The organism is Megasphaera sp. NM10 (assembly GCF_000417505.1).
Lineage (GTDB): Bacteria > Bacillota > Negativicutes > Veillonellales > Megasphaeraceae > Megasphaera > Megasphaera intestinihominis.
This window is the reverse complement of the sequence record NZ_APHY01000035.1, coordinates 57,672-112,824: the sequence shown is the minus strand read 5'-3', so window position 1 is coordinate 112,824 and position 55,153 is coordinate 57,672. Positions and strand designations below refer to the sequence as shown.

Below are 55,153 nucleotides of genomic sequence, written 5' to 3'. Positions count from 1 at the left end.
CCGGCAGCTGGGCGACCATCTCMKGCTCCGCTTGAGCGACGGCAGCATGTATCCTTATGAAGGCCATGTCACCCAGGTCAACCACGGCATGGATGGCAACTCTGGCTCGATCATCGTCAAGGCCGTCTTCGACAATCCGGATAATCTCCTCATCCCAGGCCTCTATGCGACGGTCGTTTCCGATACCCAGATCCAGCGCAATGCGCTGTCCGTACCGCAGCGCGCCGTCCAGCAGACGCTGGGTAAATATTATGTATCCGTCATCGACGGCAATGGCGAAGCCCAGAACCGGGAAGTCACGCCGGGCCAGAAAGTCGGCAAATTCTGGATCATCAACGATGGTCTTCAGGATGGCGATACGATTATCGTCGACGGCTATCAGAAGGCCAAAGGCGCTGCCTTGGACCAGCACCTGCTGACCAAGGCCGATATCGACAACGACAGCTCCGATACGTCGTCGGACACATCATCGTCAAATAGTTAGGAGGCGGGATCGTGATATCTAAGTTCTTTATCGACCGGCCTATCTTCGCTATCGTCATTTCGCTGATCATTTCCATCTTCGGCCTGTTGTCGATGGCGACTCTGCCGGTTGCCAAGTATCCGCAGGTCACGCCGCCGCAGGTCCGCGTCTCGGCTGCTTATATCGGCGCGAATGCCGAAGTCGTCGGCACGACCGTGGCCAGCGTCATCGAACGCCAGCTTGTCGGTGTCGATAACCTGGTCAATATGGAAAGCTCGACGAACGATAACGGGTCTTACTCCATGACCGTCCAGTTCAAGTCCGGCAGCGATGGTGATATGGACACGGTCAACACTCAGAACCGCGTCAGCCAGGTCCAGTCGACCTTGCCGTCAGAAGTTACCCAGACCGGTGTTACAGTCCAGAAGTCGACGAGTTCCATGGCTATGGTCTTCGCCCTGGTTTCGCCCAATGGCTCTTATGATGCGACGTTCATGAAGAACTATGCTACCCAATACTTCATGGATGAACTGAAATCCGTCCCGGGCATCGGCGACGTCCAGGAATTCGGGTCTGACTATGCCATGCGCATCTGGCTCAACCCGATGAAGATGAATATCTTGAAGATTACACCGACCGATGTCATCTCGGCTATCAGCACTCAGAATAAACAGGCCGCTGTCGGCACCATCGGCTCCCAGCCGTCGCCGAACAACCAGACCTACCAGTATACCCTGCGTACCGACGGCCGCTTGCAGACGGCGGAACAGTTCAAGAACGTCATCGTCCGCACCAATCCCGACGGTACCATGGTCCGCGTCGGCGACATTGCCGATGTCAGCCTGGGATCCAAGGATTATTCCGTTGCCAGTAACCTCAACGGCGGCAAGGCTGCCGGTTTCATGATCAGCCTGACAGCAGACGCCAATGCCATGCAGTCCGTCAGCGGCGCCCGCAAAGTCTTGGAAAAGGCGAAACAGTCGTTCCCATCTGACTTGGATTATAAGATTGTCTACGATAGCACGACCTTCGTTACGGCATCGATCCACGAAGTTATTGAAACCTTCATCGAAGCCCTGCTGCTGGTCGCCCTCATCGTTTACATCTTCCTTCAGAGCGGCCGGTCGACGCTGATCCCGCTCATCGCCGTCCCTGTATCCCTTCTGGGTACCTTTGCCTGCTTCAAGGTCCTCGATTTCTCCATCAACACCCTGACGCTGTTCGCCATGGTCCTGGCCATCGGCCTCCTCGTCGACGACGCCATCGTCGTCATCGAAGCCGTCGAATACGAAATCAAGTACAACGCCCGAAGTCCGCGGGAGGCGACGATCATCGCCATGCAGAACGTACAGAACCCGGTTATCGGTGTTGCCTGCGTCCTGGCCGCCGTCTTCATCCCCGTCGGCTTCATCAGCGGCATGAGCGGTATCCTCTACCGCCAGTTCGCCCTGACCATTGCCGTGTCGGTCCTCATTTCGGCCTTCGTCGCTTTGACCCTGACACCGGCCATGTGTGCGTCGATTTTGAATGTCCACAAACCCAATGACAACCCCAAGGGCATTTACAAGTTCTTCCAGAAATTCAATGATGCCTTCGATAGGCTCATCGCCTGGTATGGCCTGCGCCTGGCTCATTTGCAGCTCCACCTCAAATGGTGCGTGGCCTTCCTGGTCATCATCAGCGCCCTCACGGCAGGCGTCTTTAAAATCATGCCGACAGGCTTTGTCCCGTCGGAAGATAATGCCTTCGTCATGATGAACGTCACCTTGCCCGAAGGCATTTCCCAGACGGAAACGAAACAAGTCAGTGAACAAATCAGCAAATGGCTGGAACAGCAGCCGGGCGTGACCAGTGTCATGAATGTTGTCGGTTTCAGTATCCTGGCCAATGGGCCGAAATCGAATGGGGCTACGTCCTTCATCGGCATGAGTGACTGGGATGAACGTAAAGATAAATCCCTGTCCGTCGACGCCCTGGTCGGCAAGATCATGGGCATGGGCAATCAGATTCCTCAGGCTACGGTCATCGCCATGAACCCGCCGCCGATCGACGGCATGGGCACGTCGTCGGGCTTTACGATGCAGCTGGAAAACCGCGGCAGCCATACGACGGCCGAATTGTCAGCGATGGCACAGAAATTCATCGCCGCTGCCCGGAAGCGGCCGGAAATCGGGTCGGTCTACACGGCCTTTGCTGCCGATACGCCGGGCTATGAGCTCGACATCGACCGCGATAAAGTTGCCAAAGAAGGCGTTTCCCTGAGCGACCTCTATTCGACGCTCCAGTCCTTCTATGGTTCCTATCAGGTCAACGATTTCACCATGTTCGGTCGTAATTTTAAGGTCGTCGTTCAGGCCGCTCCGGAATTCCGTGAAACCATCGATGCCAATAACCACATCTACGTCCGCAACAGTGCCAACCAGCTCGTTTCGGTGGCCAACTTTGTCCGACCGAAAGCCATCGGTTCAGCGTCGATCCTCAACCGTTTCAACGACTATCCGGCCATCAAGATTCAAGGGCCCCGGCTAATGGCTACAGCTCCGGTGATGCCCTTAAAGCGCTGGAAGAAGTCGCTAAAGACACGCTCAGTGAAGGCTATGCCTATGAATGGAGCGGCATGAGCCGTGAAGAAGTCGAAGCCGGCAACAAGACGGTCTACGTCTTTGCCCTGGCTATCCTCTTCGTCTTCCTCGTCCTGGCCGCCTTGTATGAAAGCTGGAAAGTACCCTTTGCTGTTATGTTCAGTCTGCCGGCAGGCGTCTTCGGGGCTTCGGCCTTTGCCTACCTCCTGAACCAGCAGAATAACCTGTACTTCCAGATTGGCCTGTTGGCGGTCATCGGTCTGGCCGCCAAGAACGCCATCTTGATTATCGAATACGCTAAAGTCCGTGTCGATGAACGCGGTATGGATCCCGTATCGGCTGCTATCGAAGCCGCCAAGATCCGTCTCCGCCCGATCATCATGACGTCCCTGGCCTTCGTCGTCGGTTCCATCCCACTGGCCATGGCCAGCGGCGCCGGCGCCGCATCGCGAGTCGCGATGGGCATCACCGTCGTCTTTGGTACGTCCATTGCGACCATCTTCGGCGTCTTCCTCATCCCCATGATGTTCATCATCGTAGAAACATTCGGACACAAACGAGTCCGTCCTAAACAAACAGTCGGAAGACTGAAAGATATGTAGTATGAAAAAAGGCTTGTCGCATGTGCGACAAGCCTTTTTGAGTATTCAGTTTGTAGTTTTTAGTGAAGGTTTTTAAATTTAAAGCCATCTTCTACAAACTACGAACTCCGTACTACAAACTATAAAGCCAAAGGGACCTCACATGATGGCAGAAGCCTTCGTGCGATAGTCCCTTTTTTTAGTGGTTAGCGGATGGTTAAAAATTTGAAACCATCTTCTACAAACTCTGTACTACAAACTATGTTGAAAGAACAACCTCTCAGTCAGCTGCGCTGACAGCTCCCCTAGCAGGGGAGCCGGGCCACGAGCCACTAGCCACGAGCCACTAACCCCTAATCTCTCGCCAGCAGCCGTTCTTTCATTTCCAGGTAGCGTGTCGTGTAGTACGGTGCCAGCTGGGCTTCGCGCAGGTCGCTGCCGAAGGGGCGGCGGCTGATGGAGAGGATAGGCGGGCTCTGGATGCGCTTGGCGACGGCGAAGCCGGCGATGAGGCGCCACCACCGTTCCAGGTCGTCGATGAAGGCTTTTGCCGTCGGGAAGAGCTGATGGACATCGACGCTGCAGCCGATGTTCTTTTCCAGGGTGCCGTTGATGTACCATTCGAGGATGGTTTCCGGCGTGGCCCGCTGCCAGCGTTCGACGAAGGCGGCGAAGAGGTAGTCGTGATAGGGGTAGATGATCGGGTCGCCCTGGCCCTTGGTGATATCCTGCTTGTCCGACAGTTCGGCGCTGGGGACGATGTCGATGCTGCCCTGGGGCACGACTTCGCGCTGGAAGACCTGGTCATTGAGGTAGCGGGCCAGGTCGTAGACCTGATGCTTCCACAGGTCCGCCGTAGCCGCCAGGTAGCCGGCGCTGTCGCCGTAGAGGGTGGCGTAGCCGACGGACAGTTCGGCCTTGTTGGCATTGCACGTGAAGACGCCGCCAAAGGCTGCCGCCGCTGCGGCCAGGATACGGCTCGACCGGTCGCGGGCCTGGATGTTTTCTTCAATGAAACTGGTCAGTTCCAGATGACCCTTGTCCTGGCCTTTCTGGCTGAGCCCGGCTCCTTCGAACTGGTGCCGCGTCAGTTCCAGGCTGTCCTGGACGGGGACGACCGTGTACAGGCAGCCGATGTTGTCGGCCAGTTCTTTGGCCAGGCTCTTGGTCATGTCCGAGTTGTAGCAGCTGGGCATGTTGACCAGCAGAATGTTTTCCGGCGGCAGTACCGTCGCATAGAGGGCGGCGTTGACGGCCGAGTCGATGCCGCCGGAGACGCCGAGGACGACTTTATGGACGCCGATGGCATCCATGAAGGATTTCAGGCCGTAGTGCAGGCTGGCGTAGATGTCTTCGATGGGAGACTTTTCCGGCTGCAAGTGCGAAGGCGAGACGAAACGCTGGGCCTTTTCATCGAAGTCGACGATGACCATTTCTTCCGTAAAAGGCGTACATTCGACGTGCTGCGAACCGTCTTTCTGGTACGTGCTGCTGGCGCCGTCGAAGGTGTAGATGTTCTTGCCGTTGTTCTGGATACCCGTGCAGTTGACGTAGATGGCCGGGCAGTGGACCTTGTCGATGGCCTGGCCGAAGAGGCGGTGACGCCGCTGGGTCTTGCCCAGGGTGAAGGGCGAGTTGGAAATGTTGATGAACATGTCGATGTCGTACATTTTCCCTAAATAGCTCATGGGCTTGAAAGGATAGTTTTCATCCCAGCTGTCTTCGCAGATGAGCGGCCCCATGCGGAACTTGCGGCCGTCGTCGAAGGGAATCTGGACGGGCGACAGGAAGTCTTCCGGGAAGGCATGGCGTTCCTGGGCGACTTCGATGAGCGACGTGAAGTAGCGGATGTCGCTGAATTCGCGGTAGTTGGGCAGGAGCGTCTTGATGTAGAAGGGGTAGGGCGAGCGGGCCGGCGAAATCCAGCGGCCGTTGTAAGCGATGAACATGGTGTTATACTTCCGCGTCCGGCCGTCGAGGTTGACCCGGTCCGTCTCTTTGGCGACGTTGCCGAAGATGATGGCCATGCCGTCGGACAGGGCCTTGATTTCTTCACCGAAGCGGACGCAGTCGTCGATGTAGTCGGGCTGGTCCCAAATATCACCGATGAGATAGCCCGGAATAGCGAGCTCCGGGAAGACGATGAGGTCGCAGCCGGCTGCTTTGGCCTTGGCGATACATTCTTTCATGACGGCCGTGTTCTGCCGTGGATTGCCAGGGTGGACATTTGTCTGGGCAAGTGCTATTTTAAACAAGGAAAAGCCTCCTTTTCGTAGGGGAAAAACTATGTACTATCTCATCTTATCATAAAAAGGGGCAGGCGAAAAGGCTGTCCCCGGCCAGGGGCGGAAAAGACATGACAGAACGCCGTCCTTGCGGTATACTTAATACATATAAAAATTTAAAGAGAGGCTTTCATGAAAACACTGCTTACCATCTTGAATTCCAAATTCATCCAATCGTCCCTGGCCCTGCGCTGCCTGTCGACGGCGTGTGACCACCAGGGCGTCGCCGTGTCCGTAGCCGAATATACGATCAATCAGAACAGCTATGACATCCTGCGCCACATCGCCTCGTTCGAGGCCGACGTCATCGGCTTTTCCTGCTATATCTGGAATATCGAAATGACCTGTCATCTCATCGACCTGGTGAAACAGGTCTTTCCCCAGACCAAGGTCTTCGTCGGCGGCCCGGAAGTATCCTATACGGCCCGGCAGATACTGGAAGATTATGAGCATATTGATTACGTCCTCCAAGGTGAAGGGGAAGAGATGGTACCGGCTTTCCTGAAATCCCTGGCAGCCGGCCGCGATGGGACAGAAGTCCCCGGCGTCCTCGGCCGCGTCAGCGGCGTCATCCAGGGAGACGAGACCTTCCAGGAAGTAGAAGACCTGGACAGCCTGCCTTTTCCTTACGAGCATCAGGACTTCCGCGAACTGGACCACCGCATCATGTATTATGAAAGCTCCCGGGGCTGTCCTTTCCACTGCCAGTACTGTCTGTCGGGCATGAACGACCGCGTCCGCTTCCGCTCGGTCCCGCTGGTCCTGAAGGAACTGCAGGCTTTCGTCGATGCCGGCGTCCATCAGGTCAAATTCGTCGACCGCACTTTCAACTGCAGCCCGGCCCATCACCGGCCGCTCATAGCGTACATGATTGCCGTCGATAAGCCCATCAATTTCCACCTGGAAATCGAGCCCGGCGTCCTTACCGATGACGACATCGACCTCCTGGCCCAGGCACCGAAAGGACGGATCCAGCTGGAAATGGGCATCCAGACGACGTATGAGCCGACGCTCCAGGCCATCCACCGTCATAATGACTGGCCGCGCATTACGCATATCATGGAACGCCTTGTCGCCTTGGGGACGATGCATCTCCATTTAGACCTCATCGTCGGCCTGCCTTATGAAGACTACGGCCATCTGCGCCAGTCCTTCAACGATATCTATGCCCTGCACCCCCATAAATTGCAGATCGGTTTCTTGAAGCTCCTCAAGGGCTCCGGCATCCGCCGCGACTATCCTGACGATTACCGGTACGACCCGCAGGGGCCCTATGAAGTCCTGGCGACGACGTGGCTGCCTTATGAAAAAGTCGCCTATATGAAGGTCCTGGAAGACGTCTTCGAGCGGACTTATAATTCCGGGAAATTCACTTATTTCTTCAACTGGCTCGGCCGCCGCTATGCTCCGGATTATATGAAACTCTACGAGGCCTTGACAGACGAGTGGCTCGTCCTGCATAATGACCAAAAGGCCCTGTCCGATGAGTCCTTGTGTCATTTCCTCTGCCACTGCATCGAAGATATCCTGCCCCTGACAGAAGACCAGCAGCGCTTGGCCAAAGACCTGCTGGCCCTGGATATGCTGACCTTTTTCCGCTTCCGCCTCCATCCCGATTTCCTCGGCTGGTGCGAAGCGCCGCGCAGCCAGACCGACGCCATCTTCCGCGACGAAGCCTGGCTCCGCCAATTTGCCAGGGACTATCATTTCACCAACTGGCGCGACATCAAGATGCGCTATCGCATCTGGCCTGCCAGCCCGGCCCTGAAAGGGGAACTGCGCCGCTACGGGCCCGTCCCGGAAGGCGCGGCCTATATGCTGGCTGAAAAAAAGAAAAGACCGGGCCGAATGGTGCGCCATCCCGGTCAAAGGAGAACCATCGTGAACGAACGTTACCGCGTCTACTCGACGTATTTAAAAGAAACATATGGCGAAAAAGTCTATAAACTGCCTATCAGCATCCCCGATACCTGTCCCAACCGCGACGGGACCCTGGGCGTCCGGGGCTGTGCCTTCTGCGGTTCCATCGGCGCCGGCTACGAGAACCTGCCGGCGACGGTGACCATTGGCCAGCAGATCGAGCAGAACATGGCTCACATCAAGCCCAAGTACAAGGCCAATAAATTCATCGCCTATTTCCAGAATTTCACCAATACCTACCTGCCGCCAGAGCGTTTCCGGGATTACCTCGCCGCCGCCTGCCAGCCCGATATCGTGGCCCTGGCCGTAGCGACCCGGCCGGACTGTCTCAACGAGACCTATCTCGATATCATGGCTGACGTCAAAGAAAGGTACGGCGTCGATATCCTCGTCGAACTGGGCCTGCAGACGGTCAACTATAAGACCTTGGCCAAGATCAACCGCGGCCATACCGTTGCCGAATACATCGACGCCATGGTCATGCTCCGGGAGTATCCTTTCCGGACCTGTACGCATGTCATCCTCGACCTGCCCTGGGACACCATGGAAGACACCGTCGAGACAGCCAAGATCATTGCCGCCCTCGGCTCTGACGAAGTCAAGCTCCACGCCCTGTACATCATTAAGAACACGGCCATGGCCGAATGGTATGCCCAGGGAAAGATCAAGCTCTGGACCTGCGAAGAGTACGTCCGCCGCGTCGTGGCCTTCCTCGAATACAGCCGGCCCGATACGGTCTTCCAGCGTCTCATCGGCCGGGCGCCGAAAGAAGCGACGGACTTCGCCAACTGGGGCATGGGATGGTGGCGCATCCGCGATATGATCGATGAAGAACTGGAAAAACGCGGCACCTGCCAGGGAGCCCGCTGTGACTACCTGCACGGCAAGGCCGTCCGTAAATTCATGAAATAAAGGAGTATCTCACTTTGGTAGAAAAGAAACTGCAATTTTCCGATTTGCGTGAAGCCCGGGCCGTCCTGGGCATGAAAGACGAATTCCTCAAGACGATGCAGCGCGAATTCCCGGACTGCCGCATTGCCGTCCGCGGCGATACGGCCATGATCGTCGGCAGCGAAGAGGATGTGGCCTATGTGACCGAAGTCTTCCGCGTCCTGCGCTACTTGTTCCGGGAAAATACCTATCTGACGACGCAGCACGTCCGCTATTCGGCCAGACTCATCAAAGAAGCCCAATCGGAGGCCCTGCACAACCTCTATGAAGATACGGTCGGCATTTCTGCCCGGGGCCGTCTCATCAAGCCCAAGACGCTGGGCCAGAAACGCTACGTCGATTCCATCCGCAAGAACCTGGTCACCTTCGGCATCGGTCCGGCCGGGACGGGCAAGACCTACCTGGCCGTAGCCTTGGCGGCTTTTTATCTCAAGAACCGCGAAGTCGAACGGATCATCCTGACCCGGCCGGCTGTCGAAGCCGGGGAAAAACTGGGCTTCCTGCCCGGTGACCTGCAGGAAAAGATCGACCCGTACCTGCGCCCGCTCTACGACGCCCTGGCCGACATGTTCGGCTATGACCAGTTCCAGAAGATGATCGACCGCAACATCATCGAAGTGGCGCCACTGGCCTACATGCGCGGCCGGACCCTGGAAGAATCGTTCATCATCCTCGACGAAGCCCAGAACACGACGCGGGAACAGATGAAGATGTTCCTCACCCGTATGGGCAACCACTCGCGGGTCGTCGTCAACGGCGATGCGACCCAGATCGACCTCGTCGACCGGCGCATGTCGGGCCTGACGGAAGCCGAAAAGATACTCAAAGACGTCCGCGGCGTCGGCATGGTCTACTTCAGCGATGAAGACGTCGTCCGTCACGATATGGTAGGCCGCATCATCAGGGCCTACGAAACTTATTATCATCACGATCACTAGATTGGGGGAATTGCCATGAATATCAACATCAATTACGAAGATCCGTCGTTCCAGCACGATGAATATGAAAAAGTCATCGACCGCGTCTGTGAAGAAGCCGCCCTGGTCTACGACCTGGGGCCGAAGGCTGAAATCAGCATCCTTCTGTGCCATAACGACTATATCCATACATTGAACAAACAGTACCGCAACATCGACCGGCCGACGGACGTCCTGTCCTTTGCCCTCAACGAAGGGGAGGAAGACGGCTATGACGGTCCCGATACGGCCCTCTTGGGGGATATCATCATTTCTCTGGAAAAAGTCCAGGAACAGGCCGACGAATACGGTCATTCCTTTGAACGGGAACTGGCCTATCTGACCATCCACGGCATGCTGCATATCCTCGGCTATGACCACATGGAACCGGACGATAAAGCAGAAATGCGCAAAGAAGAAGAATTCATTTTACAGCGCCTGGGCTATGTCCGCGAAGGCGAAGAATTATAAGGGAGGAATTACGATATCTATGGAATCATTTAAATCGGGTTTCGTCGCCGTCGTCGGCCGCCCGAATGTTGGCAAGTCGACACTCATCAACCGCATCATCAAGCATAAAGTCTCGATCGTCTCCGATAAGGCACAGACGACGCGCAACCGCATCCTCTGCATCCATACGGACGACGAATGTCAGATCGTCTTCCTCGACACGCCGGGCATCCACAAGCCGAAACATAAGCTGGGGGAATTCATGGATGAAGCGGCCTATCAGTCCCTGCGCGACATCGACGCCGTCCTGTTCCTCATCTCGGGCAATGAAAAGAAGGGCCCTGGCGACCTCTTCGTCCTGGATAAGCTGAAAGACGTCGGCGTTCCGGTCTTCTTGATCATCAACAAAGTCGACCTCATGACGAAAGAAGAGATACTGCACAAGATTACGGAATATGCCGAACTCTATCCTTTCGCCCAGGTCATCCCCATTTCCGCCCTGAAAGGGGACAACGTCGATGCCGTCGTCGACGAACTGCGCAAGATCCTGCCGGAAGGGCCCAAGTATTTCCCTGACGACATGATCACGGACCAGCCGGAACGCCTTTTGGTCGCTGAAATCGTCAGGGAAAAGCTCTTCCGCTGTACCCGCGATGAAGTGCCCCATGCCATCGCCGTCTATGTCGAAGAAATGAAGGACCGCGGTCACAATAAGGTCTATATCCGGGTCACGGTCTATGTCGAACGGGATTCGCAGAAGCGCATCGTCATCGGCAAGAACGGCACGGTCCTCAAAGAAGTAGGCAACCTGGCCCGCCAGGAAATCGAAAACCTCCTCGGTTCTTCGGTTTACCTCGACATCTGGGTCAAAGTCAAGCGGGACTGGCGCAATAAGTCGGGCGCCCTCAGCGAATTGGGCTATAAGAACGAGTAGGGGGCTGCATGATGGAAGTACAATCAATCGTCCAATGTCTGCTCGTCTTTCTCATCTGTTTGGCCGTCAGCGCCATCTGCGTCACCGGTAAATTCGCCTTTGCCCAGCTGCGCCGGGAATACCTGGAAGAACTCGTCCGCGACGGCGATACGTCGCTGAAACCGCTCTTGTCCCTCTACGACAAGCCCATCGTCTTTCTGGGGACGGCCCAGCTCGGCATGGCCTTGTCCGGCCTCATCGCCGGCGCTGCCGGATTCTGCGGCCTCTATGGCCTCTACGGCCTGCTGGCTCCGTATATCGGCCATACGTGGCTCATCTGGCTCATCGAAATCTGCGCCGGTATCGTCCTCTGCTTCATCCTCTGGGTCTTTGGCGAGCTCATCCCCAAGTCCATCGGCCTCCAGCGCCCGGAAAAGAGCCTCAAGGCCCTGCGCCGCTTCATCCAGCCCTGGAGCCGGCCCTTCATGCCCTTCATCCTCTTCGGGAACTGGCTGGGCCGGGCCATCCTGGCAGACCGCAACCTCGATGTGACCAATGAAATCGATATGGACCATTCGGAAGATGAAATCCGCATGCTGGTTACGGCCAGCCACAAGGAAGGGAAAATCGACCAGGTCGAAAGCGAACTCATCGGCAACGTCTTCGATTTCGCCGACCGCCTGGCCAAGGAAATCATGGTGCCCCGCCAGGACATCGTCTGCCTCTATACGGAAGATACGATGAACCAGCATTTGCAGACCATCCGCCAGTCGCGGCATACGCGCTATCCCCTCTGTGAAGACGATAAGGACCACGTCCTGGGCCTGGTCCACATCAAGGACATCATGGACCTCTATATCCACAAGCGCAGCAACTTGAACCTCATCAAGCGGCCGATCCTCATGGTCCCGGAAATCATGCCGGCATCGAAGCTCCTCCAGCTCATGCGCATGCGCCGGACCTACCTGGCCATGGTCGTTGATGAATACGGCAGCACCGTCGGCCTCATCGGCCTGGAAGACATCCTGGAAGAACTGGTCGGCACGATCCAGAACGAACACACCCAGGAAAAAGAAGAAATCCAGCCCCTGCCTGACGGCGCCTATGAATTTGCCGGGACAGTCCTTCTCGACGACGTCGAAGAGCTGCTGCACATCCCCGTCGAAGACGATGTCGATACCGATACCATCGGCGGCTACGTCTTCAATGCCCTGGGCCATACGCCGAAAGTCCACGACGAAGTCACTATCGGCGCCTACTGCTTTACAGTCCTGGAAATGCAGCGCTTCCGCATCGTCCGCCTGAAAGCCGTACCCCTGCCGGGAGCGGCTGCCCCTGGGGAAGACAGCGGGGATGAAGAAGATAAGACTCATGAATCGTAGCGGCTACTATGGCCGCAAACCGTCGCGGTCCTATGAAGGCATCATCCTCACCGTCCGCAAGACCAGTGCCAAACAGCTCGTCGTCACGGTCCTGACCCGGCAGGCCGGCATCCTCCACGTCCTGGCCCGCCGCAGCACTCAGGGCAAGATGGGCTACGGCGCCTTGACGCCTCTGGCCGAGATGACCTTTGACGTCTTTGAAAAAGACGGCGTCTACACGCTGACGGAATACGACTGCCGCAGCAACCAGCGCCTCCGCGAGCTGACTTGGGACGGCTATATCTATTCGCAGATCTTCGTCGAAATGGTCCTCTTCATGGCCGGCGGCGGAGCCGATGAAGTCCTGTACGATCTGGTCCGCCTCTATAGCCGGGCCATCGAACTCAAGGACATCCGCATCGTCACCATCATCGCCGGCTGGCAGCTCATGGCCCTGACAGGCTTCCTGCCGGACATCGACACGGCCCGCGTCTTCTGTCAGGGCCAGGGCTACTGCCGGCAGCCCGTCTATTACATCGACGATGAAAGGCCGGAAAACATGAAAGAACTGCCTCTGACGCCGTCTGTACGCCAGACCTGGAAGACCCTGGTCCACTATCCCTGGGGAACCCAAGAAACCGTGAACCTGCGCATGGCCGACCTGAAATTCCTGGAAGCCCTGCTCTACAACTACGTCAACCAGTGCAGCGAACGCCAGATGAAGACACCGGAATTATTAGTGGCTCGTGGCTAGTGGTTCGTGGCTCGCGGATCGCGGATCGTAGGGGCGGCCCACCTGGCTCTCTTGATAGGAGAGCTGTCAGCAAAGCTGACTGAGAGGTTGCTCTTTTAAATAGTTCGTGTTTCGTAGGGGTCGCCACGTGGGCGACCCGTTAGGGATTTGTGTGATTCTTCTAGCAGACTGGTCGGGAAATCGTACATATTTCAGAGCGGGCGCCCCACGTGGACGCCCCTACAAAAAAGAGGCTGTCGCGCATGCGGCAGCCTCTTTTTGCCCCCTCACCGCTTATGCAGCGGGTCGTATTTCCAATGATGGGCGTATTCTTTTAGACTTTCGGCGACGGCGTATTGGGCCGTATCGGTATAGACCATTTGCGTATCTACGGACTCTTCCCAGATGGGGACAGGCCAGTCGCGGGGCGGTTCGATGTAATAGAGCAGGAATTCCCTGGTCTTTTCGATGAACCATTCCGGCAGGCGGGGGTGGAATTTCTTGTAGAAGATGAACAAGTGGATGTGATTGGGCATGACCGTGAACTCTTTGATGATGGCAATCTGGTTGTTCCGCTGCATGGCCTTGAGGGCCCGCGTCGCCGCCATGCCCCAGGCGGTCGGCCGCCAGATGTGCTGTCCCTGATAGCGCAGGACTTTCCCCAGTGTTTCTTCCTTTTGATACGTACAAAAGGTGATGAGCTGGCACCGGGGAACGGTAGAGAAGGGTTCCCGCCATGCAGGAAGGGAGAAAAACGGTTTGTGATACATGGGCAACACCTCCGAAAAAAAAACAAAACGTTTAAAACAAGATGCGTGTTACGCCTATTGTACCCTGGAAATATGAAAGGGACATTAAAAAATCAGGGGCCTTGATTAAAAAATGATTAAAACTTGTTTTTGTGCCCTATCATGCTATAATAAAACTATTTCACTCCTTGTTATTAGAGAAAGGACGATTCCATGGTTCGCAGTATGACTTCGGGCAATCCCATCCGCCTCATCCTGGCTTTTACGGTGCCCCTTTTAATCGGCAATGTTTTCCAGCAATTTTATAATATCGCCGACATCATCATCGTCGGCCGCACTATCGGCGTCAATGCCCTGGCCGCTGTCGGCGCCGTGGCACCCGTCTTCATGGCCGTCTTCGGCCTGACGATCGGTTTGTCTTCCGGTTTTTCCGTCATCACGGGTCAGCGCTTCGGTGCCGAAGACATGGACGGCGTGCGCCGGTCTGTGGCGACGTCTGCCATGCTGGCCCTGGTCATCACCCTGATGCTGACGGCCTGCGTGAGCCTGGCCATGCCGCTCATCATGCGGCTCATGAACATTTCAGATGTCCTCTACGACGACGCCTATCATTACATGCTCATCGTCGTCCTCGGCCTGGTAGCCATGATGAGCTATAATCTCCTGTCCTGCATCTGCCGGGCCCTCGGCGACAGCCGGACGCCACTTTATTTCCTCATCGTGTCGTCTCTCTTGAATATCGCCCTGGCCCTGTTGTTCATCGTCGCCTTTGGCTGGGGCGTCTCCGGCTCGGCCATCGCCCTGGTCATCGCCCAGGCCGTATCGGCCGTGCTCTGCCTGTGTTTCATGCGCCGCCGCTTTCCCATGCTGCGCCTGACCCGAGCCGACTGGAACTTTGACTGGCCCTTTGCCTGGCAGCATTTGCGCCTGGGCCTGCCCATGGCCGTCCAGTTCCTTATCATTTCCATGGGCATCCTGGTCCTGCAGTCGGTCTGCAATACCTTTGGCCCTGAAACGATTGCCGGCTTCGTATCGGCGACGAAAATCGAACAGCTGGCCTTGCAGCCCATGATTTCCTTCGGCATCGCCATGGCTGTCTATTCGGCACAGAACTACGGCGCCAGCCAGTATGGCCGCATCCGCCAGGGCGTCCGTCAGTGCTCCCTCGTGTCCCTGGTATTCTGCCTGGCCGCAGCCGTGGCCATGTACAGCTATGGCCGGGAACTCGTCAGCGTCTTCACGACGGACCACGACGAAGTCCTCATGGAACAGGCTTTCCTCTATCTGAAGATGTCCGTCCCGTTCTATCTCTTCCTGGGCCAGATCTTCGTCTACCGCAACGCATTGCAGGGCATGGGCATTTCCAGCGTGCCCCTCATCAGCAGCATCCTGGAACTGGGCGGCCGCAGCGTATCGGCCCTGGTTCTGGCCGCCATGTGGGGCTACTTCGGCATCTGCTGTGCCAGCCCTATTTGCTGGGTCCTGGCCTGCCTATTTACAGGTGGTTCCTATTTCTGGGTCATGCACACCATGAAGGCCAACGGCTGTTAAAAAGGGAAGGGGACAGTCTATGAATACAGAGAAAGAAAACAATATGACTTCGTTAGGAGTATGAAGCATTTTTTTAGCAAGCTGATTGGGAAAACGTACATATTACAAAGCGGGCGCCCCGCGTGGCGCCTCTACAGAAAAAGCGCCGTCCGCGAGGACAGCGCTTTTTTTCTATTCAAACTGATTGACTAATTCTATGAGTCTTTCTTTATGCTGGGGATACCATTCGTTGTAGGACTGGTTGGCATCGAAAAGGGTCTGGTTGAGGGCCAGGAAGAAGTCGGGCAGGTGCTCGATGGTGATGACCCCGATTTGTTCGCCCATGACGCCTTTACCGATGGCGTAGTTGCCTCCGGCGTAGATGTTGAAGGCCGGTTCCATTTTGTCGCCGATTTTTTTGCTGGCGCCGCGCAGGCCCAGAGGAGCCAGCTGCTGGACCGTGCAGTTCGACGGACAGCCAGAGAAGTGGCATTTCGGCAGGAAGTGGCTGTCGATGCCGCGGTCTTTGAAGAGCTGGGCCAGTTTGACGAAGGTGCCGTGAGAATCGCGCAGGCCCTGCTGGCAGACCGTAGCGCCGATGCAGCTGACGGAATGTTCAAAGGCCGTCGTCGCCGTGTCGTCCGCCGTGAGGGCAGCGACTTTACGGGCTTCGTCTGCCGTGAGGTTGATGATGTAAGCCGTTTCGTCGGCATTGAGGCGGATTTCTGCGCCTTCCATGGTCTGGAGGGCCTTGAGCAGGTCGTGGAAGACGGAGAGTTTCGGCGTGCCGCCTAAAGGCTTGTATTCGACGTAATAGAGGCCGGCCTGTTTCTGTTTGCCAATGCGGCCGTCTTCGAGGACGCTGTCATCGGCGCCGCTCTTAGCTAACGGCGTTTCTTCTTCGATGGTCAGGCGGTAATCGCCTTCGGCCTTGGCTTTGGCGACGGCATCGCGGACGGCCTGGCGGAAGGCATCGTCGCCGAGCTTGGTGAGGATGAAACGCGAACGGTTCTGGCCGCGGTGTTCATAGTCGCCGTATTTCATGTAGACGTCCCGGCCATAGCCCAGGATGTAATAGGAAATATCCTGCGGATCGACGCCTTCGTCGATGAGGATGCCGAAGCGCGAGCCGTTGAGTCCGAAGCCGCCGCCGGCATAGACGTCGAATTTGTGGTCCGGCCGGGCCACGAAGCCCAGGTCCTTGAAGGTCGCATGGCCTTCGTTGTCCAGGCCGCTGGAGAAGCTGATTTTATATTTACGCGGCAAGTTGAATTTGGGAATGCAGTTGATGACGAAGTTGGCTGCTGCCTTGATGTACGGCGTCATGTCGAAGTATTCGCCCGGAGCGACGCCATGGAGCGGGCTGGCCGTGATGTTACGCGGATTGTCGCTGCCGGCGCCGACGCAGTAGACGCCGTGGTCGAAACATTCCTGATAGAGGGCGAGGACTTCTTTTTCGCCCAAATGATGGAGCTGCAGGGCCTCACCTGTCGTGAAGTGGACGAGGTCGATGTCGTAGCGGTCGAGGACGTCCTTCAGGAAAGCGATGTGTGCCGGTTCGATGGCACCGCCGGAAAAGCGCAGGCGCAGCATGGTGCTATGGGCCCCCCGTTCGCCATAGCAGCCGAACTTGCCCGACGTCCCCTTATATTTGGCCGGCGGCAGTTCCTTAGCGTAAAAAGCCTGCGTCGCTTCGACGAACTGCGGGAAGCGGCGGCTGATTTCTTCCTTTGTTTCTTTTGTGATTTGAGTCATTTCATAAACACCCCTTATTTAATCGAAAACTATACTAGATTTGTACCCTATTATAACAGACTTTTTTAAAGAGGGCAAAAGATTCACCAGAAAATTTGCTTTTTGTTATATTTTTGTTTAACCTTAGTATGTATATATGTATACTAGAAGAAAATTTAGAGAAACCAGGTGAGGACTATGCAACTCCGGGACTGGCGGCTGCGCAAGCGCCTCCTTTTTTCCAACTTTATCATGATTTTCATTCCCGTCCTGTTTACGGTCGTCGTCAGCATCGCCATCTTTTTGGCCCTGCAATTCGGCAACATCAACCGGGCCAGTATCATTTCCTTTATCTGGCCTGAGAGCGGTCAGAACATGTCCATCCAGTTCGAGCTGAGCCGCCTCCGTGTCCGGGCCGATCAGTATAATGGCAACATGGACCGTCTCCTCCAGGCCGCCGATCATTTGGAGGACCAGGGCCTCAATGTATCCATTTGGCGCGATAAGGAAGACCTCTACGATACGGATGGCATCGACAAGGTGTACCTGCGCCAGCAAGTCATGGCCGGTCATCGTCAGGGCCATGCCGACTTTACCTGGACTGGCGAAGGGCTGCGCTTTTACTACGTCTCGCCTCATACGGACATCCATTTGGCCGTCGCCGGTGCCGTGCCGAGTTATTCCGAAAACGAGTACATCGACTTGTCATCGAAGGACATCTTGAAGGTCGCCTTTTACGTCCTGGCTATTCTGACTATCTTGCTGACCATCCTCGTCGGCCTGAAACTGTCGCGCTGGATGGCCGGCCAGATCGTCGGTCCCGTCGAAAGGCTGCGCAATATGGCCGATGCCATCAGCCAGGGCGATTTGGACCATCCCGTCCCGATTTTGTCGCGTGACGAAATCGGCGATACCTGCCAGGCTTTTGAAAAGATGCGCCTCCAGCTGCGGGCTGCCCGGGATACGCGGGAAAAATACGACAAGAACCGCAAGGAACTCCTGGCCGGCATTTCCCATGATTTGTCGACGCCTTTGACGAAAATCGAAGGCTATGCCAGCGGCATCCTCGACGGCATCGCCAATACGCCGGAAAAAGAACGGCACTACCTGGGCATGATCGTCGATACGTCGCGCCACATGGCCGGCCTGGTCCGGACGCTCTTCCTCTTTTCCAAGCTCGACCTGGGCCAGGTGCCCTTCCATTGGGAAGACGTCGACGTGGCGGCCTATTTAAAGGATTATATTGGCGAACAGACGGACCATTTCCACCAGCAAGGGCTGGACGTGACCTTCCAGTCCTCCCTGGACAAGGCCGTCATTTCTATGGACCGTCAGCAGTTCCAGCGGGTCATTGAAAATATCCTGGGCAACAGCTTGAAATATAAAGACCAGGCCGTCGGCCATCTGGCCATTATCCTGACCGATGGCGGGGAAGGGGCATACCTCCTTTCTTTTGCCGATGACGGCTGCGGCGTCGAAGAGAAGGAACTGCCGAAGCTCTTTGAAAGTTTCTACCGCACCGACAAGGCCCGGACCAATGTGGCCAAGGGAAGCGGCTTGGGCCTGGCCGTGGTCCAGCAGATTGTCCATGCCATGAAGGGAAAAATCTGGGCCCAGGCGACAGTGCCTAAGGGATTGACCATTTGCATTTCGTTACCGAAAGGGGAATCACATACATGAAACGTATCTTGATTATTGAAGACGACCAGGGCATTGCCGAATTGGAAAGGGACTACTTGGAAGCCAATGGCTTCAGTGCCGACATCGCGGTCGATGGCAAGACAGGGGAAAAGAAAGCCCTGGAAGACGCCTATGACCTCATCCTGCTGGACATCATGCTGCCCGGCCGCGATGGCTTCCAGATTTGCCGGACTATCCGCGAAACCAAGGACATCCCGATCCTCATGGTATCGGCCCGGCAGGAAGACATCGACAAGATCCGCGGCCTCGGCCTGGGCGCCGATGACTACATCGTCAAGCCCTTCAGTCCCAATGAGCTCGTAGCCCGCGTCAAAGGTCACCTGGCCCGGTATGAACAGCTCACGTCCCGCGAAGTCCATCGCGACGTCCTGCACTACGGCGACTTGGAAATCGATGAGAGCGGCCACCGCGTCTTCGTCAAGGGGAAAGAAGTGACCCTGCCCAATAAGGAATTCGAGCTCCTCTTGTTCTTTGCCAAGAATCCGGGCATCGTCTTCAGCAAGGAGACCCTCTTCGACCGCGTCTGGGGCAGCGAAGCCCTGGGGGAAACGGCGACCGTGTCGGTCCACGTCAACCGCATCCGCGAAAAAATCGAAGAGGATACGGCCAACCCCCGCTACATCGAAACGGTCTGGGGCGCCGGCTACCGCTTCCGGGGTTAGCCTGACGGAATTTTTTACGGTCCTTTCTCGTTTTGTTATCGCTCTGTTTATCTTTTATTTAACTTCCCTTCCTATACTGATACCATCAAAACGGTAACGAATAGGAAGGGGAGTTTTTATTATGTATGAATTTCGTGCAAAACAGGAAGACGTGGCCCTGTCGGTATGGCAGCGCCTGTGGCAGAAAATCATGGCTTCGCCGGCTGCCATCCTCCTGGTCCTGGCAGCCATCCTCTGTTTTGTGGCCAACCACCTGCTGGTCGTCACGGACCCTGTCGAATCGAACTATGTTCTGACGGCTAAGGAAATGCTCGCTTCTGGCGACTACTTCTCACCGCGCATCTTCGGCGATTACTGGTACGATAAACCGATTTTCTTCTATTGGGAACTCATTGCCGCCTTCAAGCTCTTCGGCATCAGTAATTTCTCGGCCCGCTTTTTCCCGGCCCTATTCGGTATGGCCGGCATCCTCCTGGCCTATGGCTTCACGGCCCGCCTCTACGATAAGAAGACGGGATTCCTGACCGGCCTCATCTTGCTGACGACGGTAGAATATTTTTACCTCTCCAAGGCCATCATTACGGATATGACCCTCTTCGTCTTTTATTCGGCCTGCCTCATGGCCTTTTACATCGCCTACAGCGAAGGCAAGCCGCGCTGGTATTACCTGGCCTACGCCTTTGCCGGCCTGGCCGTCCTGACCAAAGGGCCTATCGGCTTCTTCCAGCCCGGGCTGATCATCCTGCTTTTCCTCGTATGGCGCCGGGATCTCAAGGCCCTGCTGCACATCAAGCTCTTTTCCGGCCTGATCCTGTTCCTGGCCATCACCCTCATCTGGTATGGTCCGATGTACGCCATGCATGGCAGCGACTTCGTCAGTCAGTTCATCGGCGTCCATAACGTCCTGCGGGCTACCGTTTCCGAACATCCTCAGTTCAATGTCTGGTATTATTACAGCGCCATCTTCCTGGCCGGCTTCATCCCCTGGGTCTTCACTCTGCCCCTGGCCTGGCGCGACTATGGCCTGACCCGGAAAATCGCGGCGGCCTGGCGGGAAAAACGACTGCGCCTGCCTGCCTTGTCCATGAAGACCCAGTTCCTCATCGTCTGGGCGGCTACGATTTTCGTGACCTATCAGCTCATGGCGACGAAATACATGACCTATACCTTCCCGTATATGATTCCCCTGGCCATCGGCTTTGCGTCGTATTTGAAGAAATATGACCGCCTGGTCCTCAACATGGCCGGCATCGTCCTGGCCATTTACGTAGCCGCTACGTGTACGGTCATCGTGCCTCAGTGCCAGCAGGCTTCGGCTTATGATGCCGCCCAGGTCGTCAGCGGCCTGGCCGATAATGAAACGGCCGTCGTCACCTATGGCGGCCGCTACCCCGTATCCCTGACCTATTATTCCAATCATCCGGCTTATCGCTGGAACAGGCTGATGACATTGCCAATAAACTGCCTGGCGGTATCAGCTGGAATGCCAAGAACGTCATGCCCTTCATGGCTATCGAAGACCTGCCGAACCATCCTAAAGTCCTGGCCGTCGTCCGCGACCGCGATGAAGCCCACTTCCTCCAGGAAGTACCGGGGAACTGGAAATGGCGCACCCAGAAAGGCGTTTGGGCCATATACCAAAAAGAAGCCGATTTGTAGCCCTCCTGAAATGGCCTTGTGACTGAATTGTAACGGCTCATGAGTATACTATGAGTAACCTAAATAAGGAGAGTGATACTTATGAAGAAGTTCAACTATATAGTACGCATGATGCTGGTTTTGGTCGTTACCTTCATGACCTTCAGCGGCGCCGCCCTGACGGCCCAGGCCGCAGGCCCCAGAGATTATCCACAGCGCTGGGAACAGCACGATGACCGCGACTATCGTCATGATGACCGCAACTGGGAAAAAGAACGGAAAGATTGGGAAAAGAACCATAAGACATCGACCCAGAAAGATGTCGACAAAGCCAACCGTAAGGCCAACATCGCCATCGGCGTGGCCGCCGTCGCCACCATCATCGCCTTGACGAAGTGAGTGGGAATAATAGTGGCTAGTGGTTCATGGCTCTCCTTATAGGAGAGCTGTCAGCGAAGCTGACTGAGAGGTTGATCTTCGTTATAGTTTGCAGTATTGAGTTTGTAGTTTGTAGAAAATTGCTTTAAATTTAAAAGCCTTCACTACAAACTACAAACTGCAAACTTAAAACTTAAAAAGGGGCTGTCGCACATGCGACAGCCCCTTTTTTCGACGAACGATGAACGACCTACGACTCTAACCGCTAACCCCTAACCGCTAACCCCTAACCCCTAGCTACGAACCACTAGCCCCTTTCAATTCTCGTCCCGTCTGTTATAATAGGGAGTGCAATTAGATTCTGTTTATAAAGGAAGTGTTTATATCATGAAATTAACGGACCGCCTGGCTGCGGCTGTATCCCTCATTCCACAGGGGGCCGTCATTGCCGACATCGGGACCGACCACGCCTATATCCCGGTCTCCGTCTGTGAGAGCGGCCACTGTCCGTCGGCCATTGCCGCCGATATCGTCCCGGGACCGCTGGCAGCGGCCGTGGCCCACGTCCGCGGTGCCGGCTTGACCGACCGCATCGACTGCCGCCTGGGTGACGGCCTGACCTGCGTCAAAGCAGGGGAAGTCGATGGCGCTGTCATCTGTGGCATGGGCGGCCCGCTGATGGTGCGGATACTCCAGACTTCCTATGCGGTCTGGCAGTCTTTGAAATTTGTCGTCTTGCAGCCCCAGAGCGATGCCGGTGCCTTGCGCCGCTACCTGTATGAGCATGGCTGGCACATCGAAGACGAACGGCTGGTCATCGACGACGGCCGCCTTTACGAACTGATGCGGGCCGTGCCGGGACAGGCCGGGGCCCTGCCGGACTGGATCTATGACATCGGCCCCGTGAACTGGCAGCGCCGCGACCCGCTGCTCAGCCGCAAGATAGACATTCTCATGGAAACAAAAGGGCACATCTTGGAAGGCTGAAGAAGAGCCGCAAAGATGTGCACGAACGGATGGAAAAAATAGAAAGCGAATTGCGCTTCTGGAGGGAATTGAAATGGCAACTACAGTAGGTGAAATCGTCAAAGTATTGAAAGCTTGGGCGCCGTTGTCGCTCAAAGAATCGTGGGATAATCCGGGCCTGCTCATCGGCAGCCCTGACGAACCGGTCGATAAACTCATGGTCACCCTGGACGTCATGATGGGGACCGTCGATTATGCCATCGAACACGGCATCCAGATGATCGTCAGCCATCACCCGGTCATTTTCGATGGCTTGAAATCCCTGCGGACCGACACATACAGCGGCCGCATGTACCAAAAACTCCTGGCCCACCACATTTCCGTCTACAGCGCCCATACCAACCTGGATAGTGCCGACGGCGGCGTCAACGACGTCCTGGCCCGCCTCCTGGGCTTGACGGATTTGAAGGGCCTCGTCCCCGTCGCCGAAGATAAACTCTATAAAATCGCCGTCTACGTCCCGGAAAGCCATGGTGACGCCGTCCGCCAGGCCTTGGCCGACGCCGGTGCCGGCTATATCGGCAACTACAGCGACTGTTCCTTTACGGCCAAAGGCGAAGGCCGTTTCAAAGCCCATGAAGGGACGCATCCCTTTATCGGTGAAATCGGGCAAGTCGAAAAAACGGCAGAAGAACGGGTCGAAACCATAGTCCCCGAAAGCAAGCTCCGTCAGACCGTACAGGCCATGCTGGCCGCTCATCCCTATGAAGAACCGGCGTATGACCTGTATCCGCTGAAAAATGCCGGTCATCCCTTCATGATGGGCCGCGTCGGGACCTGGCCGACACCGGAACCGGCTATGGACGTCTTGAAGAAAATCAAAGGCCTCCTTCATCGCGATGCCTTGTCCTATGCCGGCGATACGGACGTCATCGTCCGCCGCGTCGCCCTTCTCGGAGGTGGCGGAGCTGGCTTCATCAAACTGGCGAGAGACGCCGGTGCCCAGCTTTACCTCACAGGTGATGTCAAATACCACGACGCCCAGGAAGCCATCCGACAGGGCATCGTCGTCGCCGACGGCGGCCACTTCGGCACCGAATCGCCTGTCGTCGCCGACCTCTGCCGACGCCTGGAACAAGCTGCCGAAGAACAGCAATGGCACATCACCTGCGAAACCGACCCGACCAGTAAGGACATGCTGCATTATATGTAAAGCGCCTTATGGCGCGCCGTTCGCAGGTCGCAGGCCGCAATGGCTCCCCTGATAGGGGAGCTGTCAGCGAAGCTGACTGAGAGGTTGATTTCCTGTCAGATAGTGCCGCTGTGAAATTCAACCACAGCCCATTCTTGTCCAATGGCGGGTTTTTACGAGCCACGAGCCACGAACCACGAGCCACGGCCTTCCAAGGCGACCAGCGAACTGCGGGGCCGTCAGGCCCCATTAATTCCCATAGAAAGGAAACGTATCATGACTAAAGAAGAACATGTAAGACATTTATTAGAAGACCCGGTATATGCCATTATGGGCAACGAGGAACTCTGCCTGGGCCGTAGCAATATGGACGTCGCCAAGGAATTGATCGCGGCTGGCGTCACGATTATCCAGTACCGCGAAAAACATAAGAAATGGCGCGCCAAGTACGAAGAAGCCAAAGCCATTGCCCAGCTCTGCCACGACCACGACGTGACCTTTATCATGAACGACTCGACAGACCTGGCCATCGCCTGCGGCGCCGACGGCATCCACGTCGGCCAGGATGATGCACCGGCCCAGATCGTCCGTCAGCTCGCCGGCCCGGACGTCTTCATCGGTGTATCGACCAATACCGTCGATGAAATGAAACAGGCCCTGGCTGACGGTGCCGATTACGTCGGCTTCGGTCCCATGTTCCCGACACAGTCCAAGAAAGACGCCGACGAAGTCGTAACGCCTGAAGCCAAGGAATATGCCCTTAAATTCGACCTGCCCGTCGTCACCATCGGCGGCATCAGCCTGGCCAACATCCGCAGCCTCTACGACGAAGGCTTCCGTTCCTTTGCCATGATTTCCGCCATCGTAGGCCAAAAAGACATCAAAGGCGCCGTAGAAAAAATCCGCCGGACCTTGCGTTAGCTATAAGCGAATAGAGCTTATAGCGCCGGTCGCAGTTCGCAGACCGCCGTCCGCAATGGCTCCCCTGATAGGGGAGCTGTCAGCGAAGCTGACTGAGAGGTTGATTTCCTGTCAGATAGTGCCGCTGTGAGGTTCAACCACAGCCCATTCTTGTCCAATGGCGGGGGTTTACGAGCCACGAACCACGAGCCACGAACCACGAGCCACGGCTTTTTCCATGAGCCGAGGGGTTCCCGAGGCGATGTCGTCAATTTGAGCTTGTCGCCGCGCAGCGGCATCTGAGTCCATGGCGGCCTGCGACCTGCGGGGCCATCAGGCCCCTGATTCGATGAACGGAATCGGCCTGCGGGCCCGTCAGGCCCTTGACTCTCATCATCAAATATGGTATCCTATACGAATGATGAGTATGAAAAGCAATCGCTAGTGCTTTTGCATTAGAGGAAAGTCCGAGCTCCGTAGGGCAAGATGCCGGCTAACGGCCGGCGAAGGTGACTTTAGGGATAGTGCCACAGAAATGTGTACCGCCACGCAAGTGGTAAGGGTGGAACGGTGCGGTAAGAGCGCACCAGCGGTGCAGTAATGCATCGGCTAGGTAAACCCCATCTGGAGCAAGACCGAATAGGGGAGGGATGAAGCGGCCCGCTGATCTTCCGGGTTGTGTCGCTTGAACATGCTGGCAACGGTATGTCTAGATAGATGATTGCTGCTGCGCAAGCAGAACAAAACTCGGCTTACTGATTACTCATCACCTTGTGAATCTAAAAGGACTGTTACACGAAGGCATAGGCCATCGTGGACAGTCCTTTTTTTATGTTTGAAAACGGCCATTTCATCACGATGAACGAAGAACGACCTACGATGAACGGACGGCGGCCTGCGACCGGCGAACTGCGGCCTGCGGGCCTTTAGGCCCTACAAGCCCTTTACATTTCCCCTTGTCCATGATATCATTTCAATAAGTGGTTTCAGATGGTAATAAACCATAATAATGAATTACCATGATAATGAATACTTAAACAAACAAAAGCGAGGGATTTAAGTTGGCATTAATCGTTAAGAAGTTCGGCGGCAGCTCCGTTGCGACACCGGACAAAATGCGGGCTATTGTACAACGAGTCTTAAAAGGCAAAAAGCCTGAAGACAAAATCGTCATCGTTGTTTCGGCAATGGGGGATACTACCGACGATTTAGTGACATTAGCAAAGCAGATTACCTCTAAGACTTACGGCCGTGAAATGGATATGCTCCTGACGACGGGCGAACAGGTCTCCATCGCCCTCATGGCTATGGCTTTCCAGGAAGCCGGCCAGAAGGCTATTTCCTTTACCGGTGCTCAGGCCGGCATCAAGACCAGCGATTCCTTTAACAAAGGCCGTATCCTGGCATTGAAACCGGGCCGCATCATGAAAGCGCTGGATCAGGGCAATATCGTCGTCGTCGCTGGTTTCCAGGGCATTACGGGCCATGGCGATATCACGACGCTGGGCCGCGGCGGTTCCGATACGACAGCCGTTGCCATTGCCGGTGCCATCCATGCTGATGTTTGTGAAATCTATACCGACGTTGACGGCGTATACACGTCCGATCCCCGTGTCGTTCCCAATGCAAGGAAAATCGAACAGATTACATACGGCGAAATGCTGGAAATGGCGAAACTCGGCGCCGGTGTCATGCAGCCCCGTGCCGTCGAAATGGGCAGCCGCTTCGGCGTCCCCATCCATGTACGCTCGACTTTTTCTGAAGATGAAGGAACTATGATACAGGAGGATTGCTCTATGGAAGTCAAACAGTATCTCATCCGCGGCGTCGCTTCGGATAAAAATGTTGCAAAAATCACCGTTTTAGGGATTCCCAATAAACCGGGCTTCGCTTATCGCGTTTTCGCTGAATTGGCAGAAAAACACGTCGACGTCGACATGATCGTCCAGAGTGTCCGCATTGCCAACGAAGGCGTAACGGATATTACCTTTACCATTGCCCGTACGGACCTGGAACAGGCCAAAGCTGTCTTTGCCAATCTGCGCAAGGAAATGCCTGTCGAAGATATCCTCATCGATGATAAGATGGCTAAAGTTTCTGTCGTCGGTGCTGGCATGGCCGGTCATCCGGGCATCGCTGCCGGCATGTTCGGTGTCCTCGGCGATAACGGCATCAATATCGAAATCATTTCCACTTCGGAAATCAGCATCACCTGCCTGATTGCAGAAGATGTCATCGACAAAGCCGTCAAAGCTATCCACGCGCACTTCTTCGACGAAGACTGAGGGGGATACATGTCTGTATTGGATAGCTTTACAGAAGAGATGTTGCAGTCTGAACTGCCCAAACGGGTCATCCTCGAACGCCTGACCCATGGCCTGGAAGTAGAAAAGCCGCCGCAGTTTGCCATTCCGGCTCCCAAATACACCTTTGAGACCAATCTGCACGGCTTCCGTTACGACTATCAACATCAGACCGTCACCATTTCCTATAAAGTAGCCCACGGCCTTCATGACGATATGACCGTATCCTTTATGACTTTCCGGGTCATCCTGGAAGGATTGGGCGTTTGTATCCGAATGCAGAAGTGGTAGTGAAATACAGAGGGGGTTGTCGCCAATGCGGCAGCCTCCTTTTTGTGGTGAAGGAGGGGAAACGCGGTTCGCAGGCCGCAGATGGCAGTCCGCAATGGCTCCCCTGATAGGGGAGCTGTCAGCAAAGCTGACTGAGAGGTTGAGAGGCATGCGTAGGGGCCGTCAGGCCCAAAAAGGAGGGGAAACGCGATGCATTGCGGAACCGATATCGTACAAATCAGCCGTATAGCGGACATGGCCGCCCGTCACGGCCGTTCCTTGGGCCGCTTTTTTACGGAACAGGAACTGGCTTATTGCCAGCGGAACGATGGTACCTGGCGGGCCGAATCGCTGGCCGGCATCTTTGCTGCCAAAGAGGCTTTGTTCAAGGCCTTGGGGACCGGTTTCCGCCAGGGAAAATGGACGGACGTCGAAGTCTGCCATGACTCGTTGGGAGCCCCGTATTATCAGCTCCATGGCTATTACGCCCAGGCCGTGGGCCAGGATGGCCAGCTGCCGTCCCTGTCCATCGCCCACGACGGCGATTACGCCATCGCCTTCACCGTGTTAGGGTAAAAAAACGCAGTCCGCAGGCCGCAGATGGCAGTCCGCCATGGCTCCCCTAATAGGGGAGCTGTCAGCAAAGCTGACTGAGAGGTTGATTGGCTGTCAGATAGTGCCGCTGTGAGGTTTAACCACAGCCCATTCTTGTCTAATGGCGGGATTTTACGAACCAAGAACCACGAGCCACGGCCTTTCCTCGGACTCAGATGCGGCGTTGCCGCGACAGACTCAAACTGAGAACGACGCTTCGGGAAGCCCTCAGCGCGTAGCGGGCCGCCTTTACAGGCCGGCCCCTACGGTGGCCCCGGATGGGGCAATTTTACGAGCCAATGGTTTCCCGAGGCGATGTCGTCCCTTTGAGTTTGACGCCGCGCAGCGGCACGGCATTTGAGTCCATGGCGGCCTGAGATGGCGGGGCCGTCAGGCCCCATTACACGCGCCCTTTTCAATAAAAATAGGAGAGAATTACTATGCAAAAAGTTACTACTGCCGCTCAGATGCGGAATATGGATCGGATAGCTATGCATGGCATATATGCCATTGCGCCGGCTGTCCTCATGGAAAATGCCGGCCATGCCGTTGCCGAACGGGCCGGTGCCTGGCTGGAAGGCTGGGATGGCAAGGATGTCGTCCTCTTTTGCGGCAAAGGCAATAACGGCGGCGACGGCTTCGTCATTGCCCGCCATATCTTAGCCGCCGGGGCCAGGGCCTATGTCTATGTCCTCGGGGAAGAAGCCGACTATAGCGATGAAGCGCGTCAGCACTTGCATACGCTGCAGCAGCTGGCCGACGATGAAACGTGCCTGCTCTTGCCGGCGCCGCAGTCGGAAGCTGACTGGCAGGTCCTGCAAGAACGGCTCCTCGCCTCTTCTGTCGTCATCGACGCCATGTTGGGGACGGGCTTCCACGGCAGCCTGCGCCAGCCCATTACCTCTATCGTAGCGGAAGTCAACGCCGCTGCCGCCGCCGGTGCCGTCACGGTCATCGCCGTCGATATGCCGACTGGCGTCAACTCCGATACGGGGGCTGTCAGCAACGGTGACGACGATGAAGACGGTCCGCTCTTTGCCGATATGACCGTCACCTTTGGTGCCCTCAAACGGGGCCTGGTCCTCTATCCCGGCCGGGCTTGTGCCGGCCACGTTGAAGTCGACCCCATCGGCATGCCTGGTCCGCTGCTCATGCAGCTCGAAGAAGACCCGGCTTATTTGCTGCAGGAATCGGATATCGCTGAAATCGTCGTGCCCCGCAGCCCGGACAGCCATAAAGGAACTCACGGTACCATCGCTATCGTCACCGGCAGCAGCCAAATGGCCGGAGCCGCCCTCATGGCCGCTCATGGAGCCGTCCGCAGCGGGGCCGGCAAGGTCTTCCTCCGCGTGCCCGGTGCGACGGCGCCGTACTGCATCGGCGCCCAGCCGGAAATCATGGTCCGCGGCGTCGGTACTGGCGACCACTTCACCGCTGCTGATGCCGATGAAATCATTGATGAAAGCAAGACCTGGTCCGTCCTGGCCATGGGCCCCGGCATGGGCCGCGACGCCGGGACGAAAGAATTTCTCCTGAAAGTCCTGGCCGCTGTGGATTGCCCTGTCGTCCTCGATGCCGATGCCCTCAACCTGCTGGCCGGAGAAAAGGCCCTCATCGCTTCGCGGGGCAGCCGGATTATCATGACGCCGCACTTGGCCGAATTTTCTCGCCTCAGCGGCCTGTCCATGACGGAAATCAAAGCGGACCCCATCGCGGCAGCCCGTCATTTTGCCTCGAAATGGAAAGTCAACCTCGTCCTCAAAGGGGCGCCGACGCTCATCGTTTCGGCCCGGACGGGGAACGTCTACATCAACTCCACGGGCAATCCCGGTATGGCCTGCGGCGGCATGGGGGACGTCCTGACCGGCATGATCGCCGCCATGACGGCCCATCAGGGCATGAGTGATTTGTGCAGTGCCGCCTGTGCCGGCGTCTATCTCCACGGATCAGCCGGCGATGCCTGCCGCAAAGCCCGCGGCCCCTATGGCTTTACGCCCATGGAAACAGCCGATGCCCTTCCCGGCGTCCTGGCTTCTTTAGAAGAAGATTTGGCCCTGCCCATTTTGCAGCAGCCCTTGATTGGAGGAAAATAAATTGAAAAAAAGAAAACTCTTTACCGCCGCCCTGGCCCTGGTCATGAGCTTCATGCTCGTCCTGGCCGGCTGTGGCAACAGCGCGTCGTCCAGCTCGTCTGGCGGGGCCAAGGCCGTCCAGTCCCTGAGTGCCTCTGACAAGGACCTGCGCATATCCGTCCTCAACGTCGGTCAGGCCGATGCGACGCTCATCCAGTATAAAGGCAAGAATATGCTCATCGATACAGGCGAAGTCGACAGCCGGGCCGATTTGGTCAAACAGCTCAAAGAACGCAAGGTCAAGGACATCGACATCATCGTCATCACCCATCCTCACGGCGACCACCTGGGCGGCATGGCGGAACTGTTCAAGGACTTCAAAATCAAGCAGATCTATGACAATGGCCAGAGTGCCAATACGGCCATGTACCGCAATTACCTGAAAAACATCAAGGCCAAGAACATTGCCTATAAGACCTTGAAGAAGGGCGATACCTTCACCCTGGGCGATGACGTCACCTTTACCGTCCTGTCGCCGGGCACGCCTTTCACTAAAGAAAATACCCAGAGCGTTTCTGAAAGCGGCCTGACCAATGACAATTCCATCGTCTGCAAGATGACCTATGGCCAGTTCTCCATGATGTTTACTGGCGATGCCCAGAAAGAAGTCGAAGAAAAGATCCTCAAGGACTATAAACCAGCTGACCTCAAAGCAGACGTCCTCAAAGTCGGCCATCACGGCAGCAAGACCTCGTCGTCCGACGCCTTCGTCAAAGCCATAGCCCCGAAAGCGGCAACCATTTCCTGCGCCGCCGGCAACCAGTACAAGTTCCCGCACGAACCGACGCTGAAGACCTTGCAGAAATACAACGTCGAAGTCTATCGTACCGACCGCAACGGCGTCATCACCATTACCACCGACGGCTCGTCATACAGCATTGAAAAGGAGCATTGATATGAAAAAAGAACTCGTCGGCAGCATCGACCGCATAACCGAACAGACGGCGTACATCATCCTCAACGACGATGAACACGAACTCCAGTTCCCACTGGAACTCTTGCCAGACGGCGCCGATGAAGGCATGGCCTTCACTATCACCATCGAACGCAACGAGGAAGAAGAAAAACGACTGGCCGAAGAAATCGAGGCCTTGAAAGAAGGCCTCTCCCAATAGGGAGAGGTTTTCTTTTTGCTCTTCCCAGGATTCACGGCGGGCTCGCCACGTGCGAGCCCCACGGAATCGCATACAGGCGATGGGAATGAGTGCAGGCCGCAAAAAAAATACACGGCCAGCGGGGCCGTCAGGCCCCTTATATATATTCCCTAACACGTTTTACTAAACACACATAATGCATGAAAATAAATAATTACTACAGGAGGTAATTTTATGATTGGGTATAAAAAAATTGCAGTCATCTTGGCCGTTTTTTCGGCTATGGGAATGGCTGTTCAAGGTCAGGGAAATGGCGATAATATCGCTTTTTCTCAAGGTGGACGCACGCCTTTGCCGGCTTTGGCGCCGGCAGCGTATGAAGGGCATTTCTGGCGTGTCGATGCGGAAAATAATGGGGGCTTGCCTCGGAATTTCCGCACGTGTCAGTCACCTTTTCATAAGGTAGAACATAAATATGCATCGGAAGTCGATTCGTCTTATGTTCCATCGCGGAAAGGCCTGGATGATTTACGTATTTCTGGGTCTGGCCAGTTTTCGGCCCGCCAGTTCGACGCCCTGGTCCAGGCGTTGCGGAAAAAGACGAAAGGCCCTATTTACGATGTCGACTTGCGGCAGGAGTCGCATGGCTTCTTCGATGGTACGGCAGTTAGCTGGTATGGCCGCCACGATTGGGGCAATATCGGCAAATCTCCGACGGCCGCCTTGGCTGATGAACAGCAGCGCTTGCAGGCCGTTTTGGGAAAGGACGTCATCGTCTACGACCAGGGGAAAGGCGATTTGCCCGTTCATCCTCAGATTATGACCGTACGACGCGTCCAGACGGAACGGGAACTGGCAGAAAGCAAGGGCGTCCACTACGTCCGCCTGGCCAGCACGGACCATCTCTGGCCGACGCCGGGCGAAATCGACGCCTTCCTAGTTTTCGTCCGCACTTTGCCAGACGATGCCTGGCTCCATTTCCATTGCGAAGCCGGAGCCGGCCGGACGACGGCTTATATGGTCATGTACGATATGATAAAGAATCCCGACGTGTCCTACCGGGATATCGTCTATCGCCAGTATGAAATCGGCGGTAACTACACGCCACATGACGTATCCCGTCCCAAACGAGGCGATTGGAAAGGAATGTATTATCATGAAAAACACGAAATGGTGTCCTTATTTTATCAGTATGTACAGGACCAGACGAAACAGGGATGGAGCCAGTCATGGTCACAATGGTTACAGAATAAAAGAATGAGAGTCAATAACGTTTATAACGATAACGACATATAAAACGACAAGAAATGTATAAATAACCATTTACAAAATTTTTATGCAAAAATAAGCTTTAGGAAATCAAAAAATAAGACTAAAAAATGGAAGCTGAATGGCGCTGTTAAGCCAATCTTTATTTCGCTAAAACTGGTTTGCAGATATAGAGTTTTGACAAGCGCCGGGAAAAGTTGTATAATAACTGCAACAGGTGTGGTGCGGATGCAGGCAACACCTGCGGAAAGAGCAAAAAAACAGTACCTTTTTCAAGGCAGTAAAAGAGAGGAAACTAGGACAACTCGCCAATGAACCCTTGGAAAAAATACGTTTCGGCGCTCGCTAGTAACGGTGTAAGACTTTACGAAACTTATTTTTATTGGAAAAGGGGTAATTCTCATGAAATCCAAAGTATTAGCAGCTCTCGCAGCAACTATGGCTGTTGGCGCAACCTGCGCATTCGCAGCTAACCCGTTTGTCGACGTACCGTCTGACAGCTGGGCTTACAAATCCGTCGTAGAATTGGCTGACGCTGGTATCATCCAGGGCGTTGACGGCCAGTACTTCCAGGGCAACCGTAACATCACCCGTTACGAAGCCGCTGAAATGGTCGCAAAAGCTATGGCTCACATGGACAAAGCTTCTGTCGAACAGCGCGCTCTCATCAACAAATTGGCTGACGAATATGCCGATGAACTCAATAACCTCGGTGTTCGCGTAAGCGCTTTGGAAAACCGCGTCGGCAACGTAAAACTCACCGGTGACGCTCGTATCCGTTACATCCACCAGAGCGAAGGTGATAAATTCAAAGATTCCGAAGGTAAAGAACAGGTTGTTAACGGTGCTACGAAGAACGATGATTCTTGGTCCTACCGTGTTCGCATCCGTGCCAATGCCCAGGTCAACGACCGCACGAAAGTTGTTTATGGTGTCAGCACCAACAATGTAAGCTTCGCTGATAACAGCACGGCTGACAATAGCGATAAAAACAACATCTTCACGGATCGCGCTTATGTTGACTACAACTTCGGCGGCAACAACTGGGATTTGAAAGTTGGCCGTGATGAATATGACATGGGCGGCGGCCGTGCTTATGGCTTCCTCTATGGCGATAACTTTGACGGTGCGCAGTTGAAATACAGCAACGATAAATTCGCTGCTACGGCTGGCTATGGTAAATTTAAAGAAGGCGTCATGGGTGGTGACAATGGCGTAGTAGGTTCCCATGAAGCTACAAAAACTGGCTATGGCGAATTAGAAGGCTTCTTCGGCGGCGGCCGTGCAGCTGGTTCGGCTATCGGCGTTTACTACAATGATTTCAGTGGTAACAAGTCCTTCAATTTTGACGATGCTTGGGGTGCTTATGGCAGCTTGAACCTCGGTAAATGGAATGCTTTGGCTAACTACGAAAAATACAATAGTGAAAACAGCAAAGCAGATGATCCGGAAGTATGGGTTGGTAAGATTACTTACAATAAAGCTAACTTCGCTACGCCGAAGTCCTGGGACGCCTGGGTTGAATACCTCAATGCCGACAACGGCTTTGCAGATGGTAAGGGTAACTTCATTGGTTCTACCTATGGCTGGAGAAACGATAGCCTCTTGAACAACGTTAAATCTTGGGGTGCTGGTATTGACTACACCTTCGCTAAGAACGCTCAGTTCCAGATTATGCAGTCCTTCGCAACCAGTGCCAAAGACGGCAATGCTGATCCGGGCGAAGAAACACGTGCTCAGTTCGTATTCGTATTCTAATCTTTCCTTTCACAGGAAGATTACAAAGACCACTCAGAAATGGGTGGTCTTTTTTTTACACAAAAATAAAAGGCCGCAGGCCGCAGGTGGCCGGTCGCAGTTCGCAAAAAAATACGGCCTATGGCCTTGTGCGTAAGGGCTGTCCCAAGCCTTTTTGGCCCGTCAGGTGCCGACCGACAGAAGGCGCAGGACGGTTGCCAAAACGGACAGCTGTGGCTGAGCAGCCCGCTGCGATATTCAGCCACAGCCTATCCTGGTATAATAGGTAAGTCTGTAGGGGCTTCCACGTGGGAAGCCCGCTAAAGAGATTTGACCACAGCCCATTTGAGTATAATAGCAGACTTTTTACGAGACACGAGCCATGGCTTTTCCTCGGACTCAGATGCGGCTACGCCGCGACAGACTCAGGATTGGGTTACGACCGTGTGCCACCTGTCATAAATTCCGGCTGTTCACAGGATTCGCGGTGGGACGCCCTCCGGAACATCCTCCGGGTCGTCCCCTACGGTATCGCATACAGGCGATGGAAATGAGCGCAGATCGCAAAAAAATACACGACCGGCGGGGCCGTCGGCTCCAAAATAAAAAAAATTCAAATTTTTTTGTTTTTTTAGAAGGAATTTGCATCCCCGTGTTGAATACTATACATATAAGGGAAGAGACCACAAGGAATGAAAGCCATACATTCTTTAGACAGGATCTCCCCACGAAAGGAAGGGATGTTTTATGGCAACCATCGTTAGAGGTAAAAATTTAGAAATTACACCGGCTCTGAAAGATCACGTTGAAAAACAGGAAAAGAAAGTTACGAAATACTTTGATAACGAAGTCAATGTCCAGGCCCTGCTTTCTGTAGAAAAAGATCGGAAAATCGCTGAAATCACGTTGAAAGTCGACGGTGTCGTTCTCCGCGGCGTCGAAGCCAACGATGATATGTATGCTGCTATCGATTTAGTCTATGATAAACTGGTCCGCCAGATTCATAAATACAAAACAAAAATCGCCCGCCGCATGAAGAAAGGTGCTTTCAATGACGCTCTCGTCGAAGGGCCGGCTGTTCCGGAAGAAACCTTTGAAGTCGCCCGCGTCAAGAAATTCGCCGCTCGTCCGATGGACGTCGAAGAAGCTATCTTGCAGATGAACCTCGTAGGCCACGACTTCTTCGTCTTCCTCAATTCCAAGACCGATACGATCAATGTCGTCTATAAACGGAAACACGGGAAATACGGCCTCATCGAACCGGAATACTAGGGGTTGTCCGTGGCTCCCTTGATAGGGGAGCTGTCAGCATAGCTGACTGAGAGGTTGAAAAGATGAATAAAAAAGCTGTCGCATTAAGCAGGAATGCATAATGCGACAGCTTTTTTTTTGTATTAAGTTTGCAGGAGAGGCAAATAATGGCGGTCTGCGACTGCGGCCTGCGGGCTCGCCACGTGCGAGCCCCTACTCTTCCTCATTGTGGAGGACGCTGATTTTGGGAGTATGGTGGATGGCTTGTTCAAATTCGTCCTGGATTTCCTGGCTCGGTCCGCCGTCGAGTTTGCTGACGATGTAGATGGCGATGAGCGAGAAGAGGAAGCCCGGTACGATTTCATAGAGGCCGAACCAGGCGAACTGTTTCCAGATGAGGACGGTCAGGCCGCCGACGATGATGCCGGCCAGGGCGCCGTTCTTGGTCATGTTCTTCCAGTACAGGGACAGGAGGATGGTCGGGCCGAAGGCGGCACCGAAGCCAGCCCAGGCATAGGAGACCATGGTCAGGATGTAACTGTTCGGGTTGAGGGCCAGGACGATGGCCAGGGCGGCGACGACGAGGACCGTCAGGCGGCTGACGTAGATTAATTCTTTATCGCTGGCATTCTTGCGGACGAAGGTATGATAAAAGTCCTTGGAAATGGCCGAGGCCGTGACCAGCAGCTGCGACGAGGCCGTACTCATGATGGCTGCCAGGACGGCCGATAAGATGAGGCCCGAAGCAAAAGGCGGGAAGAGCTGACGGCTCATGACCAGGAAGACTTTTTCCGAATCGGCGCCGACTAAAGGCGTCGGGACGATGACTTTGCCGACCAGACCGACCAGGACGGCAGCGGCCAGGGAGATGACGACCCAGGTCATGGCGATGTGTTTCGATTTCTTCAGTTCCGTCGGATCGCCGATGGCCATGAAGCGGACCAGGATGTGGGGCTGGCCGAAGTAGCCGATGCCCCAGGCCAGGGCGGAGATGATGCCGATGATGCCCGTCGTCGTCGTGTCCGGTGCCATTTCCAGCAGGTTCGGTGCCGTCGTAGCCAATCGGGTCATGACGGCGTCGCAGCCGCCAAAGGCGATCATGCCGACCAAGGGGACCAGGACGATGGCCAGGAACATCATGCAGCCCTGGATGAAGTCGGTCCAGCAGACGGCCATGAAGCCGCCCAGGAAGGTGTAGATGACGACGACGCCGGCACTGAGCAGTAGGGCCGAGAAGTAGTCCATGCCGAAAACCGATTCAAAGAGCTTGCCGCCGGAGACGAAGCCCGATGACGTGTATATAAGGAAAAATATAAGGATGAAAATAGCCGAGATGATGCGGATGATATTTTTTTCATCGTGGAAGCGGTTCTTCAAATAGTCCGGCATAGTCAGGCTGTTGTTGGCCACTTCGGTATAGTTACGCAATCTCTGGGATACGAACTGCCAGTTGAGGTAGGTACCGATGGCGATGCCAATGGCAATCCAGGCAGCCGAGATACCTGTAGAATAAGCGAAGCCCGGTACGCCCATGAGCATCCAGCCGCTCATGTCCGATGCTTCGGCACTCATAGAAGTGATCCATGGACCAGCCTGCGCCCGCCGAGAATGTAATCGCTCAGCCGCTGCTGGGACCGGGAATAATAGACGCCAATCGCCAGCATTGCCAGTAAGTAGAGGGCAAAGGCTGTCAATATGGACACATCATATTGCATCATAATGATAAAACCCCTTTCACGTGGTGGATAAATAAATAATAAAATCATTTTAGCATATTCATGCGGTGTTGTATATGGGAAAATACCTGTTCTTTCCCAAAGGAATCCCCTTATATTTTCTTAAATCCCTTTGAAACGGTTGCAAAATAGGCGCCAATCACGGTATAATGTATAATTGATATAATATCACAGAGTAGATTGCAAATTGTGTAAATTGGAGGTCTCGGATAGGTGTTTAATAAACTGATACAAAGACTGCTCGGGAATAACACGGAGCATGAATTAAAGAAGATGTGGCCCATTGTCCGCCGCATCAATGATCTGGAACCGAAGTTGGCAGGCCTGAGCGATGCGTCGCTGCAGGAGAAGACCTTCGAGTTCAAGAATCGTCTGGCCAACGGTGAAACGTTGGACGACATTCTGCCCGAAGCCTTTGCCGTCGTCCGCGAAGCTTCGCGCCGTGTGACAGGGATGCGCCATTTTGACGTCCAGCTCCTGGGGGGTATCGTCCTCCATCGCGGGGATATCGCCGAAATGCGTACGGGTGAAGGCAAGACCTTGGTCGCGACGCTGCCGGTTTACCTCAATGCCCTGACGGGGAAGGGCGTCCACGTCGTCACCGTCAATGACTACCTGGCTACTCGTGACAGTGAAGACATGGGCCGCATCTATAAGTTCCTCGGTCTGTCCGTCGGGCTCATCGTCCACGACCTCACGTATGACCAGCGCCGCCGGGCATATAACGCCGACGTCACCTATGGGACGAACAACGAATTCGGGTTCGACTACCTGCGCGATAACATGGTCATCAGCGAAGACCAGATGGTACAGCGGCCGCTCAATTATTGTATCGTCGACGAAGTGGACTCGATCCTCATCGACGAAGCGCGGACGCCGCTCATCATTTCCGGCCCGGGTGAAAAATCGACGGACCTGTACTACACGCTGGCAGGCATCGTCAAGACCTTCACCAAAGACGACTACACGATGGACGAAAAACAGAAGACCATCGCGCCGACCGACTCGGGTGTTGCCAAAGTTGAAAAGATGTTGGGCATCAGCAACATGTTCGACAACGACCACCTCGATTTGAACCACCTCGTCATCCAGGCCCTGCGGGCGCGCTTCATGATGCACCGCGATAAGGATTACGTCGTCAAGAACGGCGAAATCGTCATCGTCGATGAATTCACAGGCCGCCTCATGTTCGGCCGCCGTTACAGCGATGGCCTGCATCAGTCCATCGAAGCCAAGGAAAACGTCAAGGTCCAGGGCGAAAGCAAGACCCTGGCTACGATTACCTTCCAGAACTACTTCCGTATGTACGACAAGCTGGCCGGCATGACCGGTACGGCCAAGACGGAAGAAGACGAATTCAACAAGATCTATAAACTCGACGTCTACGTCATCCCGACCAACAAACCGGCTATCCGCCGCGATCTGCCGGACGTCATCTACAAGACGAAGAACGCCAAGTACCGCGCCGTCGTCCGGGAAGTCAAGAAGCGCCACGCTACGGGCCAGCCGATCCTGGTCGGCACGACGTCCATCAACCAGTCGGAAATCCTCAGCCAGCTCCTGGATAAGGAAAATATCGTCCACAACGTGCTCAACGCCAAATACCACGAAAAAGAAGCGGAAATCATCAAGAACGCCGGCCAGAAGGGCATGGTCACCATTGCCACCAACATGGCTGGCCGCGGCACGGACATCAAACTCGGGCCAGGCGTCGCTGAACTGGGCGGCCTGATGATCATCGGTACGGAACGCCACGAAAGCCGCCGTATCGACAATCAGCTGCGCGGCCGTGCCGGCCGTCAGGGCGACCCGGGTACGACGCAGTTCTTCCTGTCTCTGGAAGACGACCTCATGCGTATCTTCGGCTCGGAAAACATTTCCAAGTTCATGGATAAATTGGGCATGGATGAAGACGAACCGATTACGGCCAAGATGATTACCCGGTCCATTGAAAAGGCCCAGAAGAAAGTCGAAAGCCACAACTTTGAAATCCGTAAATACGTCCTGGAATATGACGATGTCATGAACCAGCAGCGTGAAGTCCTCTACAGCCAGCGCCGTCAGGTCCTCACAGCCGATTCCCTGCGCGATACTATCATGGGCATGGTCGACGATATCATCCACGAAGGCCTGGACAAATACGCCAATGAAAAGCTCTATCCTGAAGAATGGGATTTCGCCGGCCTCCTGAGCCAGATGCAGCAGTATTTCGTGCCCAAGAACGCTACGTCTGTGGAAGAACTGGAAAACCTGAGCCGCGTCGAAGTCCAGGATAAATTGAAACAGATCGCCGTCGACCTCTATGAAGAACGCCTCAAGGAAATCGGCGAACAGACCATGAAGGAACTGGAAAAGGCCATCATGCTCCGCGTCGTCGACAGCAAGTGGATGGACCACCTCGACGCTATGGATGCCCTCAAGGAAGGCATCAACCTGCGGGCTTACGGCCAGAAGAATCCGCTCGTCGAATACAAATTCGAAGCCTATGAAATGTTCGAGGAAATGATCGAATCCATCAAACGGACCGTCGTCACCTTCCTCTATCATATCCAGGTCACGTACAGCAAGCCCGTACCGCAGGCGGAAGATCATCTCCAGGGCGCTCACGAAGTCCACGAAGAAAGCAAACCCGTCAGCGCCGAAGACATCAAGAAAGACGAAGAACGGGAACGGCAATGATGGCGTAGGGGCGTCCACGCGAATCCCGTATAAATTATCCCGTGTAGGGGCGCCTACGTGGGGCGCCCGCGCGAATTCTGTGAACATCCTATTATAGTTATTTTTATTTAGAAAAAGCAGGTGATACTTGTGTTGTTAGATGAAATGCGTAAACCGCTGGAAGACCTCAAACATAGAATACAAGAAATCGGGGATTCACTTTAACTTACCTCGGAAAAAAGAACGTATCATGGATTTAGATATGCAGATGAGTGACCCGACCTTCTGGGATGACCCGGACAAGGCCAAGAAGATTTCCCAGGAAGCGACGCTGCTCAAGACGGAAGTCGAAGGTCACGAAGAACTCGTCCGCAAAGCTGATGACCTCAGCGACTATTTGGAAATGGCCATGGAAGATGGCGACGCCTCCTTTGCCGAAGACATTGAAAAGCAGTACCACGACCTGCTCAAGGACATCGAAAAGCGGGAAGTACGGCTCCTCTTGTCCGGCGAATACGACAAGTGCAACGCCCTCATCACCTTCCACGCCGGTGCCGGCGGTACGGAAGCTCAGGACTGGGCACAGATGCTCATCCGCATGTATACCCGCTGGGCTGAACGCAATGGCTACAAACTGACCGTCCTGGATATGCAGCCCGGTGATGAAGCGGGCATCAAGAGCGCTGCCTTCCGCGTCGAAGGCGAATACGCCTATGGCTATTTGAAATCGGAAAAAGGCGTCCACCGCCTGGTCCGCATTTCGCCTTTCGATGCCGCAGCCCGGCGCCACACGTCCTTTACGGCTGTCGATGTCATGCCGGAACTGCCGGACGACGTCGATGTCGAAATCAATATGGACGACGTCCGCGTCGATTACTTCCGCGCCTCCGGTGCCGGCGGCCAGCACGTCAACAAGACGAGTTCCGCTGTCCGCATGACTCACATGCCGACGGGCATCGTCGTCCAGTGCCAGAATGAACGGTCACAGCTGCAGAATAAGGAAATGTGCCTGAAGTACTTGCGGGCTAAGCTCTTTGAATTGGAACAGGAAAAGCAGGAAAAACTGAAAGCCGAAATCGGCGGCGTCCACCAGGCTATCGAATGGGGGAGCCAGATCCGCTCGTACGTGTTCCACCCGTACAACCTGGTCAAGGACCACCGGACCAATGTCGAAACGGGCAATATCCAGGCTGTCATGGACGGCGACCTGGACATCTTCATCGAAGGGTATTTGCAGCAGGAAAAAGAAAAGAAGTTAGCAAAGCAGGAGCTCTAAAGTAAATGAAAAAATGGATGATTTTCTTTGTCATCGTCGCAGCCCTCTTGGTCGGCGCCAATTCCTATGCGCCCCAGCTGGCCGAAGCCGGCCTCTGTCAAGCCTTGTCGGCGACACTCAATCTGCACAGCGATGATGTCCGCGTCCAGGCGTCGCCAGGGGCGAAGATCTTCCTCGGCGACATCGACGCCATTACGGTTCATGCCAATAATTTCCAGGCTGGCGATCTGACCTTCGCCCACTTCGACTGCAATCTCTACGGCGTCCATTTCAAGCCGCTCCTGGCCCTGGCCGATCAGGAAGTCCGGGTCACCCGGGCCGAGAGCGGTGAAATGACGGCATCCATCCGCAGCGAAGAACTGGAAAAGTTCCTGGTCAAGAAGGTCCAGGGACTGACGGACCCGCAGGTCTCCTTTGAAGACGACGCCGTCCGCGTTCAGGGACGGGTGAAGCTGGGCGGCCTCGTGTCGGCCCAGGCTGATGTCCGCGGTCATTTTGGCATGAAAGGGTCGAAGCTCATGTTCATCCCGTCGTCCGTGACGGTAGAAGGCATGGGCATGCAGATCAGCACGACGCAGATGGCCAATGCTGAGATTTACGACTTTGCCGAATTCCCCTTGGGAATCCAGCCGGACAGCGTCACCATGCGCGACGGCCTCCTGACCATCCATGGCCAGGTGAGCAACTCATAGATAAGGTGAAGAGAATGACAAACATGAATAAACGCAGTATGCTGGCGATGATACTGGCCGTCTTTATCGGCCTCGTATGTGCGCTGGGCATGTGCGTACAACGCAATGCGATAGAAAATGAGTCGACGACGGTAGAACAGGCTATGGATTATGATGCCATCGTCGTCATGGCACGTAACGACGGCTACGACCTCGACACGGCACTTCAGATGTGCCGCGATGCCGGCGTTACGAGCTTTACCATTTACGATACTACCCTCAATAAGCTGACCCAGCGCGGCGAACTGTCGCTGGTGACGAAACTCGGTGCCGACCTCTATTATCCTCAGTTCGGCATTACCGACAAATCCTATGACTACTACCTCATCGGCAAGCCCCAGGGCCAGACGGACCTCTATTTCGACGAAGTCGTATCCGACCTCAAGACCCGCCTGGGTGACGATAAAGTCAAGATCATGTCCCATGGCCCGTACCGTATTGTCGGTATTCAAGGTGTCATGCCGGGCTTAGGCGATGTCAACCTGGGTATCCTCAGCGCTGACGCCAAGACTATCAGCGACCACGGCTTCCACGTCATCCTGCGGCCGACGAATTACAGCAACCCGACGAAGGAACAGGTCGCTCATTTCTTCGACCGCGTCGACCAGATCAAGAATGTATCGGGCATCATGTTCGTCGGCAAGGAAGTCCTGGGCTATACGCCGGTCAACGCCGAACGCAAGACCATGCTGGACTATACGGCGGACAACCTGAACGACAGGGACATTCCTTTCTATATGATCGAATCGGTCAACCAGCTCCAGTATAATCAGCAGGACGGCATGTATGACCTGGCCGGCCTGGTCCATTACCGCACGGCCCGCGTCTATGCCATGGCCAAGGAAGAACTGGAAAAGATTACGCCTGAAGAAGCGGCTATGCGCTTTTACATCAGCGACCTGGAACGCAATGCCCGGGTCAATCTCTATCCGCTCTATAAGAAGCCTCTCCACGGCATGAACCTGACCCAGACCAACTTGTCTTACGTCAAGATGGTTTCGCAGAAACTGACGGACCGGGGCTACACCCTGGGCCGGGCTTCCATCATGCCGGCCTATTATCCGAACCGCCTGCTCCTGGCCATTACGGCAGCGGCAGCAGCCTGCGGCTTCGTCTTCGTCCTCAACCTGCTCCTGCCCTTGACGGACCGCAAGAACTACATCCTCATGGGCCTGGGCATCGTCTGTGCCGTCATCGGTGCTATCGTCGCCAAAGGGGCCTTGTTCCTCCAGGTCTGGGCTATCGGCTGTGCGACAGCTGCGCCGACAGCGGCCATTCTCCTGGCCCTGGACCACTGGAAGAAGATGAAGATCACTAAGAAACTCGGCTATGGCCGCGTCGTCCGCGATGGCACCATCGGCTTGTTCTTTGCCGTCGCCGTGGCCATGATCGGCGGCCTCTATATCGCCGCCATGCTGGGCAATATCCGCTTCTTCATGGAATTCGACTTCTACCGCGGCGTCAAGCTGACCTTCATCCTGCCCCTGATCCTGGTGGCTATCGGCTATCTGCGCCGCTTCCCGCTCATGGGACAGACCATCGCCTCGCCGGAAGACCTAAAGGTCTTCGTCAAGGATTTCCTCAATATTCCCATTAAGATGGGGACCATCCTTATCCTGGCCGTCCTGGCCCTGGCTGGCGTCATCTTCGTCGGCCGCAGCGGCCACACGGCAGGCGTCCCCGTACCGGGCGTGGAAGTCGCTATGCGCCGCTTCCTGGAAAATGTCCTCTATGCCCGCCCGCGGGAAAAGGAATTCCTCATCGGCCATCCGGCTTCTACCTCATGGTCGCTGCGCTGTACCGTAAATGGCCGCAGCTGCTGCACTTCTTCCTGGTCATCGCCGCTGCCATCGGCGTCGGCTCTATGGTCGAAACCTTCGCCCATATCCGCACGCCTTTCCTCATGTCCTTCATCCGCGGCATCAACGGCTGGGTGACGGGCATGGTCATCGGTATCGGCCTGATCATCGCCATTGCCATCGTCAGCTATGTGACGACGTGGCTGGGAAAGCAGGTGGCCCATCGTGACTAGAGTCGTTATTTCCGGCTATTACGGTTTTGCCAATGCCGGCGACGAAGCCATGCTGGCGGCCATTGTCGGCTCCCTGAAAGACATCATTCCCGACGTATCGATTACGGTCATCACCGGCAACTGCCGCATGACCCGGGAAAACCATAACGTACAGGCTGTACACCGCCTGAACTTCTTTGCTATCGCAGCGGCCATTCGCCGCTGTGATATTCTTATAAGCGGCGGTGGCAGCCTTTTGCAGGACGTGACCAGCGCCCGCAGCCTCTATTATTACTTGTGGATCATGAAAATCGCCCTGTTCTTCAAGAAGCCCGTCATGCTCTACGCTCAGGGCATCGGCCCCGTCCGCGGTGCCAAGGCCCGCCGGGCTGTGCGCGATGTCTTGCAGCGCGTCGCCGTCATCGGCGTCCGCGATGCCGATTCCAAAGCCGAACTGGCCGCCATGGGCGTGACCCGGCCGCCTATCCATGTCACGGCTGACGCCGTCTTGTCCATGCATCCCGTCGATAAGAACATCGGCCTCTATATTCTCAAGAAACACGGCATCACCGGCATCCGCCGGCGCCTGGGCATTGCCGTCCGCAACTGGCAGGACCATGAAGCCTATAAGGACGCCATTGCCGCTGCTGTTGACGAGCTGCAGGAAACACAGGACGTCCACGTCATCTTCATCCCCATGCAGTACCCGGCCGACGTCGAAGCCGGCCGCGACATTGCCAGCCGCATGAAGACGAAAGCCGTCGTCCTCGACGGCCACTATACGACGGTGGAATTCATGTCCCTCATGGGCTGTATGGATGCGGTCATTGCCAACCGCCTGCATGCCCTCATCTTTTCGGCTATCATGCAGGTGCCGGCGACGGCCGTGTCGTATGACCCGAAAATCGACAGTTTCATCGACCTCATCGGCGATAGGGTCTGCGGCACGACAGAAGACGTCCAGGCTGCGGATATCGTCGCCGACGTGAGCCAGAAATTGGCTCTCGGCCATTTGGCGCCGGAAATCAAGGCCCGCCTCAATCACCTGCGGCGCCAGTCCCTGCGCAATGCCTATCTGGCCCTGCGCATCCTGGAAGGCCGCAAGGGCGTCCGCAAGCGCCTGCAACAGCATCGGAGGTCCTTATGATTGAATTAAAGAACGTATCCAAGGTCTATGACAATGGCTCCATTGCCCTGGACCACGTATCGCTCCATATCGGCAAGGGCGAGTTCGTCTTCGTCGTCGGCGCCAGCGGTGCCGGCAAGTCGACGCTCATCAAGCTCTTGTCCTATGAAGAACTGCCATCGCGGGGTTCGGTCTTCGTCAACGGCATTGAAGTCAATAAGCTGGCCAAGAACCGCGTGCCCTATCTGCGTCGTAAAATGGGCATCGTCTTCCAGGATTTCCGCCTCCTGCCCAATAAGACGGCTCAGGAAAACGTGGCCTTTGCCATGGAAGTCATCGAAGCGCCGCGGCGCCTCATCCGCCGCCGTGTCCGCGATGTCCTCGACCTGGTCGGCCTGGTCGGCAAGGCCGATGCCCTGCCTAAGAACCTCAGCGGCGGCGAACAGCAGCGCGTAGCCATCGCCAGGGCCATCGTCAACCGGCCGCTGCTGCTCATTGCCGATGAACCGACGGGGAACCTGGACCCGGAAACGTCGCGGGACATTATGGAAGTCTTCAAGAAAATCAACCACATGGGGACGACAGTCCTCATGGTGACTCATGATAAGACCCTCGTCGACATGATGAACAAGCGGGTCATCGAAATCGACGGCGGCAAAGTCGTCCGCGATGAACAGAAGGGGGGCTATGACGATGAAAATTAGGACCATGCGCTACTACATGGCCGAAGCCATTCAGTCGTTCTGGCGCAACCGCTTCATGTCCATCGCGTCCATTGCTACCGTCGCCTTGTCCCTGTTCATCCTGGGCATTTTCCTGACCCTCGTGGCCAACCTCGATTATTTCGCTGAGAACCTGGAAAGCCAGGTCGAAATCACGGTCTATCTCAAAGACGACGTGACCCAGAAGGACATCGACAGCGTCGGCCGCCGCCTGAGCGCCCTGCCCGATGTGAAGTCCGTATCCTTTACCGACAAGGACCAGGCCATGGACATCCTCAAGGACCGCATGAAGGACCAGCCGGGCATCCTCGACGCCCTGGACGGCAAGAATCCCCTGCCCAGTTCTTATGAAGTGACCTTTACCGAACCGGAAGCCGTGCGCCGGACGGCCGACATCGTCGCTGACTATCCCGAAGTCGAAGGGACCCATTACGGCCAGGAAATCATCGAACAGCTCTTCCAGATCACACGCATCATCCGCTGGGGCGGCATTGCCCTGATCATCTTCCTGACCCTGGCTATGCTGTTCATCATTTCCAACACTATCCGCCTGACCGTCTTCGCCAGGCGCAAGGAAATCGCCATCATGAAATACGTCGGCGCGACGAACTGGTTCATCCGCTGGCCGTTCCTCCTGGAAGGGCTGCTCCTGGGCTTCATCGGCGGCGTCCTGGCCGACCTGGCCTTGTGCCAGTTCTACGGCTTCGTCGTCACGGCGGTCCACCAGTCCCTGGCCTTCCTGCCCATGGTCAGCGTCTATCCCTTTATGTACCGCACGGCAGCCATTCTCTTGGTCATCAGTATGATCATCGGCGCCCTGGGCAGTACGATTTCGCTGAAACGATATATGAAGGTGTAATATGGTAAGAAAATATATCATCCTCGCCGTGACGGCAGCCCTGTTATCGCCGTGTCTCCTGACCTTTGCCGACGATGACCTGCAGGGCCGGCTGGACGACGTCCAGACCCGCATGGCCGAGCAGAGTGAGAAGAAGGCCCAGGCCCAAATGGTCATCGACAACGTCAGCGATAAGCTCTATGAAATCCAGAAGAGCCTGGAAGCCGCTCAGGGCGAATACCAGACGGTGACGGCCGATTTGGCGGCGACGGAAGAAAAAATAGCCGCGACCCAGGCCGAGCTCGACGAGAACCGGGCGCGCCTGCAGAAGCGGGAGAAAGTCTTTACCAAGCGCATCCGCGATATCTATATGCACGGCCAGCTGAGTTATCTCGACGTCGTCCTCGGCGCCAAGGATTTCAGCGACTTTTCCAACCGCCTGGAACTCCTGCGCCGCGTCGTCGATGCCGATATCTCCCTCATTTCTGACATCCGTCAGGAACGGGCAGCTATCGAAGCGGCTCAAAAAGAATTAGAAGTACAGCGCGACCGCCAGGCACAGCTGCGCGATGAAGCGAAGGCCAAGCGCGACGAAATCGCCGCCCATAAAGACGAACAGCAGGCTGTCCTCTACCAGGCCCAGAACGATAAGGCCACGGCTGAGAAGGCCTATGCCGAATATCAGCAGGCTTCCCAGTCCCTGGGCGACAAGCTGCGCCAGCGGGCTGCCGAAGAAGCGGCGGCCCAGGCCGCGCCGCCTGCCCCGGACAGCAGCGATGGCGGCAATTCCCAGCCCGTCAGCAGCGGCGGGACGGGAGCCATGATCTGGCCCGTCAACGGCGTCATCACGTCGCCTTACGGTTACCGGACTCATCCCATCTTTGGGACGACCATCTACCACAGCGGCATCGATATCGGCGTCGATTATGGCACGCCCGTCCAGGCAGCCGATGGCGGTACCGTCGTCGAAGCCGGCTGGATCAGCGGCTATGGCTATGCCGTCGTCATCGACCACGGCAACGGCCTGTCGACGTTGTACGGCCACAATCAGGAACTCGCCGTTTCGCCGGGCCAGGCCGTCTCTCAAGGCCAGGTCATCGCCTATGCCGGCTCGACGGGCAACTCCACGGGCCCGCACGTCCACTTTGAAGTCCGCGCCAATGGCGACCCCGTCGACCCCCAGGGGTATTTGTAGGGGAAAGTCGGCGCGGTACGGCTTCTGCTGCCAGGCACGAGTACCTAATCGTTTTTCGTTCGTCGTTCGTCGTTCATCGTGACGGGTAATTTTTTATCTTTTACGATCAACGATGAACGGACTACGATGAACTTTTTTTACACACAAGGAGGCACCCTGATGGGGAAACATAGTTTACGGCAGACGTGGGAGAGCGTCCGCCGGCCGCTGGGATATGTCTGCAGCGGTATGATCATCATGATTGTCGCCATGGTTGGCCTCTTTTGGTATTATACGGGCCGGCCTTCGTCGATGTTCGAGTTTTTCCGGACCTTGGAAATCATCGAAAGCCATTATGCCGAAAATGTCGATAAAAACGCCATCTTTGACGGTGCCTTGAAGGGCATGGTCAGTACTTTGGGCGATAAACATTCGACCTATCTCGGCGGCGATTTGTATAAAGACTTTTCCGCCCAGATGAGCGGCACTTACGCCGGCATCGGCGTCTACATCGCCTCTACCGATGAAGGCATCCTCATCGCCGGTGTCATGGAAGGCAGTCCGGCTGAGGAAGCGGGTCTCCAGCGCGGTGATATCCTGGTGTCCATTGATGGCACGTCCGTCGAGGGCTATCAGCTGGAAGATGTGTCCAAGAACATCCGCGGACCTGTCGACACCAGCGTCGACCTCGTCGTCCGCCGCGATGGCGAAGAACAATCCTTTACCGTCCAGCGCCGCCAGATCCACGTGCCGACAGTCGCCGGCAAGATGGTCGACGGCACGGACGTCGGCTATATCCGCGTGGCCGTCTTCAGTGATGGCACGGCTGACGATTTCACCAAGGAATTCACCAAGCTCCGCGAGCAGGGCATGAACAAGCTCATCCTCGACCTGCGTGACAACCCGGGCGGCATCGTCGAACAGGCTGTCGGCGTGGCCAGCAATTTCGTTCCGCCCAACAGTACCATCGTGTCTTATACGGAACAGGATGGCAAAGTGGACCAGTACACGGCCCAGGGGACGGATGACCCGATTCCCATCGTCGTCTTGGTCAATGAAAATTCGGCCAGCGCTTCGGAAATCGTCGCCGGTGCCGTCCAGGACATGAAACTCGGACCCATCGTCGGCGTCAAGACCTACGGCAAGGGGACCGTCCAGGGCGTCTTCCCCGTCGACTCGGCATCAGCCGTCAAAGTGACCGTCGCCAAGTATCGGACGACGAATGGCCGCGAAATCGACGGCGTCGGTATCGAACCGGATGTCGTCGTTCCCTTGACGCCGTCCGACCCGGAAGACAGCCAGTTCGAGAAGGCTTTGGAAATTATTCAGGAAAAATGACTTTACAGATGAGCGAATATGCTTTAAAATTTGATAGTAACGTCAATTAGATATTTTTGGACAGATAGACAGGAGACATGGTATATGTATGCTGTGTCTCTTTCTGTATCCGCATGTATTCCTATGAGGTGAAATATGTTTATAGACAGAGCAAGAATTTTTGTACAGTCCGGCAAGGGCGGCGACGGCATGAGCAGTTTCCGTCACGAAAAGTTCGTCCCCAAGGGCGGGCCGAACGGCGGTGACGGCGGCCAGGGCGGCAACGTCGTCCTCGTCGCCGACCGCAACGTCAATACCCTGGTCGACTTCCGGTTCCGCCGCCTGTTCAAGGCCAAGCCCGGCGGAAAAGGTGAAGGCAGCAACAAGTACGGCCGCAATGCCGAAGATTTATTGATCACTGTTCCCTTGGGGACCATCGTCAAAGATGAAGAAACGGGCCAGGTCATAGCCGACTTATCCCGCGACGGCCAGCGGGCCATCGTCGCCAAAGGCGGCCGCGGCGGCCGCGGCAACTGGCATTTCCGCACCAGCGCCAACCGGACGCCGACCTTTGCCGAACGGGGCGAACCGGGGGAAGAACGGTGGCTGCGCCTGGAACTGAAGGTCCTGGCTGACGTCGGCCTCCTGGGTTACCCCAGCGTCGGCAAGTCGAGTATCCTGCGCAAGGTTTCGGCAGTCTCAGCCGGAAGTCGCAGCTTACCACTTCACGACGCTCAACCCGATTTTGGGTGTCGTCAACCTGCCGGACCACCGCAGTTTCGTCATGGCCGATATCCCCGGCCTCATCGACGGCGCCAGTGAAGGCGTCGGCCTGGGCCACGATTTCCTGCGCCACATCGAACGGACGAAGATCCTCATCCACGTCGTCGACGTGTCGGGCATCGAAGGGCGCGACCCCATCGAAGACTATGAAAAGATCAATGCCGAACTGGCGAAATACAGCGAAAAACTGGCGCGCAAACGCCAGGTCGTAGCGGCCAACAAAATCGACCTCCTCGGCGATTCGGACAACCTGGAACGGCTCATGGACTACATGACCGCTCACGGCGTCGAAGTCTATCCCATCTGCGCCATGACCGGCGAAGGCATGGACAAGCTCCTGGAACGGGTCTGGACGATGCTCGAAGAGTACGTCGAAGAACCGGACGAAATGACGGAAGAAGTCGTCTATAAAGCCCAGAATAAGCCGGACTTTGAAGTCAAGCGCGACGACGACGGCGCCTTCGTCATCACCGGCGCCCGCATCGAAAACCTCGTCGCTATGACCAACTTCGACGACGACCAGTCCCTGCGCCGCTTCCAGCGCATCTGGCGCTACATGGAACTGGACAAGCTCCTCCAGGAACACGGCATCCAGGACGGCAACACCGTCCGCATTTATTCCATGGAATTTGAATACCACAAATAACGCAGGCCGCCATTGGCTCCCCTGATAGGGGAGCCATCGTAGGGGCTCGCACGTGGCGAGCCCGCCTGAGTCCAACATATTTTACATAATAATGAGCACAAGGAGATCCATATGAACAATAAAGATAAGAAGCAACTCAAGGGCATGGCCAGCCTCATGCCGTCTGTCGTCCAGATTGGCAAGGACGGCCTCAGCGATGCCGTCATCGACAGCGCCCGTGCTGCTATTACGGCGCGGGAACTGATCAAGGCCCACGTCCTCAACAACGCCAATCTGCCGACGAAGGAAACCATGGAAGATTTGGCCGATATGCTCGGCGCCGAACTCATCCAGGTCATCGGCCACTACGGCGTCTTATTCAAGAAGAAAGACAAGAAATCTCATTACGAATTTATTAAAGACTAGGACGTGAGGCTTTGTGAACAGTACAAGCAGGGACTTCGGCCAGAAGAAACGCATCGTCGTCAAGGTCGGGTCCAGCACCATTTCCCATGCTACGGGAAAATTGAACTATCGGCGTATGGAACACCTGGTCCGGGAACTGGCGGATCTCCAGAACCAGGGTAAGCAGATGATCCTCGTCAGCTCCGGCGCGACCAATGCCGGTATGGCGCCGCTCCACATGGACCACCGGCCCCGGTCGATACGGGAAAAGCAGGCTCTCGCCGCCGTCGGCCAGGGCGTCCTCATGCATACGTATGAACGGCTCTTCCGCGAATACGGCCAGGTCGTCGGCCAGGTCCTGCTGACCCGCATGGATTCCCAGGACCGGAGCAAGTTCATGAACTCTCGCAACGCTTTGCTGACGATGCTCGACATGGGCGTCATTCCCATCATCAATGAAAACGACGTCGTCGCCGTCGATGAATACAAAATCGGCGACAACGACACGCTGTCGGCTATGGTCAGCGGCCTCGTCGACGCCGACCTGCTCATCCTCTTGTCCGACATCGACGGCCTCTACACGGATAATCCGCGGACCCATGATGATGCCAAAATCATCCCTGTCGTCGACAACATCGACAAGCACATCTATGAAATCGCCGGCGACGCCGGGTCCAGTATGGGCACGGGCGGCATGTACACTAAGATACAGGCTGCGTCCATTGCCACGGCAGCCGATGTGGACATGGTCATCGCCTCGGGCAGTGAAGACGGCATCATCAGCCGTATCTGCGCCGGCGAAGAAGTGGGGACGCTGTTCAAAGCTAAAGAAACGCCGCTGCACTCGAAGAAGCGCTGGCTCGTATCGGGCAGCAAGGCCCAGGGCCGGCTCGTCGTCGACCAGGGCTGCCGCAATGCCATCATCGACCACGGTTCGAGCCTCCTGCCCGTCGGCATTACCGCCGTCGAAGGCATCTTCGATGAAGGGGACATCGTCAGCGTCGTCTACGACGGCCTGACCATTGCCAAGGGCATCAGCAACTACAGCAGCGTCAACATCAATGCCATCAAGGGCCTGCAGTCTGCGGATATTCCCAAGGTCCTGGGCCACAATGGCATTTATGAGGAAGTCATTCATCGCGATAATCTCGTCGCCATGTATTAAAAGGGGGTATTTTCTATGATATCCGAAGTATTCCGCAAAGGCCGTGACGCCAAGGAAGCCTCGTACGTCCTGGCCGCTGCCTCTACGGCGGAAAAGAATCAGGCTCTGGCCGCCATCGCCGACGGTCTCGTCGCCCATGAAACCGATATCCTGGCAGCCAATGCCGTCGACTTGCAGCGGGCTAAAGCCAAGGGCATGGCGTCGGCCATGGTCGACCGCCTGACGCTGACCAAAGAGCGCATCGCCGCCATGGCCGAAGGCGTCCGCCAGGTCATCGCCCTGCCAGACCCGGCCGGCGTCGTCCTCGACGAATGGGACCGCCCCAACGGCTTGCACATCCGCAAGGTCAGCGTGCCCTTAGGCGTCATCGCCATCATTTATGAATCGCGGCCCAACGTCACGGTCGACGCCGCCGTCCTCTGCGTCAAAGCCGGTAATGCCTGCGTTCTCCGCGGCGGCAGTGAAGCCATCGCTTCCAATACGGCCCTGGCCAAAGTCATCCGCGAAAGCCTGGCCGCAGCCGGCCTTCCGGCCGATGCTGTGAACCTCATCGAGGATACCGACCGGGCCCTGGTCAAAGAACTCTTGACCTTGCGCCGCTATATCGACCTGGCCATTCCCCGCGGCGGGGCCGGCCTGATCCGCATGGTCGTCGACACGGCGACAGTGCCTGCATCGAAACGGGGAGCGGCGTCTGCCACGTCTACGTCGACAAGGATGCCGATTTGGACATGGCCGTCAAGATCGTCGAAAATGCCAAGGTCTCGCGGCCGTCGACGTGCAACGCCATGGAAACGCTCCTGGTCCACCGCGATGTGGCCCAGGCCTTTCTCAAGAAACTGGTGCCGGTCATGAAAGCCGACGGCGTCGAGCTGCGCGGTGACGACGAAGCCTGCCAGTCCAGCGCCATGAAGGCTGCCAGTGACGACGACTGGGCGACGGAATACAACGCCCTCATCATGTCGGTCAAGGTCGTCGGCTCCCTCCAGGAAGCACTGGACCATATCCGCCGTTTCAGCACTCACCATTCGGAAGCCATCATCACGGAAAACAAGGCCACTGCGGCTGCCTTCCAGGCCGCCGTCGATTCGGCCGCTGTCTACGTCAACGCGTCGACGCGCTTTACCGATGGCTTTGAATTCGGCTTTGGCGCCGAAATCGGCATCAGTACGCAGAAGCTGCATGTCCGCGGACCCATGGGGCTGGAAGCTCTCGTGTCCTATAAATACCTCGTCGACGGCGACGGTCAGGTCCGTTGAGGCTGCGGAAGCTGCGCGGGTATGGACGGACCCTGCGCCAGTACGCTGCGTCGCCGAAGACACAGTTTGAATACCGGCATTATGCCAGATTTTTATTGCTTTACGCGTTAGCAGTAGCTATCGCCTGGGGAGGAATCTATTGGTACCATGGAAATCACTAGGCTCGGCATCATGGGAGGGACCTTCAATCCCATCCATTTAGGCCATCTCATGGTCGCTGAAGAAGCGCGCCAGACCTTTCACCTGGACAAGGTCCTCTTCGTGCCGTCATACATCACGCCCAACAAGAACGTCAACGGCGCGACGGCCGAGCAGCGCCTGGCCATGACGCGCCTGGCTACGGCTGACAACCCGCATTTTACAGTCAGTGATATGGAGATGCGCCGCAAGGGCAACTCCTATACGGTCGATACGCTGCGCTTCCTGAAGAAGCTCTACGGACCGTCGTATATCTTGTATTTTATATCCGGTACAGACACGATCCACGACCTGTACAACTGGAAGGAACCGGAAGAAATCCTGAAGCTGTGCCAGTTCGTCGGAGCGACCCGGCCCGATGGCTCAGAACAGATCGATTCCATCATCGCCTCTTTCGGAGAGCTGGGGAAGCATATCCTCAAGCTGCCCGTACCGACCATGGAAATCTCATCGACAGAACTGCGCCGCCGCATCCGCTTAGGGCTATCTGTGCGCTATATGATACCGCCGGCTGTGGCCGAATACATCAGAAAAAATGGAGTATATCAATGTACAACGAAGAATTCAAAGATAGAATCAAAGAGGATTTAAAGAAATCTCTGTCTTCTCATCGCTATACCCATGTACTGGGTGTAGCAGCAGCGGCCCGCGAATTGGCAGACCGCTACGGCTGCGATGCCGATACGGCTGAAGTAGCCGGCCTTTTGCACGATGCTGCCAAACAGCTGCCCCTGCCGGAGATGCAGGCACTGGCGGAAAAATCCTTTCCCGTCCTGCCGGCACCTATCCTGGCTAACGGCGGCCTGCTCCACGGCTATGCGGCCGTGACCATCGCCAAGGAGCGCTATGGCATTACCGACCCGGCCCTCTTGGGGGCCGTCGCCCACCACACGACCGGGGCGGAACAGATGAGCACCCTGGAAAAAATCATTTTCCTCGCCGATTACATCGAAGTGAACCGCGACTTCGACGGTGTCGACGACCTGCGCCAGGCAGCCAGGCGCGACCTCGATGAAGCCGTCCTCTTGGGCTATGATTCGACGATCCGCCATCTCCTCGACCAGGGCAAACCTATTTTCGTCGGCACCGTCGTCAACCGCAATGCCCAGATCGACGTCGTCCGTGCCGCAGATGGGAAGGCCTGAGGATGACACAGGAGAAACGAAGAAAGATATTATACCGCATCCTGGCCGTCGTCGCCGCCATCGCCATCGTCCTGGCAGGCCGGTCCCTGTACCTGCATTACCAGTCCATCAAAGAGGCGCCGATCCAGCAGGATGTGCCGGACACGAGCCAGACCCAGAGCGACAGCTCCGTCTTTGCCCAGACCAGCCCGGACAAGCCGCTCTACGTCCTGCTCCTCGGCACCGATGGCGGGGACCCGCAGCAGGCGAATTTCGTCGGCGTCGCGGCTATCAACAAGGCCAAGAAGCACATCGACATCATCATGCTGCCTGACGATACGAAAATCGAAGGGCGCAAGGAAAAGGGCATCCAGGAATTGCAGGATGTCTACAGTGAAGGCGGCATGAGCCTGGTCCGGGCCGTCGTCGAAGACATTTTCCACATCCCCATCCCGTATTATGCGACCTTTACGGCCGATTCCTTCTCGAAGATGGTCGACCTCAGCGGCGGTGTGCCGATTTACGTCGAAAAGAACATGTACCACGGCGACGAAGCGACGGGGAAGACCGACATCAACCTCTTCCAGGGCTATCAGACCCTGACCGGGAAGGAAGCCGCCGGCTATATGCGCTATATCGACGCGGACGGCTATCTGTCGCGGACGCAGCGGCAGGAACGGTTCATCAAGAACTTCTATGAAGATCGGCAG

General features: G+C 55.9%; 40 protein-coding genes, 1 other RNA gene and 6 pseudogenes (1 of these 47 running past the window's edge). 43 read left to right on the top strand and 4 right to left on the bottom strand.

What is annotated here, in order from left to right; all coding sequences use genetic code 11:
- Nucleotides 1-484, top strand: a 484-nt coding sequence (locus NM10_RS07230) for an efflux RND transporter periplasmic adaptor subunit (RefSeq protein ID WP_020310933.1), incomplete at its 5' end; no start/stop codon positions are given.
- A gap of 11 nt (nt 485-495) precedes the next feature.
- A pseudogene (locus NM10_RS07225) lies at nt 496-3,647 on the top strand (efflux RND transporter permease subunit).
- Between the two features lie 332 nt (nt 3,648-3,979).
- On the opposite strand, the gene nadE reads toward NM10_RS07225, so the two are convergent.
- On the bottom strand, nt 3,980-5,881 hold the full coding sequence (gene nadE, locus NM10_RS07220) for an NAD(+) synthase (protein ID WP_020310932.1): 1,902 nt from the start codon (nt 5,879-5,881) through the stop codon (nt 3,980-3,982).
- Nucleotides 5,882-6,043: 162 nt separating this feature from the next.
- Between nadE and NM10_RS07215 the strand changes: the two are divergent.
- From NM10_RS07215 to recO, 7 genes and pseudogenes are all read left to right on the top strand, one after another.
- Nucleotides 6,044-7,588: pseudogene (locus NM10_RS07215) on the top strand (DUF4080 domain-containing protein); the annotation flags it as partial.
- A gap of 204 nt (nt 7,589-7,792) precedes the next feature.
- Nucleotides 7,793-8,743, top strand: coding sequence for a TIGR01212 family radical SAM protein (locus NM10_RS07210; protein WP_020723917.1), 951 nt, complete (start codon nt 7,793-7,795; stop codon nt 8,741-8,743).
- 14 nt (nt 8,744-8,757) lie between these two features.
- Nucleotides 8,758-9,720 (top strand): PhoH family protein, encoded by a 963-nt coding sequence (locus tag NM10_RS07205; RefSeq protein ID WP_020310930.1) that lies wholly within the window; start codon nt 8,758-8,760, stop codon nt 9,718-9,720.
- 15 nt (nt 9,721-9,735) lie between these two features.
- The gene (ybeY, locus tag NM10_RS07200; protein WP_020310929.1) at nt 9,736-10,209 is read left to right on the top strand and encodes an rRNA maturation RNase YbeY; all 474 of its coding nucleotides are present in this window, start codon (nt 9,736-9,738) and stop codon (nt 10,207-10,209) included.
- A gap of 19 nt (nt 10,210-10,228) precedes the next feature.
- The gene (gene era / locus NM10_RS07195; protein WP_020310928.1) at nt 10,229-11,122 is read left to right on the top strand and encodes a GTPase Era; all 894 of its coding nucleotides are present in this window, start codon (nt 10,229-10,231) and stop codon (nt 11,120-11,122) included.
- 11 nt (nt 11,123-11,133) lie between these two features.
- On the top strand, nt 11,134-12,483 hold the full coding sequence (locus NM10_RS07190) for a hemolysin family protein (RefSeq protein WP_020310927.1): 1,350 nt from the start codon (nt 11,134-11,136) through the stop codon (nt 12,481-12,483).
- A complete protein-coding gene (gene recO, locus NM10_RS07185) occupies nt 12,455-13,216 on the top strand; it encodes a DNA repair protein RecO (protein WP_239639648.1) in 762 nt (253 codons plus the stop codon). The genes NM10_RS07190 and recO overlap by 29 nt, the downstream gene beginning before the upstream one ends.
- A 266-nt stretch (nt 13,217-13,482) precedes the next feature.
- Here the strand turns inward: recO and NM10_RS07180 are convergent, their stop codons facing one another.
- Nucleotides 13,483-13,965: a hypothetical protein gene (locus tag NM10_RS07180; RefSeq protein WP_020310925.1), complete on the bottom strand. Its 483-nt coding sequence runs from the start codon at nt 13,963-13,965 to the stop codon at nt 13,483-13,485.
- Nucleotides 13,966-14,157: 192 nt separating this feature from the next.
- Here NM10_RS07180 and NM10_RS07175 point away from each other — a divergent pair, with 192 nt between their 5' ends.
- The gene (locus NM10_RS07175; RefSeq protein ID WP_036200915.1) at nt 14,158-15,495 is read left to right on the top strand and encodes an MATE family efflux transporter; all 1,338 of its coding nucleotides are present in this window, start codon (nt 14,158-14,160) and stop codon (nt 15,493-15,495) included.
- A 171-nt stretch (nt 15,496-15,666) separates the two neighbouring features.
- Here the strand turns inward: NM10_RS07175 and NM10_RS07170 are convergent, their stop codons facing one another.
- On the bottom strand, nt 15,667-17,229 hold the full coding sequence (locus NM10_RS07170) for a nitrite/sulfite reductase (protein ID WP_020310923.1): 1,563 nt from the start codon (nt 17,227-17,229) through the stop codon (nt 15,667-15,669).
- Nucleotides 17,230-17,406: 177 nt separating this feature from the next.
- Between NM10_RS07170 and NM10_RS07165 the strand changes: the two genes are divergently transcribed.
- The 17 genes from NM10_RS07165 (at nt 17,407) to hpf (ending at nt 35,316) form a co-directional block, all read left to right on the top strand.
- Nucleotides 17,407-18,888, top strand: coding sequence for a sensor histidine kinase (locus NM10_RS07165; protein ID WP_020310922.1), 1,482 nt, complete (start codon nt 17,407-17,409; stop codon nt 18,886-18,888).
- Complete coding sequence (locus NM10_RS07160; RefSeq protein ID WP_020310921.1) at nt 18,885-19,571, top strand: response regulator transcription factor; 687 nt, start codon at nt 18,885-18,887, stop codon at nt 19,569-19,571. The genes NM10_RS07165 and NM10_RS07160 overlap by 4 nt, the downstream gene beginning before the upstream one ends.
- A 121-nt stretch (nt 19,572-19,692) precedes the next feature.
- Nucleotides 19,693-21,252, top strand: coding sequence for an ArnT family glycosyltransferase (locus NM10_RS07155; protein ID WP_020310920.1), 1,560 nt, complete (start codon nt 19,693-19,695; stop codon nt 21,250-21,252).
- Nucleotides 21,253-21,311: 59 nt separating this feature from the next.
- Nucleotides 21,312-21,608 (top strand): hypothetical protein, encoded by a 297-nt coding sequence (locus tag NM10_RS07150; RefSeq protein ID WP_020310919.1) that lies wholly within the window; start codon nt 21,312-21,314, stop codon nt 21,606-21,608.
- 366 nt (nt 21,609-21,974) lie between these two features.
- Complete coding sequence (locus NM10_RS07145; protein ID WP_020310918.1) at nt 21,975-22,574, top strand: tRNA (adenine(22)-N(1))-methyltransferase; 600 nt, start codon at nt 21,975-21,977, stop codon at nt 22,572-22,574.
- A gap of 73 nt (nt 22,575-22,647) precedes the next feature.
- A complete protein-coding gene (locus tag NM10_RS07140; RefSeq protein ID WP_020310917.1) occupies nt 22,648-23,766 on the top strand; it encodes a Nif3-like dinuclear metal center hexameric protein in 1,119 nt (372 codons plus the stop codon).
- Between the two features lie 255 nt (nt 23,767-24,021).
- The gene (gene thiE / locus NM10_RS07135; protein ID WP_020310916.1) at nt 24,022-24,666 is read left to right on the top strand and encodes a thiamine phosphate synthase; all 645 of its coding nucleotides are present in this window, start codon (nt 24,022-24,024) and stop codon (nt 24,664-24,666) included.
- 401 nt (nt 24,667-25,067) lie between these two features.
- An RNA gene (gene rnpB, locus NM10_RS12990) (RNase P RNA component class A) lies at nt 25,068-25,415 on the top strand.
- Between the two features lie 291 nt (nt 25,416-25,706).
- Nucleotides 25,707-26,930 (top strand): aspartate kinase, encoded by a 1,224-nt coding sequence (locus tag NM10_RS07130; protein ID WP_020310915.1) that lies wholly within the window; start codon nt 25,707-25,709, stop codon nt 26,928-26,930.
- A 9-nt stretch (nt 26,931-26,939) separates the two neighbouring features.
- Complete coding sequence (locus tag NM10_RS07125; RefSeq protein ID WP_020723737.1) at nt 26,940-27,239, top strand: hypothetical protein; 300 nt, start codon at nt 26,940-26,942, stop codon at nt 27,237-27,239.
- Between the two features lie 189 nt (nt 27,240-27,428).
- Nucleotides 27,429-27,794, top strand: coding sequence for a holo-ACP synthase (acpS, locus tag NM10_RS07120; protein ID WP_020310913.1), 366 nt, complete (start codon nt 27,429-27,431; stop codon nt 27,792-27,794).
- 458 nt (nt 27,795-28,252) lie between these two features.
- Complete coding sequence (locus NM10_RS07115) at nt 28,253-29,905, top strand: bifunctional ADP-dependent NAD(P)H-hydrate dehydratase/NAD(P)H-hydrate epimerase (RefSeq protein WP_020310912.1); 1,653 nt, start codon at nt 28,253-28,255, stop codon at nt 29,903-29,905.
- Nucleotide 29,906: 1 nt separating this feature from the next.
- Nucleotides 29,907-30,839, top strand: coding sequence for a ComEC/Rec2 family competence protein (locus tag NM10_RS07110; protein WP_020310911.1), 933 nt, complete (start codon nt 29,907-29,909; stop codon nt 30,837-30,839).
- Nucleotide 30,840: 1 nt separating this feature from the next.
- The gene (locus NM10_RS07105; RefSeq protein WP_020310910.1) at nt 30,841-31,059 is read left to right on the top strand and encodes a DUF3006 family protein; all 219 of its coding nucleotides are present in this window, start codon (nt 30,841-30,843) and stop codon (nt 31,057-31,059) included.
- 213 nt (nt 31,060-31,272) lie between these two features.
- On the top strand, nt 31,273-32,334 hold the full coding sequence (locus NM10_RS07100) for a PTP-like phytase (RefSeq protein ID WP_020310909.1): 1,062 nt from the start codon (nt 31,273-31,275) through the stop codon (nt 32,332-32,334).
- A 375-nt stretch (nt 32,335-32,709) separates the two neighbouring features.
- A complete protein-coding gene (locus NM10_RS07095) occupies nt 32,710-34,065 on the top strand; it encodes an S-layer homology domain-containing protein (protein WP_020310908.1) in 1,356 nt (451 codons plus the stop codon).
- 726 nt (nt 34,066-34,791) lie between these two features.
- Nucleotides 34,792-35,316, top strand: coding sequence for a ribosome hibernation-promoting factor, HPF/YfiA family (hpf, locus tag NM10_RS07090; RefSeq protein WP_014017019.1), 525 nt, complete (start codon nt 34,792-34,794; stop codon nt 35,314-35,316).
- Between the two features lie 192 nt (nt 35,317-35,508).
- On the opposite strand, the pseudogene putP reads toward hpf, so the two are convergent.
- A pseudogene (gene putP / locus NM10_RS07085) lies at nt 35,509-37,013 on the bottom strand (sodium/proline symporter PutP).
- 231 nt (nt 37,014-37,244) lie between these two features.
- Between putP and secA the strand changes: the two are divergent.
- From secA to NM10_RS07000, 16 genes and pseudogenes are all read left to right on the top strand, one after another.
- A complete protein-coding gene (secA, locus tag NM10_RS07075; protein WP_036200638.1) occupies nt 37,245-39,710 on the top strand; it encodes a preprotein translocase subunit SecA in 2,466 nt (821 codons plus the stop codon).
- Nucleotides 39,711-39,842: 132 nt separating this feature from the next.
- Nucleotides 39,843-40,965, top strand: a protein-coding gene (prfB, locus tag NM10_RS07070; RefSeq protein ID WP_335340745.1) for a peptide chain release factor 2 whose coding sequence is annotated in 2 segments (ribosomal slippage) — nt 39,843-39,911 and nt 39,913-40,965 — 1,122 coding nt in all. Because the reading frame shifts where the segments join, the coding sequence is not laid out codon by codon here.
- 5 nt (nt 40,966-40,970) lie between these two features.
- Complete coding sequence (locus tag NM10_RS07065) at nt 40,971-41,657, top strand: LmeA family phospholipid-binding protein (RefSeq protein WP_020310903.1); 687 nt, start codon at nt 40,971-40,973, stop codon at nt 41,655-41,657.
- A gap of 14 nt (nt 41,658-41,671) precedes the next feature.
- A pseudogene (locus NM10_RS07060) lies at nt 41,672-43,728 on the top strand (DUF5693 family protein).
- The gene (gene csaB / locus NM10_RS07055; RefSeq protein ID WP_020310900.1) at nt 43,721-44,854 is read left to right on the top strand and encodes a polysaccharide pyruvyl transferase CsaB; all 1,134 of its coding nucleotides are present in this window, start codon (nt 43,721-43,723) and stop codon (nt 44,852-44,854) included. Before NM10_RS07060 ends, csaB begins: the two are co-directional and overlap by 8 nt.
- Nucleotides 44,851-45,537, top strand: a complete 687-nt coding sequence (gene ftsE, locus NM10_RS07050; RefSeq protein ID WP_020310899.1) for a cell division ATP-binding protein FtsE — start codon at nt 44,851-44,853, stop codon at nt 45,535-45,537. The genes csaB and ftsE overlap by 4 nt, the downstream gene beginning before the upstream one ends.
- Nucleotides 45,527-46,414, top strand: a complete 888-nt coding sequence (gene ftsX, locus NM10_RS07045; RefSeq protein ID WP_020310898.1) for a permease-like cell division protein FtsX — start codon at nt 45,527-45,529, stop codon at nt 46,412-46,414. Before ftsE ends, ftsX begins: the two co-directional genes overlap by 11 nt.
- Before the next feature lies 1 nt (nt 46,415).
- Complete coding sequence (locus tag NM10_RS07040; RefSeq protein ID WP_020310897.1) at nt 46,416-47,588, top strand: murein hydrolase activator EnvC family protein; 1,173 nt, start codon at nt 46,416-46,418, stop codon at nt 47,586-47,588.
- A 159-nt stretch (nt 47,589-47,747) separates the two neighbouring features.
- Nucleotides 47,748-48,905 (top strand): S41 family peptidase, encoded by a 1,158-nt coding sequence (locus NM10_RS07035; protein ID WP_020310896.1) that lies wholly within the window; start codon nt 47,748-47,750, stop codon nt 48,903-48,905.
- 135 nt (nt 48,906-49,040) lie between these two features.
- Nucleotides 49,041-50,313: pseudogene (gene obgE / locus NM10_RS07030) on the top strand (GTPase ObgE).
- Between the two features lie 111 nt (nt 50,314-50,424).
- A complete protein-coding gene (locus tag NM10_RS07025; protein ID WP_020310895.1) occupies nt 50,425-50,718 on the top strand; it encodes a YhbY family RNA-binding protein in 294 nt (97 codons plus the stop codon).
- Nucleotides 50,719-50,731: 13 nt separating this feature from the next.
- Entirely contained in the window at nt 50,732-51,862 is a 1,131-nt protein-coding gene (proB, locus tag NM10_RS07020) for a glutamate 5-kinase (RefSeq protein WP_020310894.1), read from the top strand.
- Between the two features lie 15 nt (nt 51,863-51,877).
- Nucleotides 51,878-53,121, top strand: a pseudogene (locus NM10_RS07015) (glutamate-5-semialdehyde dehydrogenase).
- Between the two features lie 147 nt (nt 53,122-53,268).
- The gene (nadD, locus tag NM10_RS07010) at nt 53,269-53,910 is read left to right on the top strand and encodes a nicotinate-nucleotide adenylyltransferase (RefSeq protein WP_020310891.1); all 642 of its coding nucleotides are present in this window, start codon (nt 53,269-53,271) and stop codon (nt 53,908-53,910) included.
- Nucleotides 53,868-54,464, top strand: a complete 597-nt coding sequence (gene yqeK / locus NM10_RS07005) for a bis(5'-nucleosyl)-tetraphosphatase (symmetrical) YqeK (RefSeq protein ID WP_020310890.1) — start codon at nt 53,868-53,870, stop codon at nt 54,462-54,464. The genes nadD and yqeK overlap by 43 nt, the downstream gene beginning before the upstream one ends.
- Before the next feature lie 2 nt (nt 54,465-54,466).
- On the top strand, nt 54,467-55,153 hold the 5' portion of the coding sequence (locus tag NM10_RS07000) for an LCP family protein (RefSeq protein ID WP_020310889.1). The gene runs 282 nt beyond the window's last position; only the first 687 of its 969 coding nucleotides appear in the window; it begins with the start codon at nt 54,467-54,469; its stop codon lies off the right edge, out of view.

What these genes read in the sequence shown, in the direction of transcription:
- ybeY (WP_020310929.1), top strand. Translation starts at nt 9,736, where the DNA reads ATGAATATCAACATCAATTACGAAGATCCGTCGTTCCAGCACGATGAA.
- era (WP_020310928.1), top strand. Translation starts at nt 10,229, where the DNA reads ATGGAATCATTTAAATCGGGTTTCGTCGCCGTCGTCGGCCGCCCGAAT.
- NM10_RS07190 (WP_020310927.1), top strand. Translation starts at nt 11,134, where the DNA reads ATGGAAGTACAATCAATCGTCCAATGTCTGCTCGTCTTTCTCATCTGT.
- recO (WP_239639648.1), top strand. Translation starts at nt 12,455, where the DNA reads ATGAAGAAGATAAGACTCATGAATCGTAGCGGCTACTATGGCCGCAAA.
- NM10_RS07180 (WP_020310925.1), bottom strand. Translation starts at nt 13,965, where the DNA reads ATGTATCACAAACCGTTTTTCTCCCTTCCTGCATGGCGGGAACCCTTC.
- NM10_RS07175 (WP_036200915.1), top strand. Translation starts at nt 14,158, where the DNA reads ATGGTTCGCAGTATGACTTCGGGCAATCCCATCCGCCTCATCCTGGCT.
- NM10_RS07170 (WP_020310923.1), bottom strand. Translation starts at nt 17,229, where the DNA reads ATGACTCAAATCACAAAAGAAACAAAGGAAGAAATCAGCCGCCGCTTC.
- NM10_RS07165 (WP_020310922.1), top strand. Translation starts at nt 17,407, where the DNA reads ATGCAACTCCGGGACTGGCGGCTGCGCAAGCGCCTCCTTTTTTCCAAC.
- NM10_RS07160 (WP_020310921.1), top strand. Translation starts at nt 18,885, where the DNA reads ATGAAACGTATCTTGATTATTGAAGACGACCAGGGCATTGCCGAATTG.
- NM10_RS07155 (WP_020310920.1), top strand. Translation starts at nt 19,693, where the DNA reads ATGTATGAATTTCGTGCAAAACAGGAAGACGTGGCCCTGTCGGTATGG.
- NM10_RS07150 (WP_020310919.1), top strand. Translation starts at nt 21,312, where the DNA reads ATGAAGAAGTTCAACTATATAGTACGCATGATGCTGGTTTTGGTCGTT.
- NM10_RS07145 (WP_020310918.1), top strand. Translation starts at nt 21,975, where the DNA reads ATGAAATTAACGGACCGCCTGGCTGCGGCTGTATCCCTCATTCCACAG.
- NM10_RS07140 (WP_020310917.1), top strand. Translation starts at nt 22,648, where the DNA reads ATGGCAACTACAGTAGGTGAAATCGTCAAAGTATTGAAAGCTTGGGCG.
- thiE (WP_020310916.1), top strand. Translation starts at nt 24,022, where the DNA reads ATGACTAAAGAAGAACATGTAAGACATTTATTAGAAGACCCGGTATAT.
- NM10_RS07125 (WP_020723737.1), top strand. Translation starts at nt 26,940, where the DNA reads ATGTCTGTATTGGATAGCTTTACAGAAGAGATGTTGCAGTCTGAACTG.
- acpS (WP_020310913.1), top strand. Translation starts at nt 27,429, where the DNA reads ATGCATTGCGGAACCGATATCGTACAAATCAGCCGTATAGCGGACATG.
- NM10_RS07115 (WP_020310912.1), top strand. Translation starts at nt 28,253, where the DNA reads ATGCAAAAAGTTACTACTGCCGCTCAGATGCGGAATATGGATCGGATA.
- NM10_RS07105 (WP_020310910.1), top strand. Translation starts at nt 30,841, where the DNA reads ATGAAAAAAGAACTCGTCGGCAGCATCGACCGCATAACCGAACAGACG.
- NM10_RS07100 (WP_020310909.1), top strand. Translation starts at nt 31,273, where the DNA reads ATGATTGGGTATAAAAAAATTGCAGTCATCTTGGCCGTTTTTTCGGCT.
- NM10_RS07095 (WP_020310908.1), top strand. Translation starts at nt 32,710, where the DNA reads ATGAAATCCAAAGTATTAGCAGCTCTCGCAGCAACTATGGCTGTTGGC.
- hpf (WP_014017019.1), top strand. Translation starts at nt 34,792, where the DNA reads ATGGCAACCATCGTTAGAGGTAAAAATTTAGAAATTACACCGGCTCTG.
- NM10_RS07065 (WP_020310903.1), top strand. Translation starts at nt 40,971, where the DNA reads ATGAAAAAATGGATGATTTTCTTTGTCATCGTCGCAGCCCTCTTGGTC.
- ftsE (WP_020310899.1), top strand. Translation starts at nt 44,851, where the DNA reads ATGATTGAATTAAAGAACGTATCCAAGGTCTATGACAATGGCTCCATT.
- ftsX (WP_020310898.1), top strand. Translation starts at nt 45,527, where the DNA reads ATGAAAATTAGGACCATGCGCTACTACATGGCCGAAGCCATTCAGTCG.
- NM10_RS07040 (WP_020310897.1), top strand. Translation starts at nt 46,416, where the DNA reads ATGGTAAGAAAATATATCATCCTCGCCGTGACGGCAGCCCTGTTATCG.
- NM10_RS07035 (WP_020310896.1), top strand. Translation starts at nt 47,748, where the DNA reads ATGGGGAAACATAGTTTACGGCAGACGTGGGAGAGCGTCCGCCGGCCG.
- NM10_RS07025 (WP_020310895.1), top strand. Translation starts at nt 50,425, where the DNA reads ATGAACAATAAAGATAAGAAGCAACTCAAGGGCATGGCCAGCCTCATG.
- nadD (WP_020310891.1), top strand. Translation starts at nt 53,269, where the DNA reads ATGGAAATCACTAGGCTCGGCATCATGGGAGGGACCTTCAATCCCATC.
- yqeK (WP_020310890.1), top strand. Translation starts at nt 53,868, where the DNA reads ATGTACAACGAAGAATTCAAAGATAGAATCAAAGAGGATTTAAAGAAA.